Below are 42,002 nucleotides of genomic sequence, written 5' to 3' on the forward strand. Positions count from 1 at the left end.
ACCGGTGGCAGCTTGAGTTTCTCGATCTGCTCCTTGATCGGCTTGCCGTGATCGATCACCGCATGCGCGCCAAGATCGAGGCACCATTTCTGCGACTCCGGCCGCGTCGCGGTCGCGAGCACCGTGAGGCCGGTGAGGCGGCGCGCAAGCTGGATCAGGATCGAACCGACGCCGCCGGCGCCGCCCGTAATCAGGAGGGTGCGCGGATCGACGCTCTTGCCGGGCACGGCGCCGAGCCGATCGAACAGCAACTCCCACGCGGTGATGGAGGTGAGGGGAAGGGCCGCAGCCTGCGCGAACGAGAGCGATCCTGGCTTGCGGCCGACGATGCGCTCGTCGACCAGATGGAATTCGGCATTGGTGCCCTGGCGCAGGATCGAGCCCGCATAAAACACCTCGTCGCCCGCCTTGAACAGCGTGACATCGGGCCCAACCGCATCGACCACGCCGGCGGCGTCATAGCCCAAAATCTTGACCTCGCCTTCGGGCGGGGCGGCGCGCTTGCGCACCTTGTAGTCGACCGGATTGGCCGAGACCGCCTTGACCGCGACGCGGATGTCGCGCCCCTTCGGCTCCGGCTTTGCCGTTTCGAAGTCGATCAGGGAGTCCTGCTCCTCGATCGGAAGCGATTTTTTGTAGCCGACGGCTTTCATGTCTCAAGTCTCCATCAGATGGTGAGATCGCCTTTCGGGTTAAGTGTCCGGGCGGCTCCGGTTTTGCAAGTACTGTCAAAACGGGGATATAGTCCCTGTTTGGATACTATCGGGAAAACACGCATGAAACGGCGCAATTTTGCCCGGCGTCCGGGCTGCTCGGTCGAGGCCACGCTGGACCTGATCGACGGCAAATGGAAGGGCGTGATCCTCTATCACCTCCAGAGCGGCACGCAGCGCTTCGGCGAATTGCGCCGCCTGATGCCCGGCATCACCCAGCGCATGCTGACAAAACAGCTTCGCGCGCTGGAGGAGGACAAGCTCGTCATCCGCAAGGTCTACGCGGAAGTGCCGCCGCGGGTTGAATATTGTCTCTCGGAGCTCGGCGAGAGCCTGCGGCCGGTGATCGATATTCTGAAAGCCTGGGGTGAGAGCCACCAGGCGCGGCTGTCCTGCGCGCCGCCGCCGGTGGTCGTGAGGAAGCCGAAGCGCGCGGCGTAAGAGATATCCGGGAGCGGCTGCGCCGCTCCCGGATCGGTTCGCGTCAGAACGCGAACTGCGTGCGCATGGCGACCGCGTCGAACTTCGAGCCGACATCCGCCGTCGAGACCGGCGAGGCCTGCCTGGACACCGTGCCATGCAGGTAATCGAGCATGAAGCGGACGTTGCCGTTGACGTACCAGTTGAGCGCCAGTGTGTAGACGTTCTGCCGTCCACCGGCGATGCCGGTTGCGGTCGCTAGCTGATTGTTGAGGTCGATCGTCGAGAACCGCCCTGCGATCTCCCACGCACCCCAGCCGCCGCCGTCGAGCGAGAAAGGATGTGCCGGCTTGATGCCGCCATAGGAGGCGGTCGAGGAATTGTAGGCGTGGTTCTCGCCGGTCAAGACGTAACCGGCCTGCGCATAGCCGCCCTGGAAGTGCAGGCTCGGCGCGCCGATCGGCGGCAAGCCGGTATTCGCGCTGCGATCGACGTTGTACCAGAAATACTCGCCCTGCAGGATCAGCGGTCCATACGTCGCCGCGGCCTCCATGCTGTAGACCTGCGCGCCCGAAGCATTGGCGATCGCGCCGGTCGATATCAGCGTCGTCGGATCGATGCGCAGCTCCGGTCGATCGCTCAGCGTCAGCGTCTGCGCGCCCGTGATCATGTTGCGCGGCGGCTGGATCAACCATTGCGCATCGGCGCCGAGATGCACCGAGTAGTCCTTGCCGCTGACGAGCTGGCCGGCGACGCGGGCCACCGCGCCATATTGCTCGCTGGTGCCGGCTGGCGCCGCGCTCGATGCGGAATGAATTGCGCCCGTGGCCGGACCCGTGACATAGGCGCCGGCCCAGAACACGTCATTCCACCAGCGCGTGCCCATCGTCGAGCGGAAGTCGCCAGCGGCGATGTTGGTTGCGATGACGCCGGACGAGGCGCGCTCCATGAACAGGATGTCGTTCGAGCTCGTGGCCTCGTCGAGCGTATAGGGGATGTCCATGATGCCGCCCTCGATCGCCATCTTGCCGCCGAAGGGCTTTAGTCCCGTGTAGCTCAGATAGGCGTTTTCGACGCCGGACACGCCGCCGCCCGGCAGCGATCCGGGAGCCGCACCACCAAACCCGTCCGATGTGCCGCCGAAATCGTAGACCAGCGCAAAATTCCAGTCGCTGAGGAATTTGCCGGTGAGGCCGATACGCGCGCGGCGGACGTTTTCGCCGCTGTCGAGCTTCTGCGGCACAGTTGCCGCGGTGTTGGGACGGTAGTCATAGCCGCCGACGTCCCAGTGCACCCGGCTCGTGATCGCGACGCAGTTCTGTTCGTCCGCGGTGCAGATCGTCGGCCGATTGTTCGGCATGGTCACGACGACACCGGATGGAGCTACCGGGCCCTTGACCGGAATGGCGGCTTGCGCGTTGGCAACCGCAGCCTTCGCTTCGGTTCTCGCCTCGGCCTTCGCCTCCGACTTGGCCTTCGCCGTGGCCGCTGCGGTCTGACTTTGCAGCTTGTCGAGCTTCTGCTCGAGCAGCTTCAATTGCTGCTTCAGAAGCGCGATCTCCTGTTCGCTGCTGTTTGCCGATTGCGCATGGCCTTGCGAGGCCACCAGCGCACCGGCGAGGCCGAGCGCAGCGCTTGTGAATCTGGTCCTGCTCACGTCATCCACTCCCTTGCTGATCAACATCCCCACTCACCACGGAGAGTCGTAAGAGCGCTTGATGACTGCTCCGCGACGATACACGTCACGGTTTACTGGTTCCTACTGATGCAAATTCGCACCAACCGAATCGTGTCTACCTCCACTCTGGAGGATGATGGGCGTCATGCCAATCCCGCGGGAGCGGCAAAATAGCCGTTGCTCACGCAGGACTTGCACGCCGGAGCAGGGAGAAAAGGGAGCGAATATTGGCGGCTGCCGCCCTTCTATTGGCGGTCGAACATGCCTATATTCCGGCGTCTTTTCCGAGAGGTAGGAATGTTTCGATTGATCCGTACCACTGCTATTGCCGCAAGCTGCGTGACCCTTCTGGGCAGCCTCGATCCTGCCGTCGCGCAGGACCGTCGCGTCCCGTCGTCTCCGGCGGAGATCAAGCTGTCCTATGCACCGATCGTGCAGCGGGTGCAGCCGGCAGTGGTCAACGTCTACGCCGCCAAGGTGGTGCAGAACCGCAATCCGCTGCTGGATGACCCGATTTTCCGCCGCTTCTTCGGCGTGCCGGGCCAGCAGCCCGAGCAGATGCAGCGCTCGCTCGGTTCCGGCGTCATCGTCGATCCCTCGGGTCTTGTCGTCACCAATGTCCACGTCATCGAGGGCGCCGACCAGGTGAAGGTGTCGCTCTCGGACAAGCGGGAGTTCGAGGCCGAAATCCTGCTGAAGGACTCCCGTACCGATCTCGCGGTGCTGCGCCTGAAGGATACCAAGGAGAAATTTCCCACCCTCGACTTCACCAATTCCGATGAGCTGATGGTCGGCGACGTCGTGCTCGCGATCGGCAACCCCTTCGGCGTCGGCCAGACCGTGACCCACGGTATCATCTCGGCACTCGCGCGCACGCAGGTCGGCATCACCGATTATCAATTCTTCATCCAGACCGATGCAGCGATCAATCCCGGCAATTCCGGCGGTGCGCTGGTCGACATGAACGGCAAGCTCGCTGGCATCAACACCGCGATCTATTCGCGCTCAGGCGGCTCGCAGGGCATCGGCTTTGCGATCCCTGCCAACATGGTACGGGTCGTGGTTGCCTCCGCCAAGAGCGGCGGCAAGGCGGTGAAGCGTCCGTGGCTCGGCGCGCGGCTCCAGGGGGTGACGCCCGACATCGCGGAGAGCCTCGGCCTGCGCTCGCCGACCGGCGCACTGGTCGCAAGCGTCGTGCCCAATGGGCCTGCCGCGAAAGCCGGCCTGAAATCTTCCGACCTGATCGTCGCGATCGACGGGCAGCCGGTCGATGATCTCAACGCCTTCGACTACCGCCTCGCCACCCGTCCGATCGGCGGTACTGCACAGCTCGACGTGCAGCGCGCCGGCAAGCCGGTCAAGCTCACGGTACAGCTCGAGACCGCGCCTGACACCGGCCGCAATGAGATCGTGATCACGGCGCGCTCGCCGTTCCAGGGCGCGAAGATCTCGTCCATCACGCCGGCGGTCGCCGACGAATTGCATCTCGATGGTGACACCGAAGGCGTCGTGATCACCGAGATCGGCGACGACACCACGGCCGCAGGCGTCGGCTTCCAGAAAGGCGACATCATCCTCTCGGTCAACAACCAGAAGATCGGCAAGACCGGCGATCTGGAGAAGCTGGCGGGTGCTTCGGCGCGGCTCTGGCGCATCACGCTGGTGCGCGGCGGTCAGCAGATCAACGTCACGCTCGGCGGATGAGCGCGAAGCGACCACAGGAGACGCCAACGCTCTTTGCGGCGGCGGGGCTCGATCACGATGCCCCGCATCCGCTGCCGGACCGCCTGCGCCCGCGTGCGCTGTCGGAGGTCGTCGGCCAGGACCACATCCTCGGCGCTGACGGCGCGCTGACGCGCATGCTGGAGACGCGCACCCTCGGCTCGCTGGTGTTCTGGGGGCCGCCCGGCACCGGCAAGACGACCGTGGCGCGGCTGCTCGCGGATGCCACTGACCTGCATTTCGAGCAGATATCCGCGGTATTCTCCGGCGTCGCCGACCTGAAAAAGGCGTTCGATGCCGCGCGCGCCCGCCGCGAGATGGGCAAGGGCACGCTGCTGTTCGTCGACGAGGTGCATCGCTTCAACCGCGCGCAGCAGGATTCTTTCCTGCCGGTGATGGAAGACGGCACGGTGGTCATGGTCGGTGCCACGACCGAGAATCCGTCGTTCGAGCTCAACGCGGCGTTGCTCTCTCGCGCGCGCGTGCTGGTGTTTCGCTCGCTCGATGCCGCCGCGATCGAGAAGCTGTTCGTGCATGCCGAGGAGGTCGAGGGTCGAAAACTGCCGCTCGATGCGGAGGCGCGTGCGGTGCTTGTGCGCATGGCAGACGGCGACGGCCGGGCGTCGCTGACGCTTGCCGAGGAAGTCTGGCGCGCCGCGCGCAAGGACGAGATCTTCGACGCCGCGCAATTGCAGGAGATCCTGCAACGTCGTGCGCCGATCTACGACAAGTCCGCAGACGGCCACTACAACCTGATCTCGGCGCTGCATAAGTCGGTGCGCGGGTCCGATCCCGATGCCGCGCTGTATTATCTCGCCCGGATGCTCGATGCCGGCGAGGATCCGCTGTTCCTGGCCCGCCGTGTCGTGCGCATGGCGGTCGAGGACATCGGACTCGCCGACCCGCAGGCGCTCGTCATTGCGAATGCGGCAAAGGACGCCTTCGATTTTCTCGGCCATCCGGAGGGCGAGCTCGCGATCGCGCAAGCCGTCGTCTATCTCGCTACCGCGCCGAAATCGAATGCCGTCTACACCGCCTTCGGCACGGCGATGCAGGTCGCAAAGCAGGCGGGCTCGCTGCTGCCGCCAAAACACATTCTCAACGCGCCGACCGGCCTGATGAAGTCGGAAGGCTATGGCGCGGCTTACGAATACGACCACGACGCGCCCGACGCCTTCTCCGGCCAGGACTATTTCCCGGAAACCCTGGGACGCCAGACCTTCTACGACCCGCCCGAGCGCGGCTTCGAGCGCGAGATCAGGAAGCGGCTGGACTACTGGGCCAAGCTGCGGAAGGAGCGGGGCTCGCGTTGATAACGGCCATTTCGTCGTGACGGGAGGCCGCTTTTAGGCTAGGCAGGCAGCATGAGCCGCCGCATCAAGAGAACCAACCCAAAGCCCCGTTCGCGCGATGAGCGCAAGGAGGCGCGCCCGTTCAAGGCGCGTAGCGCGCACAAGGCGGGGCCGCGGCCCGGCGGCAAGCCGGGTTCGAAGCCCCAGCGCTTTGCGTCCGAGCGGGCCGAGCGGCGTGCGCCAGAGCCGGTGGCGGCAAAGCCCGTCGAGGCACTGCTGCCGACCAAGGTGCAGACGGTCACCGTGACGGCCGACGAGAACAACATGCGCGTCGACCGCTTTCTGGAAGCGCGCTTCCCGGGCCTGTCGTTTTCCCACATCCAGCGCGTCGTGCGCAAAGGCGAGCTGCGTGTCGATGGCAAGCGCGTCGACAGCAAGGACCGGCTGGAGGAGGGGCAGAGCGTCCGCATTCCTCCGTTGAAGCTCGATGCGCCGAAGACGGCCGGCCCGCTGTCGGAAGCCGCGCAAAAGACGCTTGCCGCGCTCAAGGAGATGACGCTCTTTGAGGACGACGACGTCCTCGTGCTCAACAAGCCGGCGGGGCTGGCGGTGCAGGGCGGCTCCGGCACCACGCGGCACATCGACCAGATGCTGGAGGTGATGCGCGATGCCAAGGGGCAGAAGCCGCGCCTGGTGCATCGCATCGACAAGGACACTTCGGGCTGCCTGCTGATCGCGAAGACGCGCTTTGCCGCGACCCATCTCACCGGCGCCTTCCGCTCGCGTTCGGCGCGCAAGATTTATTGGGCGCTGGTGCCGGGCCTGCCGAAGCCGAAGCAGGGGCGCATCTCGACCTTCCTCGCCAAAGAGGAGAGCGAGGACGATACCATCATGCGCATCGCCCAACATGGCGATGAGGGTGCGAGCCACGCGGTGACTTACTATGCGGTGGTCGAGACCGCCGGCAACAAGCTGACCTGGGTGTCGCTGAAGCCGGTGACCGGGCGGACGCACCAGCTCCGCGCCCACATGGCCCATATCGGCCATCCCATCATCGGCGATCCCAAATATTTCAACATCGAGAACTGGGAATTGCCGGGCGGCCTGCAAAACCGGCTGCACCTGCTCGCGCGCCGCATCGTCATCCCGCACCCGCGCGGCGGCGTGATCGATGCCAGCGCCCCGCTGCCGCCCCACATGCAGCAGTCGTGGAACCTGCTCGGCCTCGACGCAACAAGATTTGATCCGATCGAGAACGCGCCGGAAGAATAGTTCGATTGCAAGACAATCGGGGGAATACGACATGTCCTCCATGAAGGTCGCGCTCTCCATCCTGGTGGTTTTAGCCGTGCTCTTGGCGGGGCAGGGCAGCTTCGCGCAGACGCTGGTGCCGGGCACCTCGCCGCTGTTGCTGCCGCCACCACCGCCTCCGCCACCGCCGCCGAAGATCGAGATACCAAAGGTCCCGCAGATCAATGCGCGGCCGAGCTACGATTACAGGCAGCCGCCGCGGCCCTCGTTCAGCGATCGCATCAGCAAATGCCTCGATGATGCCGCCGGGGCCGGCCTGAGCCCGGCCGATCGCGGCACGTATTCAGGGATGTGCGCGAACCGGTAGGTCATCTCGTCACATCCTCAGTCGTCATCGCCCGGCTCGACCGAGCGATCCAGTACTCCGAAACGGTTGTGATTGAATCGATAAGCTGCGGCGTACTGGATGCCCGCCTGCGCGGGGCATGACAGCGGCGAGTGTGACAGGGGCCCGCCACAGCTCAGCTAGTTCCTGAACTGCTCCAGAAACATCCGCAGGCTGTCATGCGGGCTCTCGACGTCGGTGATCAGCCAGCCTTCCGGCCCGTTGACAAGGATGAAGTTCAGGGTCACCCGGCGGCCGCTGTTGTCGAACAGCGCGGCGACGTAGGTCTTGTCGTATTGCTTGCGGAGGGTCGAGATCGCGATCGGGCCGAGGGTCCAGGTCGGGCTCTGCACCAGGAAATCGTAGGGTTCGCTCCGTGGGCCGCTCCAGGCCTTGCGCAGGCTGGGATCGAAGAATTGGCGTGCCGTCGCGGCATCCCGCGGCAGGCCTTTCGATAGCTCCGGCGCACCTCGCCCGTAATGGGCATAAACGTTGCGCACCAGCGATTCCGGCGAGCGGAAACCAGCCTCGGCGACGGTCGGCCAGAACCCGGCGAACAGGGCCAAAATGCCCGCGATTTCCTTCATGCCTGCCGCTCGCTTTATCGGCTGCCGGACTTACTTTAGAAGCCTAGCATCCAGGGATTGGGATCGAAAACCGAATGCGTGAATTGTTTGACGAGGTTGCGGGCCAGTCCCGGCTCGATCCGCAGGAGGCGGCCAGAGCCGCCGCCAAAGCCCCTTTGCGCAAGCGCTTCTATGTGGAGGCGGGCGTCGTGGAGGCCGAGGGCGGCTTCGCCATCACGCTCGATGGCAAGCCGATCAAGACGCCTTCCGGCCGCCCGGTCATCATCCCCGCGAAACCTCTCGCGGAGGCCGTCGCCGCGGAATGGGCCGGCCAGGCGGAGACGATCGCCCCCATGACCATGCCGCTGACGCGGCTCGCCAACAGCGTGATCGAGGGTGTGGTCGACCGCGTCGATCTCGTCAGGGACGACCTCGCGAAATACTTCGAGTCCGACCTGCTGTTCTATCGCGCCGGCCATCCCGAGGGCCTGGTGACGCGCGAGGCCGCACACTGGGACCCCGTGCTATTCTGGGCGGCCGAGACGCTTGGCGCGCATTTCATCCTGTCCGAGGGCATCATGCATGTGACCCAGCCGGAGCAGGCGATCGCGGCCGCGCGTGCGGCGCTGCCCGGCGATGCCTGGTCGGTGGCGGCGCTGCACGTGGTCACGACGCTGACGGGCTCGGCACTGCTGGCCCTCGCGCTGGCGCATCGGGTGCGCGATGCCGACCAGGTCTGGGCCGCTGCCCATGTCGACGAGGACTGGAACGCCGATCAATGGGGGGTGGACGAGGAGGCGGCCGGCCGTCGCGCCGCCCGGCTGAAGGATTTTGCCGCGGCGGTGGCAGTCCTCGAGGCCGTGAACGCGCTTCCGACGCAAGGTCCTTAACGAGAGGTTTACGACGGACGGCTAGGGTCGACCGCATTCCGCGGGCCCTGAAAACATGCCGACGCCGATAAGCTCGATTGCATCAGTTAGCGCCGCCACCTCCGTGGCCGATGCGGCAACACCGGAGCTCGTGCTCCAGGCGGGCTCCGTCGTCGACGCCAAGGTCGTCAGCGTTATGGCCGACAATCTCGTGCGCATCGCGATCGCCAACCTCTCGATCGACGTGATGTCGGAGGTGGCGCTGTCGCCGGGCCAGAACCTGCAGCTCGCGGTGTCGCAGAACGATGGCACGGTGCGGCTAGCGATCGTCAACGGGGCAGGCGGGGCGGCGACCGATCAGGTCACGTTGACCCCGGCTGCGGTCGCGCTCACCGACGCTCCCACGCTCGCGCCCTCCGCGACCGCTGCGCGCAATCTCCTGACGCCGCTCGAGCAGATCGCCGTTTCGGTGGCCTCAAGTGAGGCGGTGACCAGGCAGGGCAGTCAGGCGCCGCTGTTTGCCAATCTCGCCTCGGTCGTCACCGGCAGCGACCTGCCGGCCGGGCTGAAGCAGGCGGTGCTGGACGTGCTGGCGCAGCAGACACCGCTCAGCCCGCAGCTCGACGGCGGCGACATCGAGTCCGCGTTCCAGAAATCCGGGCTCTTCCTCGAGGCCTCGCTGTCCTCAGGACTGGCGCCCGCGAGCGGCAGCGTTCCCGATCTGAAGGCGGCGCTCCTCGTGCTGCGCCAGACGCTGGCGGCAACGTCGAGCGCGCTCGAAACTTCGGTGCCGCAAGTGACGTTGCAGGCAACCGTGCTTCCTGCCGCGCCTGCGGCCGTCGCGCAGACCATGACATCGCTCGAGCAGGTGGCAGGCGAAGCGCTCAAGGCGCCGCCCCTCTCACCTGAAGCTGGCCCGGACCAGACGCTGCAAGCGTCTCGCGGCGCCAACGTCGCGGCCGCCGTGCTCGTCGAGACCATGACCGAAGGCGCGCTGCCGCGCGCCGTGTCCGCGGGCGTCGCGTTGAGCCTGCTGCAGGAAGCCGTGCAGGAGTTGCCGCATGCGATGGGCACCGCATTCGCGACACCCAAAGCCGCGGTGCAAGAGGCCCATAGCCTCGATACGATACCGCGCGCCGCCACCGCGCCGCCGCCATTCCGCGGTGCGCTGCCGTCCCCGCAAGCGATCGCAACGGCCTCGCTCGCATCAGATGCACCGCTGAGCCAGACCGTGCACCGGTTGCTCGACGACACCGACGCCGCGATCGCGCGGCAGACGCTGCTGCAGGTCGCCTCTCTCCCGGACCGCGTCGATGCCGGCGGCCATCGTGTCGATCCGTCCGTGCCGCAATGGGCGTTCGAAATTCCCTTCGCCACTCCGCAGGGCACCGCGATGGCGCAGTTCGAGATCTCGCGTGACGGCGGCGGCAGCGAGTCCGATCCCGCCAAGAAAGCCTGGCGCGCGCGGTTCTCGCTCAACGTCGAGCCGGCCGGTCCCGTGCATGCGCTGATCACGCTCAACGGCGACAAGACCTTTGTGCGGATGTGGGCGGAACGTCCCGCCACGGCACAGCAATTGCGCGACGGCGCCGGCGAGCTCAGCCAGGCGCTGGCCGAAGCCGATCTCAAGCCTGGCGACATCGTGATCCGCGACGGCACGCCGCCGCAGCCTCAACCGGCCCGCGCCGGACACTTTCTGGATCGCGCGACATGAGCCAAGAGAGCAAGCTCGAGAGCAAGCTCGCCATTGCCCTCCACTACGAGAAGGGCAGCGGAGCGCCGCGGGTCGTCGCCAAGGGCAAGGGCACGATCGGCGACAAAATCGTGGAACTGGCAAAGGCCCACGACATCCCGATCGAAGAGAACGAGGTGCTGGCCGGCGCGTTGTCCAAGGTCGAACTCGGTGACGAAATCCCGCCCGATCTGTACAAGGCCGTCGCCGAGGTGCTGGTGTTCGTGCTGCGGCTGTCGGGCCGGGTGCGCTGAACCGCGCCAAAGCGCTGTCATCGTTTCACCACGAAACCGGCTGCACTGTCGCTCCTGATCATTGAACGGATACCGCCTTGCTGAACCGTCGCTCCACTCTCGGCCTTCTCGCAGCCAGCGCCATCTTGCCGTCGCGCGCGTTCGCCAACGTTGCGCCGCCGCTCAGCGAAGTCCGCGACAGTATCGCGAAGCGCTTTGCGGATGCCGGCACGGCCGGCACCTTCGTCGGCTACAAGGTCGACGACTACATGATCATCCTGAGCGACAAGGAGCGTTCCGCCGAGCCGCGGCTGCCGGCCTCGACCTTCAAGATTCCGAACTCGCTGATCGCACTCGAAACGGGCGCGGTGCAGGACCCCGACAAGGACGTCTTCCCATGGGACGGCGTGAAGCGCGACATCGAGGCCTGGAACAGGGATCACACGCTGCGCAGCGCCATCGCGGCCAGCGCGGTGCCGGTCTATCAGGAGATCGCGCGGCGCATCGGCCAGGAGCGCATGCAAAAATATGTCGACCTCTTCGAATATGGCAATCGCGACATCGGCGGCGGCATCGACCAATTCTGGCTGACCGGAAACCTGCGCATCGATCCCATGGACCAGATCGACTTCGTCGATCGGCTGCGGCGCCGCGCGCTGCCGATCTCGAAACGCAGCCAGGATCTGGTCTGCGACATCCTGCCCGTGACGCAAGTCGGCTCCTCCGTCATCCGTGCCAAGTCGGGATTGACCGGCAAAGAGCAGGGCTCGCTCGGCTGGATGGTCGGCTGGGCCGAGAAGGGCGACGCGCGCACCGTGTTCGCGCTCAACATGGATTGCCGCGAGCCGCGCCACATCGCCGATCGCATGATGTTGACGCAAGCCTGCCTTGCCGATATCGGCGCAATCTAACGTGGCGGTGCTGGCGCGCCTCGCGCCGCTCGACTAGCATCGCCAGGCCACCAATCGGCTGTTCGGCGCAAGCGCCGCATACGGGACCTTGTAGCAGCAGTCAAACCTAGTCCCGCGCCCTAGGAATCAGCCGTCTTCTTCGCCGCGAGAGCCTGGTCGATCGCGCAGCCGCCGATCTCGCTGATGGCGCGCGAGATCACGTCGCCGTTCCTGGCAAAGCCATCCGACAGGATGTCGAACTGCGAGCGGGCGAGGCGTAGCATCGCGATCGGCACCGCGACCGCAGTCTCGTTGAAGGCATCGACGGATTTTCGTAAAGCCTCGAGCTCGGCGGTCACATCGGAGACATGGGCCTCGGCGTTCTGCATCAGCGTCAGCATCCGCGCGCGCTCCGCCTCGAACTGCGTGCGCTCGGTCGCGCTGGTCGCGGTGATCTCCGCAAGCTGTGCGCGCAGCGCCTCGACCTCCCGCAGCAGGCCGTCAGAGGTGACCTCGGCGACCTCGCGCAGCTCGGCGTTGCGTGCGCTCGTTTCGAGCTGTCGGCGATAGAGCTGCTCGGTCGACATTGCCCGCTGCGACAGCGTTTCGATCGTTGCGGCGGCGCGCATCAGCATCTCGCCGTTGCGGCCCGAGACCATGCTGGCCATGCGCCGCAGGAAATCGACGGTTTCGTCACCGGTTTGGGGCGGCAGGGATACGACCGTGGCGGACATCCATGATGCCTGTGAGCGGGGTCAATCAAACAGAAGAAATCAATCGAGCGAACTGACCGCCGCCGTACCGACTGAAAGCTCACGCGAACCCATCGGCGCTGATCGTTGATCGAAACAAGCCTGAATCGGCCGGATCGGTCAATCCGGCCAGAGCCTCAAATCGTCCGGAAACGCACGGCCGAAGCCAGCCACTCACGCTTTCCCCATGCGTCCGATGCGCCCCAGATGGGTGAAGCCGAAGCCAGCCTGATATTTCAGTCCGTAACCCAGCGCCCGGTCGATGCCGATATGGGCGAGCCAGATCATGGCGATTGAGAGCAGGAGTGGCCATTCCAGCGCAAAACCCGCGGTGAGCAGCGCCACCGGGATCATGTAGCTGTGCGCGGCATTGTAGATGATCGCACCCGACCGGCTGTCGGCGAGGTAGGCCAAAAAGCTCAGATCCGGCGCCAGGATGAGCAGGGCGAAGACCAGCCACGACCCGCCCCAGACCGCGTAGAGCAGCACCATGCCCGCAAACAGCGTCAGCCCCTCGAGCCGGAGCAGGATCTTGACGCCGCCGGTCACCTCGCCGGTTGCCGTGACTGCATCGTCCATCTCAGCCTCCTGGTATAGGCCCCTGTAATTCCTTGGGCTTTTTAACCCGTCCGGGCGCGGCGGGCATGCGCAAAGCGGCTTTCCGGCGCGCAAAATGCCGTGTTAGAACCCGCAGCCAATCGCACCTTGAGAACGGCGGGAGCAAATGAAACATATCCTGGACGCCCTTGAAGAACGTCGCGCCGGTGCCAAGCTCGGCGGCGGGGAGAAGCGCATCGAGGCGCAGCACGCCCGCGGCAAGCTGACCGCGCGCGAGCGCATCGAGCTCTTGCTCGACAAGGGATCGTTCGAGGAGTTCGACATGTTCGTCGAGCACCGCTCGATCGAGTTCGGTATGGAGAAGAGCAAGGTGCCGGGCGATGGCGTCGTCACCGGCTGGGGTACTGTCAACGGCCGCAAGACCTTCGTGTTCGCCAAGGATTTCACCGTGTTCGGCGGCTCGCTGTCGGAGACGCACGCGCTGAAGATCACAAAGCTTCAGGACATGGCGATGAAGGCGAGGGCGCCGATCATCGGCCTCTATGACGCGGGCGGGGCGCGCATCCAGGAGGGGGTCGCGGCGCTCGCGGGCTATTCCTACGTCTTCCGCCGCAACGTCATCGCTTCCGGCGTGATCCCGCAGATCTCCGTCATCATGGGCCCCTGCGCCGGCGGCGACGTCTATTCGCCGGCGATGACCGACTTCATCTTCATGGTGAAGAACACCAGCTACATGTTCGTCACCGGTCCCGATGTGGTGAAGACCGTGACCAACGAGGTCGTCACCGCCGAAGAACTCGGCGGCGCCTCCGTGCACACCACGCGCTCCTCGATCTCCGACGGCGCGTTCGAGAACGACGTCGAGGCGATCCTGCAGATGCGCCGCCTGATCGACTTCCTGCCCTCGAACAACAGCGACGGCGTGCCGGAATGGCCGAGCTTCGATTCCATCGAGCGCATCGACATGTCGCTGGACACACTGATCCCCGACAATCCGAACAAGCCCTACGACATGAAGGAACTGGTGCTGAAGGTCGTGGACGAGGGCGACTTCTTCGAGATCTCGGAAGCCTTCGCCAAGAACATCATCACGGGCTTTGGCCGCGTCGCGGGCCGCACCGTCGGCTTCGTCGCCAACCAACCGATGGTGCTTGCCGGCGTCCTCGACAGCGATGCTTCGCGGAAGGCCGCGCGCTTCGTCCGCTTCTGCGATGCCTTCAACATCCCGATCGTCACCTTCGTCGACGTGCCCGGCTTCCTGCCGGGCACCGCGCAGGAATATGGCGGCCTGATCAAGCACGGCGCAAAGCTGCTGTTCGCATACTCGCAGTGCACCGTGCCGCTGGTGACGATCATCACCCGCAAGGCCTATGGCGGCGCCTTCGACGTCATGGCGTCCAAGGAGATCGGCGCCGACATGAACTACGCCTGGCCGACCGCCCAGATCGCCGTGATGGGCGCCAAGGGCGCAGTCGAGATCATCTTCCGCAGCGACATCGGCGACCCCGATAAGATCGCCGCCCGCACCAAGGAATACGAGGACCGCTTCCTGTCACCCTTCATCGCCGCCGAGCGCGGCTATATCGACGACGTCATCATGCCGCACTCGACGCGGCGCCGGATCGCGCGGGCGCTGGCGATGCTGAAGGACAAGAAAGTCGAGATGCCGGCGAAGAAGCACGACAATTTGCCGTTGTGAGGGGGAAGCGATGGGTTAGTGAAGCGTAACCCACCGGCTGAACCGACCGCGTGTCAAAGTGTAGGTGGATTACGCTGCGCTAATCCACCTTACGGACTCGATCCCTGAACCCGATGACCGAAGACGAACCGACCGACGAGATTTCAGACATCGAAGCGCGGATCGAGGCGCTGGCCGAGATCGCCGAACGATGCCGGAAGTTCATTTTGGTCTCCAAGATCGCGATCGCCGGCGGTGCTGGATTGCTGCTCGTCACGATACTCGGCCTGATCGGATCCGGTCAGGTCGCAGCGCTCGGATCGATTGCCTTGGTGCTCGGCGGGATCGTGTCGCTCGGATCGAACGTCAGCACGTTGCGGCAGACTGAGGGTGCCATCGGCGCCGCCGAGGCGCTCCGGACGGAGTTGATCAGCCGGATCGATCTTCGCATGGTCCACGATGCACCGGTGAAGCTGATGTGAGGCGGAGACGTTGCCGCGAGGTCGGTGCACCTCTCCCCGATGGGGAGAGGTGAAGGTTGAGCGCGCTGCGGACCGCTAGCTAACCCGCCTTACGGTCTTGGTCTGCCTTCGCGAAATGCGCCATCTGGTCGGCGTGGGCTTTTGCAAACGCCGGGCGGCCCGTGGCGCGAGTGACGTAGGCGCGGCAGGCCGGGCTGTTCGCGAGCCCGTCGAAACGATCGACGAGGCGCAGCACGTCCGACATCAAGATGTCGGCGACGGAGAAGCTGCCTGCCAGCCATTGCCGTCCGGCCAGCACCGGCTCCATGTGCTTGAGGCGGAGCTTGAGGAAGTCGTCCAGAAATTTCCATGCCGGCGTGCCATCGGCATTGCCGGTGAACTTCAGGATTGCCCAGGGCAGGCTCGCCATCTCCACCGAATTGAGCGCGGCGAACACCCATTCGGTCGCATCGCTGCGGCCGCGCGGATCGGATGGCATCAGCGCCTCACTCAGTCCGCCCAGATGCAGCAGGATCGCGCCGCTCTCGAAGATCGAGAGGTCGCCGTCGGTCAGCCAAGGCACCTGGCCGAACGGCTGGTGGGCGAAATGCTCGGCATTCCGATCGCTGAACGGCACGCTGGCGACACGGTAGGGCAGGCCGGCCTCTTCCAGGGCCCAGCGCACCCGGAAGTCGCGCACATAGCCCCGCGGCAGTTCTGGAACCCAGTCGAAGGTCGTGAGGGTGAGGTTGGTCATGCGGTGTCTCCGTGCTGTCTGGGCATAGGACGGATGAAGGGCCGGCGTTCCGACATGGCGAGAGAGATTATTGCCAAGGCTGCAGGGCGAGCCAACGAAGCGCAAGGCGCCGTCTCTCCGGGACGAGGATCGAAAGACCTGCTGCGAAAGATCGGATATAAGCTGCGGTGGCTGGATGCGGCCGAAGTGACGAGCCTGCATCGACGATCAGTCGACCCCACGGTCGCCGGCACGTTAACCACCGGCGCTCTCAAGCTCCAAGCCAGAGGAGCAACACCATGAAGCAGAACATCTCCGAAGTAACTTCCACCGGCCTGATGGATTGGCGTCGCTTTGTGATCGAGGGCAGCACGATGCCGCCCCGAGACCCTGATGACGAAGACGAGGACGAGGAGGAAGAAGAGGAAGAGGACGACGACGAACCGGCGGTCGTGCGCGAACCGGACGAAGACTAGAAAAATGGATGGCAGTGGCGTACAATGTCTTTCATGAGTTGGGATGCGAAAGACGTAGCGCTGCTCAAGAAACTCTGGGTCCAGGGACAGAGTGCCGCGCAGATCGCGCGCCGTCTCGGGTGTAGCCGTAACGCCGTCTGCGGCATGCTGACCCGCTTGGGCCTGAAGCGTGGCCACAAGCCGCCCACTGCAAAACCCCAGATCAGGTCGGTCCGCAAGCAGGAGCCGGCGGTGTTGGTTGCCTGCGTCCAGACGGCAGCCAAGAAGGTGTCGCGGAAGATACCAGACAAGCAGCCCAAGGAATTCAGCAAGCGCCAGCTCTACGCCATGCTGGCTGAAGCCGTCAGGAATACGGGCTAGCGGTTCAAGGCGCCGCCGCTGTGGCGCGCGCTCGATAGCGAACCCACAACACCGCCAAGCGGCCTGGGCCTGCCAGCCCTGCGACATGCGCGTCCTTTCGCCGGCGATCCCGTGCTAGGTTCGAACGCGGCAGGGAGCACCTGCTTCCTGCTTCATACCGAACGGGAGAACGACATGCCTGAGAGCATCTACAAGGTCATCGAACTGATCGGTACCAGCACCGACTCCTGGGAAAAGGCCGCCAGCAATGCGGTCGAGCAGGCCGCAAAATCTCTGAGGGACCTTCGCGTCGCCGAGGTCGTCAAACTCGATATGCAGCTCGACGCGAAGGGCAAGATCGAGGCCTATCGCGCCAAACTCAACGTGTCGTTCAAGTTCGAGGGCAGCTGAGCTCAAGCAGACCTCGCCTCGGCGGCGGCTGCTGGGGCGAGGGCGATCTTGCGCATACCGAATTTGCGCTCAGCCGCGGCACTCCTGTTCGAGACCATCGGAGTGCGTGGGGCGGGTTAGCGAGGCATAACCCGCCCCTCTATCGCAGCCTTACTGACGGATCATGCTTTGCTGGTCCGCCCTGGAAAGCCGGCGGCTGCTTACGCCGCCTTATGCTGCCGCTTCATGAATTCCGCGGCGCGCTTCTTCAGCTCAGCCGGCGATACGTCCTCGATGTGGGTGCCGATGTGCCAGTGGTTGCCGGCCTGATCCTTCACGCCGCCGCTACGGTCGCCATAGAATTGGTCGGCGGGCTCCATCAGTGACGTGCCGCCGGCCTTGATTGCCTTCTGATAGACCGCATCGACGTTGGGGACGTACAGATACAGCATCGTGGACGTTGCCTGTGCCCGCTCCGAGGCGTCGGCAATCATCACAATGGAACTTCCGATTTTGAACTCCGCATGCATGACCTTGCCGTCGGAACGCATCATCGGCTCGAACAATGGCTGGGCACCGAAGGCGTCCTTCATAAAGCGGATGATTTTCTCGGCGCCGTCGACGATGAGATAGGGGGTGACGGTGTGATATCCTTCGGGAACCGGCTTCACCTGTGTTGCCATGGCTGTCTCCTCTGGTCTGATGGACTTGATCCATGCAGGACGACCCCAGGTACCCCGTGTCGTTCGGAGTGTTCGCCACTTCCTTGAACAAAGTATGACGGCCGTTGTGCCATCCTGGCTGCGCGCGGTGCGTGTCAGCTTCACGCAACCTACCTGAACGCAAGGTTCAGCCTGAGTTCATTTCCTCGGCGCGAAACTTCCCGTGCATCATTCAACGCTGATTGAAGAGGAAGACATCATGGAGCGCCGGCATTTTTTGAAACTCGCATTCGGTGTTGCGGCCGGTGCCGCTGCATTGACGGCGGCCGCGCAAGCCGCGCCGCTGGCGCCTCAACCCATCGATGGCCCGGCCAACCTGCCGCGTGGCAATCCCGAGGTCCGTCCGGCAGTGACCAGCAGTGAGGAGGCCGGCCAGCTCAAACCTGAGCAGGTGCGTTGGCACGGCGGTCATCACTGGGGCTGGCACCATCACCGCCATTGGGGCTGGCGCCGCCGGCACTGGGGCTGGCGTCATCGTCACTGGGGCTGGCGGCATCGCTGGCACCGTCGCCACTGGCGCCACTGGTAAGGCGCGCTGCAAGCTGCCAGTCGAAACAGAAAAGGGGATCGCAGTGCGATCCCCTTTTTTGTGCCCACGAGAACGGCAGGCGTTCAAAAAGAAATGGCCGCGGCAAGTGCCGCGGCCATCCTGCAAAGCAAGAAATGATCAGACCGGCCGGCAGCGGCCAGCCCACCAGCGGAAGCCCCACGGGCAGACGCGCGGGCGAGCGACGACGACCGGGGCCACCACGACCGGCGCCGGCGCAACCACAACGGCCGCACGGCGACACCCGCCATAGGGGCCGCGATACCAGCCGGGGCCGCAGCCGCCGGCTGCGCTGGCCACCTCACTGAAACCGACGACCGTGCTGGCGAGCATGACGGCGGCAAAGAGATATTTCATATGAGATTCCTTCTCTGATCGTTGGGTCACGCGCTTGCGGCGCACAATGAATCAAAAGGCACGATTCGGCATGTTAAATTTTGGCGACATGCCGAAGCGGCGCGATCCAAATTGGCAATCGTGACCTGAATGCGGCATGAACATCGCTGTTCATGCTGCTTGAAGCGACAAGGAGAGCGCTGGCAGCTGGGACGGCAGCGCGCGAATTGCGGGACGGCCCATGTGGAAGATTACTCGTGCCCGTCGCCGAACAGCGCGGCAAACTGCTTCTCGCCGGTGCGGGTGAAATTCACCACGCGGCTGCCGGGCGTGGTGTCGCGCGCTGCCCATTTCAATTCGGTGAAACGCATCATCATGGCCGCACCCAGCGTGCCGGCGAGATGATGCCGCCGTTCGCTCCAATCGAGGCACGCCTTGCAGACCGGCCGGCGCGGATGGGTGAGCATGTCGGGCGAGATCTGCAAATGCTTTGCGAGGAAGCGTTCGCCCTCGGCCGTGAGCTCGATGTCCTGCTTCTTCTGCTTCACCAGGCGCCGCTCACGTAAGGAATCGAGCATCTGCACGCCGAGATCGCCGGCAAGATGGTCGTAACAGATCCGCGCCCGCCGCAGCGCCGGATCCTTCGGCCCGGTGCGCACGCGCATGTGGCCGGCGCGGGCGGCAAGGCCCTGCAGCGCCTCCAGCACGCCGGCGACATCGGGATCGCTCAAGCGGTAGTAGCGGTGCCGGCCCTGCTTCTCCGGCTCGATCAGCCCGCCGGCCTCGAGCTTTGCAAGATGCGAGCTCGCGGTCTGCGGCGTGATCCCGGCCTCCTGTGCAAGCTCGCTTGCAGTGAGCGCGCGGCCGTTCATCAGCGCTGTCAGCATATTGGCGCGGGCGGGGTCGCCGACCAGCGAAGCGACCATGGCGATGTCAGGTCCTGCTTTCATGCTTCGATGATAGCCGAAGCATTGTGGTCGGGCAAGGGCGTAGTGTGCTGCCACAAGACTCGTCATCGCGAGCGCAGCGAAGCAATCCAGACTGTTTCCGTGGCGACGGTCTGGATTGCTTCGCTGCGCTCGCATGACGGTAAAAAGGAGAACCACCATGTCCTTCACCGTCTTCATCCGCTACCAGCTCGATCCCTTCAAGCGTGCGCAGTTCGAGGAATATTCGAAACGCTGGCTCACCATCATCCCGAAATGCGGTGGCGATCTGATCGGCTACTTCATGCCGCATGAGGGAACCAACAACATCGCCTTTGCGCTGATCTCGTTCGAAAGTCTGGCTGCCTACGAGGCCTATCGCGCGCGGCTGCGCCAGGATGTCGAGGGAATGGCGAACTTCCACTTCGCCGAGGAGAACAGGTTTATTCTCGGCGAGGAGCGGACGTTTTTGCGCAAGGTGGTACTGTAGGCGCGAACCGAACAAGGGAGGCGCCCATGATCGCCGTGATCTTCGAGGTCTGGCCGAAGCCGGAGCACCGGCAGCATTATTTCGATCTCGCGGCCGATCTGAAGCCGATCCTCCAGACCATCGACGGCTTCATCTCGGTCGAGCGCTTCGAGAGCCTGACCGAGAAGGGCAAGGTGCTGTCCGTATCGTTCTGGCGCGATGAGGCGGCTGTGGAGACCTGGCGCAAGACGATGGAGCATCGCCGCGCGCAGGCCAAAGGCCGTGGAAGCTTCTTTGCCGATTATCGCCTGCGCATTGCCAGCGTCGTCCGCGACTACGGCATGACCGATCGTGAGCAAGCGCCGAAGGACAGCCGCGCCGTGCACGATGCGCACTAGCGCCGTCCCTGGTGCATCCCTATGTCTGCGCGGCTAACTTCAGGGAGAGAAAACATGCAGGTCACGACCGCGGACAAGCGCGCGACATTTCGGAAGATGCACGAGAGCGGCTGCTTCATCCTGCCCAATCCGTTCGACGTCGGCAGTGCCAAGGCCTTGCAGCAACTCGGCTTCAAGGCGATCGCCTCATCGAGCGCCGGCTTTGCCTGGACCATCGGGCGTGCCGACAACCGCGTCACCGTGGACGATGTCTGTCAGCATCTGGCAGCATTGTGCTCGGCGGTCGACATCCCCGTGAATGCGGATTTCGAGGGCGGCTTCGCGGTCGAGCCGGACAAGGTCGCGGAAAACGTCGAACGTGGCGTCCGCACCGGCGTTGCCGGGCTCTCGATCGAGGATTCCACCGGCGACAAGGACAAGCCGCTCTATGATCGCGCGCTCGCGGTCGAGCGCATCAGGGCGGCGCGCAAGGCGATCGGCGATAGCGGCACGCTGCTCGTCGGTCGCTGCGAGGCTTACTTATGGGGCGTGAGCGACCTCAAGCTCGTCATCGACCGGCTGACGGCTTACGCCGATGCGGGCGCCGATTGTCTCTATGCGCCGGGCCTGAAGACGCGCGAAGACATCGCTGCCGTCGTGAAGGCGGTGCATCCGAGGCCGTTCAATCTCCTGATCGGCGCCTCCGGCCTGTCGCTGCGGGAGGCCGCCGATCTCGGCGTGCGCCGGATCAGCGTCGGCGGCTCGCTTGCCCGCGCCGCCTGGGGCGGCTTCATGCGCGCGGCGAAAGAGATGGCGGAGAAGGGCACGTTCACCGAGCTCGCCTCCGGTTATTCCGGTGGCGAGTTGAACAAGCTGTTTGGCTGACGCACGACAAAAGCGGCGAGACGTTACCGTCCCGCCGCTTTCGTGTTTCGGCAGTGTTACTGCGCCTTGCCGGCGTCAGACGGCGTCGCCGGAGACGGGGCTGGCGGAGCCGGCTGGCTCGGTGCCGCACCCGTGGTCACGCCCGGCGCAGTATTGCTCTTCGGCGTCACGTCGCGCATGCCGGGAGGCGCGGCCGGATTTGCCGGTGTCGTCTGCGCTGTCTTCGCCGGCGGCTCGGTCGAGGCCTGGTTCACGCTGGTGTTATTCAGGCCGTAGAACACCGCGCCAAGCACCAGCGCGATCGCGACCGCAAACAGTGCGATCTTGCCGCTGGAAGCGGGGCCTTCGCCAAGTTCGGGGTCCGCCTGGAGGTCGGCATCCCGTCGCGCGGCGCGAAGATACTCATCCTCGCCGATGGGGCGATAGGGGTCATTCGGAAAACGGTCATCGGCCATCGCTTGATCTCCTCGAATTGACTGACCGGACAACCCGGGGATGCGAAGTTCGGTTCCGGCGGATCTCATGCTTTCGTCGCATGTTGTGGCGCGCGCAGGAATCGGGAACCTTATGGAACTGGAAACGTAAGTTCCGCTTTCGAAACGGGATGACATCCGATGTGGAGCCTGCCACCGAGCGACAGCGTGCTGAACTTCCTCTCCTTGGTCGCGGTCGCGGCACAGGGGATGTCGGCGGCGCTCGCAGCCGGCCGGCGCAGCATGGACTGGCTTGGCGTCTGCTTCCTTGGCTGCATCACCGCGCTCGGCGGCGGCACGCTGCGCGATCTCTTCCTCGGCCATTATCCGCTCGCCTGGGTGCAAAACCCCGTCTACCTCGCGCTGAGCGGCGGGGCGGCGTTCATCACGATTCTGATCGCGCGCCTCGTGCATCGGCTCAAGCTGGCCTTCATCGTGCTCGACGCGATCGGTCTTGTGGTCTTCACCATGACGGGCTGCGACGTCGCCTGGCAGATGGATGCCTCGCTGCCCATCGTGATCGTCTCCGGGATGGTGACGGGCTGCGCCGGCGGCGTCTTGCGCGACATCCTCTGCAACGACGTGCCGCTCTTGTTTCGCTCCGAGCTCTACGCCAGCGTCTCGGTGGTGACGGGCCTGTTCTACGCCACCGCGTTCGGGCTGAAGATCAACGACGAGCTCTGGACGATTCTCACCTTCGTGCTCGGCATCAGCTTCCGATTGCTCGCCGTCCGCTACAAATGGGAGATGCCGAAGTTCGTGTTCACGGGCGATGAGAAGAAGTAGAGCTTACATTGTCTCACTCTATCCACGTCGTCATTGCGAGCGAAGCAATCCAGAGATTCGTCCGCGGGGATAGTCTGGATTGCTTCGTCGCTGCGCTCCTCGCAATGACGGCGTTGGGGCTAGTCCTTCGTCCGCGCCTTCCCGACCTGCGTTGCTGTGACCAGCGGAGCGGCGTTGCCCCAGGAGTTGCGGATGTAGTTCGTCACCGCTGCGATCTGCTCGTCCGACAATTGCCTGGCATAGCCCGGCATCTCGCCGGTGTTGGGGGCACGCGGCGTCGTCACGGTGTGGGCGCCATCGAGAATGACGCGGAGCGTGGAGGACGGATTGTCCGATTGCAGCAGCGCATTGGCGGGCAGCGGCGGGTAGATGCGCGGCGCACCGGAGCCATCGGCTTCATGGCAGGCAATGCAGAACTTCGCATAGACCGCCTGGCCCGCCTTCATCTCGGCTTCCGATGGCGGCGTCGCCGCGGGCTCGTTCGGTCCCGGCGGCAGTCCCTTCAGATAGATCGCCATCGCGTGCACATCTGCATCGCTCATCTTCGAGGTCGAGTTGACGATGACCTCGGCCATCAGCCCATCGGCATGGCTCTTGGCGTTGCGACCGCTTTGCAGATATTCGGCGATGTCGTCGACGCTCCACGATTTCAGCCCGCTTCGCGCGGCGCTGTCGAGCCTTGGCGCGAACCATCCCGCCACCTCGCTGCCCGAAAACGCCAGCTCGCGCTTGTCGGCACCAAAATAGTTCTTGGGTGTGTGGCAGGCGCCGCAATGGCCGAGGCCCGTGACGAGATATCCGCCGCGATTCCAGGCCGCGGTCTTGAGCTGGTCAGGCTCGAACAGGCCGGGCTTGAAGAACAGCCAGTTCCAGGCGCGCATCAGGGATCGATCGCCAAACGGCCAGCGCAACTCAGGCGGCTTGACGCGGTTCGCAATCGGCGCCTGCGTCGAAAGATATGCGCGGATCGACAGCGTGTCGTCCTTGGTCATTCTGGTGAAGTAGGGGTAGGGGAACGCGGGATAGTAACGGGAGCCGTCCGGTGCAATGCCGAAACGTAGCGCGCGGGTGAACTCGGCGTCCGTCCAGCCCCCGATCCCGGTGTCGCGATCCGGTGTCAGGTTCGGTGCATAGATCCCGCCAAAGGGCGTATCGATGCGCCTGCCGCCCGCGAACGGTTTCGCGGGATCTGCGGTGTGGCAGCTTGCGCAGTCGCCGGCTTCCACCAGCGCCTTGCCGTGAGCGATCGCCTCCGGCGACGGCTCGCCGGCAGTTGCTGCAACCGCACTGCACAATGTGAGCCCCGACACCAGAGACGCCAGAATCGTCCGCATTCCCGGCCTCCCCCTGCGACCAACCGCCAAGGCACGCATTATAGACACGTTACGTCGTTTCGCGTCGCCCGGGTATGCTGACACAAATTGAAAAGGCGGGCAGGCTTGCCGCCACGAAATTGCGATTTTCGCCGGAGGCCGGCTCCGGTCCAGAATTGTGGTGCAGAGGCTTAAAAATCCGACATAGAGTGGCGCGGACACCCGGGGCGCCCTAGCTAAAAACAACGGGCACGCCAAAGACTTAAGAGGGCGAAGAGGACAAAAAATGGGTATCAACCAGGGTCCGATCAGTCTCGATCAGAAATACACCCAATCCACCGGACACGTCTTCACCACGGGAATTCAGGCGCTGGTCCGCCTGCCGATGGCCCAGATCCGCCGAGACCGCGCCGCAGGGTTGAACACCGCGGGCTTCGTCTCAGGCTACCGCGGATCGCCGCTCGGCGGCTACGACCAGCAGCTCTTCGCCGCCCGCAAGCATCTCGAGCAGTACAACATCAAGTTCCAGCCCGGCGTGAACGAGGACCTTGCTGCGACCGCGATCTGGGGCTCGCAGCAGCTCAACCTCTCGCCCGGCGCCAAGTACGACGGCGTGGTCGGCATCTGGTACGGCAAGGGCCCCGGTGTCGATCGCTGCGGCGACGTGTTCCGCCACGGCAATGCCGCGGGCTCGGCCAAGCACGGCGGCGTGCTCTGCCTTGCCGGCGATGACCACGGGGCAAAGTCCTCGACCGTCCCGCATCAGTCCGACCATGCCTTCATCTCGGCGCTGATGCCGTATCTCTATCCATCCAGCATCCACGAGATGATCGAGATGGGGCTGCTGGGTATCGCGATGTCGCGCTACTCGGGCTGCTGGGTCGGCATGAAGGTGATCACGGAGACGGTGGAGACCACCGCCGAGATCGATCTCACCGACGAGATGAAGCCTTTCATCATCCCCAGCGATTTCGAGCTGCCGCCCGGTGGCCTCAACCTGCGCTGGCCCGACGACCGCTTCGAGCAGGACCGGCGCCTCCAGGACTACAAGGGCTATGCGGCGATCGCCTTTGCACGCGCCAACAAAGTCAACCGCGTCACGATGGATAGCCCGAACGCCCGCTATGGCATCATGGCGTCGGGCAAGAGCTATGAGGACGTGCGCCAGGCGCTGCGCGAACTCGGCGTCACCGAGGATGTTGCCGCCAAGATCGGCCTTCGCCTCTACAAGATCGGTATGCCCTGGCCGCTGGAGCCCGAGGGCGTACGGCAGTTCGCAGTCGGTCTCGAGGAGATCTTCATCGTCGAGGAACGCCGCGAGATCGTCGAGAACCAGGTCAAGCAGGAGCTGTTCAACTGGCGCGACGACGTCCGTCCGCGCATCGTCGGCAAGATGGACGACCACGACAAGCGCTTCCTCACCTTCGCCGCCGAGCTCAGCGTCGCCTCGCTTGCAAGCTCGATCACCGAACGGCTGCTTCGACTTAATCTCAACCCCGAAATCGCCGAGATGCTCCGTGCCAAGGCCGACTGGTTCAACGGCCGCCAGGCGAGCCAGATGCAGGCCACCGCGCCGGTCTCCCGAACCCCTTACTTCTGCTCCGGCTGTCCCCACAACACCTCGACCAAGGTCCCCGAAGGAAGCCGCGCGCTGGCCGGCATCGGCTGCCACTTCATGGCGCTGTGGATGGACCGCTCGACCGAGACGTTCACGCATATGGGCGGCGAGGGCGTGCCGTGGGTCGGCATCGCGCCCTTCACCAACGAGAACCACATTTTTGCGAACCTTGGCGACGGCACCTATTTCCACTCGGGAGTTCTCGCCATCCGCCAGGCGATCGCCTCCAAGGCCAACATCACCTACAAGATCCTCTACAACGATGCGGTGGCCATGACCGGCGGCCAGCGCCACGACGGCGATCTCTCGCCGCAGAAGATCATGGCCCAGCTTCACGCCGAGGGCATCAGCGAGATCTACCTGGTCTCCGAAAATCCCGACGCGTACCCGGCAAATACCATCGCGCCCGGTGTGAAGAAGCATCATCGCGACGAGCTCGACAACGTCATGAAGATGTGCCGGGAGTACAAGGGCACGTCCGCGATCGTCTTCGTGCAGACCTGCGCGGCGGAGAAGCGCCGCCGCCGCAAGCGCGGCCTGATGGAGGATCCGCCGCGCCGCGTGATGATCAACCCAGCGGTTTGCGAGGGCTGCGGCGATTGCTCGGTGCAGTCGAACTGCATCTCGGTCGAGCCGCTGGAAACCGAGTTCGGCCGCAAGCGCACCATCAACCAGTCGTCCTGCAACAAGGACTACTCATGCCTGAAGGGCTTCTGCCCGTCCTTCGTCACCATCGACGGCGGTGCGCCGCGCCATCGCGCACCGGCGGAGCTTGCTGAGATCGGCGAGCTGCCGGAGCCAGCGTCGCGCCCGGCGTTGGACAAGCCCTACAACATCGCAGTCGGTGGCGTCGGCGGCACCGGCGTGCTCACGATCGGTGCGCTGCTCGGCATGGCCGCCCATATCGAAGGCAAGGCCTCGATGATCCTCGACATGTCGGGCCTCGCGCAAAAGGGCGGGGCGGTGCTCAGCCACGTCCGCCTGTCGGATCATCCGGCGGAGGTGACATGCTCGCGCATCGTCACCGGCACGGCCGATCTCGTGCTGGCCGCGGACGAGGTCGTCGCGGTCGCCAAGGACACGATCTCGCTCTGCGATAGCAGCCGCACCCGCGGCATCATCAACAGCCATGTCATTCCCACCGCCGATTTCATCCTCAATCGCGACTTCAACTTCCAGACCCGCAAGCTGAATGCGGTACTGGAAACCGCGCTCCACAAGGACTCCGCCTTCTTCGACTTCACCAAGCCCGCCGAGCAGCTCCTGGGCGATGCCATCGCCACCAACATGATGATGATGGGTTACGCTTATCAGAAGGGGCTCCTGCCGGTCGGCGCGGAGGCGATCGAGCAGGCCATCGAGGTCAACGGCGTCTCGATCAAGATGAACAAGGAAGCCTTCCGTCTTGGCCGCCTTGCGGCGGCCGATCCCAAGCGGCTCGCCGATTTGCTGAAGGGCCAGGACGAGGTGGTCGCACCGAAGAGCCTGGAGGTGATGGCGCTGGATGAGATCATCGAACATCGCGCCAAGCATCTCACCGCCTACCAGAACGGCCGCCTGGCAAAGCGCTATCGCAAGCTGGTCGACCAGGTCCGCGACGTCGCGGTCAAGGGCGGCTATGGCGACGGGCTGCCGCGCGCGGTCGCGATCAACTACGCAAAACTGCTCGCCTACAAGGACGAGTACGAGGTCGCGCGGCTCTTCACCGACGGCCGGTTCGAGCAGCAACTCCGCGATCAGTTCGAAGGCGATTTCAAGTTCAGCTTCAACCTCGCGCCGCCGATCCTCAGCAATGGAGTCGATGCACAGGGCCGTCCGAAGAAGCGTGCCTTCGGCCCGTGGATGCTGGGCGTGTTCCGCTGGCTGGCGAAATTCCGCTTCCTGCGCGGCACCCCGCTGGACATTTTCGGCTACAGCGCTGACCGCAAGCTCGAGCGCGACCTGATCAACGGCTACGAGAAGGACGTCGCCACCGTGCTAGGCCTGTTGTCGCCGATCACGCACGACACGGCAGTGGAGCTGTTGTCACTCCCCGATAGCATCCGCGGCTACGGCCCGGTGAAGGACAAAGCGGTGCAGGCCGCGAAGGCCCGCTACGCCCAACTCGCCGCCGACCTCGCGAACCCGCCGCCGGCGCCGAGGCAGATTGCGGCGGAGTAGGGCAGTCGTGCCCCGAATGCATCAGCCGTAGAGTGGGCAAAGGCGCAAAGCGCCGTGCCCACCATCTCTGCGAGACCTCGGCAGAAGACAACGCTAGGCCGCGCCGCGAAGCATTTGCTTTGCGCAATGGTGACGGCGATGCGGGGCCTGCTCAACCTCGAAACGGTTTTCGCCAATTTGACAAAGGTTGTAGCAAATCGCTATGACCAACTTGTGATGGTAGTGCCCGCCGGATCAGGCGGTCGCGCGACGCTGGTTGATGGATGCGGGGCGGTGATCGATGTCATTGCGCGGTTTCTTGATTGTTTGTTTGACCGTGGGCTTGATGGGGGTGGTGGGGCTGTACTGGAATCAGCATGCAATCGAGCGCGTCATGCGTGATGGGTATGCCACCACGGGGAACATCACTTCGGCCGAAGTCGTATCGTCGAGATTTCCGTTCGTGTTTGACGAAGGTTGGCCCCGCTATGTCGACGAAAAATTGTCGATCGGATTGCGATGGACCGGAAGGGATGGCGTTCAACGCGAGCGTAAGGGTATCGCGGTCAGCGCGGCCTATGCGGCGCGCGTAACGGTTGGAAATCAACTCAGGCTTCTGACGATTCCCATTCAAGCCGTTGACGACGATGCATCTCTTCCGGTGGTCATCGAGGACCTGGATGACCACTTGAGCCATATCCGATCCCTGTCCGGGTTCATGCTGGCGGGGGCGGGTATTTGCGCTGCTCTCTTGGTGCTCGTGATCGGATGGCAGGCATGGTCGGCGCGTCGAAGCGGGCCCAGGAGCGCCACAATCGCCGCAGGGTCAAGGCGTCCCTTTCCTTACATCCTCGCGCTGCTAACTGCCGTGATGCTTCCATTCGGCGGCTACATGCTTGTGAACTCCTATGCCGAGCAAAGTACGTTGAAGGAGATCCTCGATCATGGCGACGAGGTCACCGCCGATCTCACGCGGGCCTACGGTGAAGTGAACAAAGCCGGCGAGGCTCCGAGATATCTCGTCACCCTGGCGTGGACCGACAGGAGCGGACAACAGCAGAGCTACGGGCCGACCCATATCAGCCCGGCGTTCTGGCGGCAGATCACGCGTAACGGCGTCCAGACGGTCAGGCAGACGAAGATCCGGTATCTCGCTGGTAGGCCGGATGCTCGACCTCTCATCGTGGACGATGCGGCCGAACGCCAATTTCAGGACGGCTTCGGAGTGAAGGCGGGCGCCGCTTTTCTTGCGTTCGGTCTGATCTTGGCCGGTCTGACCGTGTTTCGCTATCGCGCAAGGCCGAGCACGGCTTGATCGCCGAATTGGCTCACCCCGCAACGTTCCCTGCACGTGATCATCCTTCGGGGCTCTCCATCCGGCGCGTTGCGCCGCATGGTTCGCGCCTCAGGATGACGGATCAAGCGCCGCACTTGCGCCCGCCCGCTACCTCTCGCGTGACGGAATATTTCCGCGCTTGCCAAGGCCGCCGCAGCGCGTCAGAAAAACGGAGCAAGAAGAAACGCCAGCGGAGACTCGACTTGACCATCAAGGGCAAGGCTTACATTGCCGGGATCTATGAACACCCGACCCGGCATGCGCCGGATAAATCCACCGCGCAGCTCCATGCGGAGGTCGCCAAGGGTGCGATCGAGGATGCCGGGCTCAGCAAGGATGACGTCGACGGCTATTTCTGCGCGGGCGATGCGCCCGGCGGCGCCTGGCCGATGGTCGATTATCTCGGCCTGAACACCAGGAAGCTGCGCCATGTGGATTCCACCGAGACTGGTGGTTGTTCCTACATCATCCATCTCGGTCATGCCGCAGAAGCGATCGCCGCGGGAAAATGCTCGATCGCGCTGATCACGCTCGCGGGCAAGCCCCGCACCGGTCCGATGCCGCCGCGGGCGGCCGGCGCCGAACTTGATTTCGAGTCAGCGTACGGCGCGACCACCCATAATGCCTATGGCATGTGTGCCATGCGCCATATGCACGACTATGGCACCACCAGCGAGCAGCTCGCCTGGATCAAGGTCGCAGCCTCCCATCATGCGCAGTACAACCCGCATGCGATGCTCAAGGACGTCGTCACCGTCGAGGACGTCTTGAACTCGCCGATGATCTCCGATCCCCTGCATCGCATGGATTGCTGCGTCGTCTCCGATGGCGGCGGCGCGCTGATCGTGACGACGCCGGAGATTGCGAAGAGCCTGAAGAAACCGCTTGTGCGTCTGATCGGTCATGGCGAAGCGATGAAGGGCCCACGGGGCGGCAAGGATCTCGACCTCACTTACTCCGCCGGCGTGTGGTCCGGACCGCGCGCTTTCGAGGAAGCCGGCATCACGCCCAAGGACATCAAATACGCCTCGATCTACGACAGCTTCACGATCACGGTGCTGATGCAGCTCGAGGACCTCGGCTTCTGCAAGAAGGGCGAGGGCGGAAAATTCGTCGCCGACGGCAACCTGATCTCGGGGGTCGGCAAGCTGCCGTTCAATACCGATGGTGGCGGTCTCTGCAGCAATCATCCCGTGAACCGCGGCGGCATGACCAAGATCATCGAGGCCGTCAGGCAATTGCGCGGCGAGGCACATCCGAAGGTGCAGGTTCCGAACTGCGATCTCGCCATCGCTCACGGCACCGGCGGACTGCTCGGCGTCCGCCACGCCGCCTCGACGGCCATTCTGGAGCGCGTGTGATGGCAGACGCAAAGAAGTATCCGACACCCGTCACGAACGCCGAGACTGCGCCGTTCTGGGAAGCGGCTCGCCAAGGCAAGTTCATGATCAAGCGCTGCACGGCCTGCGGCGAAGCGCACTACTTCCCGCGTGCGATCTGCCCATTCTGCTTCTCCGACAGGACGGTGTGGGAGGAGAGTTCGGGTGAGGGTACCATCTACACCTACAGCCTGATGCGGAAATCCCCGACCGGCCCCTATGCGATCGGCTACGTCACGCTGAAGGAGGGCCCATCGCTGCAGACCAATTTCGTCGATTGCGACCTGACGACGCTGAAGATCGGCCAGAAGGTGAAGGTGGTGTGGAAGTCCACCGACGGTGCGCCATTGCCGTTCTTCACGCCCATCTAGTTGCTTTCTTCCTTCTCCCCGGGAGAAGGTGGCGCGAAGCGCCGGATGAGGGGTCTCTCTCCACAGAGAAACTTTCACTGCGGAGCCAACCCCTCACCCAAATGAGTTTGTTGCGAGTAGCTTCGTAGCCCTCTCCCGCAAGGGGAGAGGGCACATCGATGAACGCCGCTGCTCGCGGATAGATGCTCGGGAGGAAACCAGAAAAAATGTCCGCGAGATATGAAGAGCTAAAGAACCTCAAAAACCTCGGCCAGAAATACGCCTACACCGACCGCGAGGTGATGCTGTACGCCTATGGCATCGGGCTCGGCGCCGATCCCATGGACGAGAGGGAGCTCGCCTTCGTCAACGAGGGCGCGCTGACGCCGCGGCCGCTCAAGGTGGTGCCGACATTTGCTTCCGTTGCCGCTTGGGGCTCGGGTCCCGGCGAGATGAATCTGAACCGCGTCATGGTGGTCGACGGTGAGCGCGACATCACCTTCCACCAACCGTTGCCCTGCGCCGCCCACATCATCGCGGACTCTTCGGTGCGCGAGGTCTACGACAAGGGCAAGGACAAGGGTGTGGTGATCAGCCACCAGACCGTGCTGAAGAATGAGAAGGGCGAGAAGCTGGCGACGCTGGTCGCCTCGCGCTTTGCACGCGGCGACGGCGGCTTTGGCGGACCGAACCTGACGCAGCCCGATCCGCACAAGATCCCGTCGCGCGCACCCGATCGGACGATCGAGATCACGACGCGTCCCGATCAGGCGCTGGTCTATCGGCTCTGCGGCGACCGCAATCCGCTGCACAGCGACCCCGAGTTTGCGAAGAAGGCCGGCTTCCCGCGCCCGATCCTGCATGGCATGTGCACCTACGGCATCACCTGTCGCGGCGTGCTCCAGACCTATGCCGACTATGATCCTTCAGCCTTCCGGCAGCACATCGCGCGGTTCTCATCACCCGTCTATCCCGGCGAGACCGTGACCATGGAGATGTGGAAGGACGGTGACGTGATCTCGTTCGAAGCCAAGGTGAAGTCGCGCGGTGTCACCGTGATCAAGAACGGCAGGACGGTGCTGGGGTAGCTCTCGCGCCCCGGACGCAGCGCAGCGCGCGAGCGGTGCGCTGCAGAGCCGGGGGCCCAGTCAGCGACGGCCAAGAGTAGGTCCCGGCTCTGCGACGCAGCGTTTCACGCTGCATCGCGTCCGGGACACGAGAACAAAAAACAGGGAGAAGCCATCATGGGACTGCTCGAGGGCAAGGTTGCGCTGATCACCGGCGCGGGCGGCGGGCTCGGTGAGGCCTATGCAAAACTGTTCGCGCGGGAAGGTGCGGCGGTCGTCGTCAACGACCTCGGTGGTCCCCGCGACGGCTCCGGTGCCGACACCTCGATGGCGCAGCAGGTGGTCGACGCGATCAAGGCCGAAGGCGGCCGCGCGGTCGCCAACGGCGCTGACATCTCCACCATGGAAGGTGGCCAGTCCGTGTTCGACGACGCCATCAAGCACTTTGGTCGCGCCGACATTCTGGTGAACAATGCCGGCATTTTACGCGACCAGACCTTTGCCAAGGCTGCGGAAGCCGACTGGGACAAGGTGATCAAGGTACATCTGAAGGGTACCTTCTGTTGCACATTGCCGGTATTTCGCTGGATGCGGGATAACGGCGGCGGCGTCATCGTCAACACCTCCTCGACCTCGGGCCTGATCGGCAATTTCGGCCAGACCAATTACGGGGCGGCCAAGGGTGGCATCTGGGGCCTGTCCAACGTGCTGGCGATCGAGGGCCGCAAGTACAACATCCGGATCTGGACGCTGGCACCGGGCGCGCTGACCCGCATGACGGCAGACCTGCCCCGCTACAAGGAGAACCCCGGTGCGGCGCTCGGGCCGGACGGCATTGCGCCGGCCGTGCTATACATGGTCAGCGATTTGTCGGGCGATCAGACCGGCAAGGTGCTGGGCGTGTCCGGGCCCCGCGGCGTGCGCGAAATGCGGATGATGGAGATGGAAGGCTGGAAACCGCCGCACACGGGCTGGAACGCCCAGGACATCGTCGATCACGCCAAGGAGATCTTCTTCTCCGAGGACGAGATCAGGAAGTCGGCGCGGAGGTTTTAGGCTGATGTTGTCGTTCCGGGGCACGCGAAGCGTGAACCCCAATACGCAATTGCGTATTGTGGAACGTCGCGATTCCGGGTTCGATGCTGCGCATCGCCACGGAATGACGAAAAGGGGATACGGGACTCATGAAACTTACTGCCGACGCCAAGGGCACCTTCGCAATCGCGCCGACGCCGTTCCACGACGACGGCCGGATCGACGAGCGCTCGATCGACCGCCTCACCGATTTCTACGAGGAGGTCGGATGCGACGGCGTCACCGTGCTGGGCATCCTCGGTGAGGCGCCGAAGCTCGATGCTGCCGAGGCCGAGCAGGTGGCGGTGCGCTTCGTCAAACGCGCCAAGAAGTTGCAGGTGATCGTCGGCGTCTCCGCTCCGGGCTTTGCCACCATGCGCTCGCTCGCAAAGGCCTCGATGGAGGCAGGCGCCGCCGGCGTGATGATCGCCCCGCCGCCGTCCTTGCGCACCGACGATCAGATCGTTGGCTATTTCAAGCAGGCGGCCGAAGCGATCGGCCCGGATGTGCCCTGGGTGTTGCAGGATTATCCGCTGACGCTGTCGGTCGTATTCACCCCCGCGGTGATCCGCAGGATCGTCACGGACAATCCGAACTGCGTGATGCTCAAGCACGAGGACTGGCCGGGCCTGGAGAAAATCTCGACGCTGCGCAACTTCCAGAAGGACGGCTCGCTCCGTCCGCTGTCGATCCTCTGCGGCAATGGTGGGCTCTTTCTGGATTTCGAAATGGAGCGCGGCGCCGACGGCGCGATGACCGGCTACGCCTTCCCCGAGCTTCTGATCGACGTCGTGAACCTCTCCAAGGCCGGCAAGCGAGACGCTGCACACGACCTGTTCGACGCCCATCTGCCGTTGATCCGCTACGAGCAGCAGCCGGGCGCGGGCCTTGCCGTGCGCAAGCACGTGCTGCAGAAGCGGGGCATCATCGCCTCCAGCGCCCAGCGCAAGCCGGGTGCGACCATCACGCCTGCGGCGAAGGCAGAAGTCGACTATCTCCTGTCGCGCGTCGCCCGCGTGGACAAGCGCGCCAATCTCGGCCCGCAATCCAGCGCCGCAGGTTAATTGAATGCCTGAGACATCAGCATCACGCCCGGCTTCGACGATCCTCCTGCTGCGTGATGGTGCCAAGGAGTTCGAGGTCTTCATGATGGTTCGCCATCATCAGATCGAGTTCAACTCGGGCGCGCTGGTGTTTCCCGGCGGCAGTGTCGATGCCGGCGACAAGGAGATCATCGCCCGGCCTGTGCTGTACGCCGGCGGCGAGGGGCTCTCGGAAGCTGATCTCGGCTTCAGGATCGCGGCGATCCGCGAGACGTTTGAAGAGAGCGGCATCTTGCTGGCGCGGGAGAAAGGCTCCTCCGCGCCGGTTGACGCCAAACGTGCCGGCGCTGTCGCAGACGCTCACCGTGTCGCGCTCAACGAGCACAGGATCAGCTTCCTCAGCATCCTCTCCGACAACGGCCTTCAACTCGCGCTCGACATGCTTGTCCCTTACGCGCACTGGATCACGCCGGAGGGGATGCCGAAGCGCTTCGACACCTGGTTCTTCCTCGCCGCCGCGCCGCCCGACCAGCTCGGTGCGCATGATGGCCGGGAATCGACGGACTCGATCTGGATATCGCCGCGGGAAGCGGTGGAGGGTGGTGAGAGCGGCCGTTTCAAGCTGCCGTTCCCGACCACGCGCAACCTGATCCGGCTGGCCAAGCAATCGACCGTGCAGTCCGCGCTCGCCCACGCCCGGGAGATGTCGATCGTCACGGTGATGCCGGTGATGACCAAGACCGAGAGCGGCCGCCAGCTCCGCATCCCCCGCGAGGCCGGCTATGATGGCGAGGTATTCGAGGTCGGCGCCGTCGGCTGACATAGTTCGATACGCAGCGAAATATCGGGACCCGGCTGCGCGATAGGTTCCGTCCGATACCGGGACGGAACACGCCATGGACGCTTCACAGCGACAATCGACGATCACCTTCGAGCTCGCATTGCTGCTGCTGCTTGCGGCGCTCTGGGGCGGCTCCTACACCTTCATCAAGCTCGGCGTTGCGACGATTGCGCCGATCACGCTGACCGCGGCGCGCACCGCGATCGCAGGCACGCTGCTGCTGATGGTCATGCGGCTGCGGGGCATCGCCATGCCGACTGATCTTGCGACCTGGCACCGCTTCGCCTTCCAGGCCTGCCTCAATAGCGTGGTCCCCTGGACGCTGATCGCCTGGGGCGAGCGCTATGTCGATGCGGCGCTCGCCACGATCCTCAACTCCGCCGCGCCGATTTTCACCTTTCTGTTCACGGCCCTGGTGACCCGGCATGAAGTCACCACGGCGCGAAAACTGTTCGGCGTCGTCGCCGGGATGGCTGGAATCTGCCTGATCGTCGGTGTTGATGCATTCCACGACATCGGCCGCGGCCTCGCCGCGGAAGCTGCAATCGTCGCGGCAACGCTTTGCTACGCCTGCGCGGCCATCTTCAGCCGCGGCTTCAGGGGACTCGATCCGATGGCGCCTGCCGCGGGCTCGCTGCTCGCGGGCGCCGCGGTCCTGATCCCTGCTTCGCTCGCCATCGAGCAGCCCTGGACGCTGTCGCCCTCGCCAGGTTCCGTACTTGCGCTGCTGGCGCTCGCCGTATTTTCGACTGCGGCGGCTTTCGTGATCTATTTCCGCCTGATCCAGACCCTCGGCTCGGTCGGCACCACCGCGCAGGCGTACTTGCGCGTGCCGATCGGCGTCGCCATCAGCGTGGCGTTTCTCGGCGAAAGCCTGAGCAGGACGGCCTGGATCGGGCTCGCCTCGGTCGTCATCGGCGTTGCCGCCATGACCATCCCGGGAAGCGCCGCGCGAATGGCTAAGGTATCGTAAAAACCGGGCCCGCCGGCCGGCCGAGGCATGTTCCCCCGGGGGTAGAATACGTCGTATATTGGGACCGTATGGAGTCCGGTCCTGACCAAATGCCCTCCGAACTGACGCCGAATTCGCACCCAAAGCGAGCGTTTTCGCTCTCGATCGGTCAACTGACATTCGGCAGCTTCATCCTGGTGCTGGCCGTGATCATCGTCACCTCGACGGCGAGCGTGATCGCGATCCGCCACATCGATTCGACCTTCGCCGAGCTCCAGCGGCTGCAAAGCGTTGGCGACCTTGCCGAAGATATCGACCGCCGCATGAACGAATTGCGGCTCGCCGCGCGTGATTTCGTCACCGACCCCGGCGCCGGCATCCAGTTCAAGCAGGTCGGGGAAGCTGCCTCGACGCTGAGCGACATCCTGAAGAAGACCCGTATCGAGCTCGCTCCCGAGCAGCAGGACATGATCGACGGGGTCACCGAGCGCCTGGCGACGTATCGCAGCGGGCTGGAGCGGATCTCGACCCTGATCGATCGCCGCGCCCAGTTGCTCGCCGGCCTGCCGCCGCTGCGCGAGGCGTTCGACAGGGCCGTTGCCGAAACCGACGATCGGGAGCTCGCGTCCCGGCTGTCGGAGGCGCAGAGCCGGATCGCACTCGGCTTGCTGGCTCGCAACCCGTCGGCCGCCGAGCAGGCGGCGCAAGGCATGCGGACCTTGACCATCGCCGACGCCAGGCTGAGATCGGCCGTCAACAACTATTCCGAAGCCATCATCGCCGTCGCGGTCCGCGAACGTCAGATCGCCGATATCGATAGCGAAGTGCTGGGCACCGAGGGACGGTTGATCGGGCGCGTCACCGAGTTGCTGCGCGAGGTCAGCGCCCGGCGCGGCCATGTGCTGTCGCGGGATTTCGCCCGGACGCTGGCGGAGGCGAGGTGGCAGAGCATCGTGCTCGGCACCATCGGCGTGCTGATCGGCATCATTGCGGCCGGGTTCGTGGTGCGCCGGACGGTGCGCCCACTGGCGCAGATTGCGCGCTCGATCCGTGCCCTTGCGGCAGGCGAGAAGAACACGTCCATCCCGTCCGCTGAGCTCGACAACGAGATCGGCGACATCGCGCGCGCTGCGGAGGTGTTCCGCCGCGCCCTGGAGGAGGCCGACACCGCGCGCGAAGCCGCGGTCCGCGCGCTCACCGAGCAGCGTCTCGCGGAAGAAAGCTACCGCAAGCTGTTCGAGGGCTCGGTCGATGGTATTTACGTCACCACGCCGGCCGGCGATCTCCTCAACGCCAATCCGGCGCTGGCGCGGATGATGGGCTATGACAGCCCACAGCACCTTATCGACAGCATCAACGACATCGCCCACACCATCTACGTCCATCCCGAGGCGCGCGAGGAGTATCAGCGGCTGATGGAGCGCGACGGCATGGTGCGGGAGTTCGAGTACCAGGTGCGCCAGCGCAGCGGCAACATCCTGTGGCTGTCCGACAGCGCGACCGGCGTGCGGGACGAGGAGAGCAGGATCGTTCGCTACGAGGGTACGCTGCGCGACATCACCGACCAGAAGCGCGCGGAAGACGCCATCGCCGAAGGCCGGCGGCTGTTGCAGCAGGTCATCGACACCGTGCCCGCCGTCATCAACGTCAAGGACCGCGACCTTCGTTACGTGCTGATGAACCGCTACATGGCCGGCATCTTCGGCATCGAGCCGGGTGACGCCCTTGGTCGTACCACCGCCGATCTGATGTCGCGCTACGGCGCGGAGAAGACCGACGAGAACGACAAGCGGGTGCTGAAGTTCCGCAAGGGTCTCGGCTTCTACGAGGAAGAGTACCAGGATTCCTCCGGCAACATGCGGCAGTGGCTGGTCAACAAGCTGCCGCTGCTCGATGCCGACGGCGAGATCGAGCGGATCGTCACCGTCGCGCTCGACATCGGCGAGCGCAAGCGCGGCGAGCAGGAAATGCGCAAGGCCAAGGAGGCCGCCGAGACTGCACTGCGCAATCTTCGCGAGACCCAGGCCTCGCTGATCGAGGCGGAGAAGCTCGCGGCCCTCGGGCGGCTGGTTGCCGGCGTCGCGCATGAGGTCAACAATCCCGTCGGCATCAGCCTGACAGTGGCGTCTGCGCTGGAGCGCAAGACGGCGGTGTTCTCGGCCGAGGTCGAGCGCGGCGGGTTACGCCGCTCGACGCTCAACGACTACCTCAACACCAGCCGCGATGCGTCATCGCAACTCGTCGCCAATCTCAATCGTGCGGCCGAACTGATCCAGTCGTTCAAGCAGGTGGCCGCCGACCGCAACTATTCGGATCAGCGCACCTTCGACCTCGCCGACCTCACCGAGCAGGTGGTGCTGAGCCTGCGGCCGGGCCTGCGCAAGCATAACCTGACACTCAACGTCGAGTGCCAGCCCAACCTCATCATGAACAGCTATCCCGGCCCGTACGGCCAGGTGCTGACCAACCTGTTCCTCAATTCCGTCGCGCACGCCTTCCCGGACGGGCGGCCGGGCCTCATCGACATCCAGGTGCGCGAATCCGGCAAGGACAATGTCGAGATCATCTTCTCCGACAATGGCTGCGGCATGTCTCTCGATGTCCGCCGCCGTGCCTTCGATCCGTTCTTCACGACGCGACGCGACCAGGGCGGCACCGGCCTCGGCCTGCACATCGTCTACAGCATCGTCACCAACCGGCTGGGCGGGCGGCTCGATCTCGACTCCGAGCAGGGCGGCGGCACGCGAATCCAGATGATCCTGCCGCGCGTCGCTCCGTTGGAGCAGGCCGCGGAATAGCACGTCGCCAAAGCGCGATGAGATTGGGACAAATCGTCATCGCGCTTTGGGTTATTGTTCGAGCATGATCTCCGCGCAAACGCGTTCCGCGTTCATCGCGAGGGAAAACCGCTCCGCACTTTGCGCTGACGCGGCCCTCGGGTCCGGATGCTCTAATCGATGTCTGCGAGCTTGCGCAGCGTGGCACCGAAGATCAGGCTCGCCTTGCCGACGAGCGCGGTTCCCGTCATCTCCGCGCCTGCATCGGTGAAGGTGCCGCTGACGCCGATGCCGACCGGCGCCGGACCGCCGAACAGGGGATTGTCGTCGCCGCGCGGCGAGGTGTGCCGCTGCACCAGCACCTCGCCCTTGAAGGTGCTGTCCTTCACCGTGTAGCTGCCGGTGTAATAGAGGTAGGCATCGCCGCCGAGAATCTGGCCGTCGCGAAACAGGATCACGCCGCTGCCCTTGCCGACGCGTCCATCGAGCAGCGTCACGTGAATCGAATAAAGACCGTTCTTCATGACGTCCCGTGGCCGGCTGCCTTCGCCCCTTGGCGCGCCAGTCTGATGTTTATGCCAAAGCGCCATCGCTCGTGCAACGCGGCAGTTCGCCCGCTGGCTGGGCGCCAAGCCGTAGTTGTCCCGACTTGCGCATGACAGGGGTATGACGGCCTCATAGTGCCGCGAGGTCTTGTGAAGCGAATCAAGCTGGCCCGCAAAATGCATAAACCCTAGTTGCACCGGCCGCGGGGTGCTGGAGCAAGACGAACGTGACCAACTGGATCAATTCCGGCGGCGATGAGCCGCGTCTATACAATGCGCGTGTAGACAATGTCAGTTGTGAAGCAGACTGTTATGAACCGACGCATGGGCAGATCGGCCGTTCAACGCGCTGGCGACGCGCGGCGAAGTTCGGTTGCGCCATGCTCCTGGTGGTACTTGCAGCTCCCTTCGGGTACGCGCGCGACCGCGGCCAATTCGTCAATACCAATGCCGAATTGAAGGCATGGTTTGACGGCTTGCGCAGCGGCAGGGGGCCGTGCTGCTCCGACGCCGACGGGTCGGCGATCTCGGATTCCGACTGGGAAAGCAAGGATGGGCACTACCGTGTCCGCGTGCCGCGCTATGGTTTCATGATCCACGGCCAGGACCAGGAACTGGTGTGGGTTGACGTCCCTGAAGAGGCCGTGATTTCGGAGCCGAACCGGGTCGGGCGCACCATGGTATGGCCGATCTACGGCTACATGGGTGTCACGATCCGCTGCTTCATGCCGGGCAGCATGACATGACAGCGTCCGATCCGGCGCGCTCGGCGGAGCTGCACCGGATGGATCGGTCGATGCCGCGTGTCGCAGGCTCAGGTGTATTTCTTGTCGCGCTCAAGAAGCTCGACGGAAATACCCTCGGGGCCGCGGATGAAGCAGACGCGAACGCCGGGCCGGATCGTCGTGGGTTCGCGCGTGAACTCAACGCCCTTCGCCTTCATCTCGGCGGCGACGGCGTCGATGTCCTTCACCGTGACGCCGAAATGGTCGAGACCCTGATGGGGATGGGGCGGGGGCGGGTTTATGGGCTTGCCGGGCTCGAGCGGAGCAATGAAGATGTTGGCGCCGCCGAGCTTGACGTCGATGCGGGCCGGGCCGCGTACGATTTCGCCACCCAGCACGTCCCGCAGCCAGGCCGCCGTCGCCTCCGGATCGGGGCTGCGCAGATGGACGTGGTCCCAGGTGACTACAGGCATTCATTCCTCCCGTCGGGCTTTGCGGCGTTGCGGTCATGTTAGCGATCCCCTCGGCCGATCGCCACTTGCGCATTCCTGTTACCCGAGATTCGGTTGCCTGCGGGAACCCAATTCTGTCTCGCAGGTTAGGGATGGGGACGGAACGCGCGAGACGCGCGTCGTCGCATATCTGGTGACGCATCCATGCTCGCAGGGCTCTATCGCGTCGATCTCAACGGTTTCGTCAAACTCGGTGCGTTGCTGAGGCCGGCTTTCTCAGCGAGGCGAAGAAGCCCATTGTGGCTTGCAGCCGCGGTGTTGGTCGGTGCCGGCGCCTGGGGGCTGATGTCCGCTTCCGAAGGCAATGAGAGCGACGCGATCGAGTTGGCAAACGTCCAGCCCGAGCCTGCGCAGTCTGTGCCACCGGCAGCCGTAGCAACCGAGGCATCAGTGCCGGCCGGGCTCGACCGCTTGCGGATTTCGTCGCAAACTTGGCGCCGCGGCGGGCTTGGATCGCGGGCGCTGGTCACCTTCACGCTGCGAAATGACAACGACTACGCCGTGAAGGACCTCGAGATCCTCTGCTCCTTCACCCGCCGCGACGGCAGCCATCTCACCGACCGCCGACGCGTGCTCGCCGAGACCGTGAACATGAAAAGCCGCAAGACGTTTGCGCATGTGCAAATCGGCTTTGTTAACGTAAATGCCAGTCAGGCCAAGTGCTCGCTCGCCGCAGCGCGACGGGCTTGAAAGTCATTTGTCGCGGTAGCGGAAAAGTGACCGTCGCGCCGTCGATCGCGAAAAAAGTTCGCGTTGTCGTTGAACCGGACGGGTGGTCCAGGAACCAATTAAAGGATCGCCGGTTAAGGCGAAGGGCCCGCGTGCTGCTGTGCGGGTGGAGCGCTGCCAGATGCCCATCCTTCGGTATTTTATGTTCGTCGGCGGCGCATTGCTTGCGCTGCTATTGGTCGTGAATTTCGCGCTGCCCGAAGGGCCGGACGCCCAGAGCGTCGTGACATCGAGCAACGAAGCGCCGCTGATCCGGATTCGCTCGGATCGCAAGCTGCCGGAACGCGTGGTGCTCGATACCAGCCAGCCGACGATTGCGTCGACCGCGCCGCTGAATACGGCGAGCGTTGCTCCGCAGCCGCCCGCCCAGACGAACGTGTCCGCGGCCGCCGGCGATATCTCCGCCAAGGCGCAGGTCCGTGAATCCTTCGCCCAGTTGCCGACGGAACCGAATGCAGCGTCGGTCAAGAAGCCGGCCCAGTCGAAGCGCAAGGTCGCCAGGCGGGCTCCGCCGCCTTACTACTATGGGCAGCCGACTTATTATGGTTATGGCCAGCAGGCGTTCGGCAGGCCGATGCGCGTGGCGCAGCAGCCCCATTTCGGGCTCTTCAACATGACCTGGTGAGCGCAGTTCGAGTTGCCCGGATCGAGCAAGTAGGGCTTTTGCTCGTCAAATCTCTCTGCTAATCCCAATGCATCCGAACGATCGGGCGTCCCAGCCTGACGGAACTCGCCCGGTCCCGGGCAGGATGCGCTCGTAGCTCAGCTGGATAGAGCATCGGATTTCGATTCCGAGGGTCGGAGGTTCGAATCCTTCCGAGCGCGCCAGTAAAATCAATCACTTAGGTCGAGAGGCCTGATGCTGCGATCGGATCATCGACCGATCTGGCCGATCTGTGCCGTCCAAACGTCACGATAGGCGTCAAGGCCGGCGATCGGG

The 42,002-nt window shown here is 64.4% G+C and carries 45 protein-coding genes and 1 tRNA gene (1 of these 46 only partly in view); 33 read left to right on the plus strand and 13 right to left on the minus strand.

Translation table 11 applies throughout. The features are described from left to right. Nucleotides 1-653: the 5' portion of a zinc-binding alcohol dehydrogenase family protein gene (locus ACV1FX_RS06915; RefSeq protein WP_473116783.1), read on the minus strand. It extends 361 nt beyond the left edge of the window; the window shows 653 of its 1,014 coding nt (coding positions 1-653); the start codon lies at nucleotides 651-653; the stop codon falls past the left edge of the window. A 123-nt stretch (nucleotides 654-776) separates the two neighbouring features. Between ACV1FX_RS06915 and ACV1FX_RS06920 the strand changes: the two genes are divergently transcribed. Next, nucleotides 777-1,154: a winged helix-turn-helix transcriptional regulator gene (locus ACV1FX_RS06920; protein ID WP_473116784.1), complete on the plus strand. Its 378-nt coding sequence runs from the start codon at nucleotides 777-779 to the stop codon at nucleotides 1,152-1,154. Between the two features lie 43 nt (nucleotides 1,155-1,197). Here the strand turns inward: ACV1FX_RS06920 and ACV1FX_RS06925 are convergent, their stop codons facing one another. Further along, the gene (locus ACV1FX_RS06925; RefSeq protein ID WP_473116785.1) at nucleotides 1,198-2,790 is read right to left on the minus strand and encodes an OprO/OprP family phosphate-selective porin; all 1,593 of its coding nucleotides are present in this window, start codon (nucleotides 2,788-2,790) and stop codon (nucleotides 1,198-1,200) included. 318 nt (nucleotides 2,791-3,108) lie between these two features. Between ACV1FX_RS06925 and ACV1FX_RS06930 the strand changes: the two genes are divergently transcribed. Genes ACV1FX_RS06930 through ACV1FX_RS06945 form a run of 4 tightly spaced genes read left to right on the plus strand, consistent with a single transcriptional unit; the run spans nucleotide 3,109 to nucleotide 7,443 of the window. Further along, nucleotides 3,109-4,515 (plus strand): DegQ family serine endoprotease, encoded by a 1,407-nt coding sequence (locus ACV1FX_RS06930; protein ID WP_473116786.1) that lies wholly within the window; start codon nucleotides 3,109-3,111, stop codon nucleotides 4,513-4,515. Beyond that, nucleotides 4,512-5,846, plus strand: a complete 1,335-nt coding sequence (locus ACV1FX_RS06935) for a replication-associated recombination protein A (RefSeq protein ID WP_473116787.1) — start codon at nucleotides 4,512-4,514, stop codon at nucleotides 5,844-5,846. Before ACV1FX_RS06930 ends, ACV1FX_RS06935 begins: the two co-directional genes overlap by 4 nt. Nucleotides 5,847-5,897: 51 nt before the next feature. Further along, nucleotides 5,898-7,097 (plus strand): RluA family pseudouridine synthase, encoded by a 1,200-nt coding sequence (locus ACV1FX_RS06940; RefSeq protein WP_473116788.1) that lies wholly within the window; start codon nucleotides 5,898-5,900, stop codon nucleotides 7,095-7,097. Between the two features lie 31 nt (nucleotides 7,098-7,128). Next, entirely contained in the window at nucleotides 7,129-7,443 is a 315-nt protein-coding gene (locus ACV1FX_RS06945) for a hypothetical protein (protein ID WP_473116789.1), read from the plus strand. Nucleotides 7,444-7,601: 158 nt separating this feature from the next. Here the strand turns inward: ACV1FX_RS06945 and ACV1FX_RS06950 are convergent, their stop codons facing one another. Beyond that, a complete protein-coding gene (locus ACV1FX_RS06950) occupies nucleotides 7,602-8,048 on the minus strand; it encodes a hypothetical protein (protein ID WP_473116790.1) in 447 nt (148 codons plus the stop codon). 74 nt (nucleotides 8,049-8,122) lie between these two features. Here ACV1FX_RS06950 and ACV1FX_RS06955 point away from each other — a divergent pair, with 74 nt between their 5' ends. The 4 genes from ACV1FX_RS06955 to blaOXA all read left to right on the plus strand — a co-directional run bounded on the left by ACV1FX_RS06955 (nucleotide 8,123) and on the right by blaOXA (nucleotide 11,772). Next, nucleotides 8,123-8,917 carry an ATP12 family chaperone protein gene (locus tag ACV1FX_RS06955; RefSeq protein ID WP_473116791.1) on the plus strand — a complete coding sequence of 265 codons (795 nt, stop codon included), beginning with the start codon at nucleotides 8,123-8,125 and terminating at the stop codon, nucleotides 8,915-8,917. A gap of 55 nt (nucleotides 8,918-8,972) precedes the next feature. Continuing rightward, nucleotides 8,973-10,610, plus strand: a complete 1,638-nt coding sequence (gene fliK, locus ACV1FX_RS06960) for a flagellar hook-length control protein FliK (protein WP_473116792.1) — start codon at nucleotides 8,973-8,975, stop codon at nucleotides 10,608-10,610. Further along, the gene (locus ACV1FX_RS06965) at nucleotides 10,607-10,882 is read left to right on the plus strand and encodes an EscU/YscU/HrcU family type III secretion system export apparatus switch protein (RefSeq protein WP_473116793.1); all 276 of its coding nucleotides are present in this window, start codon (nucleotides 10,607-10,609) and stop codon (nucleotides 10,880-10,882) included. The genes fliK and ACV1FX_RS06965 overlap by 4 nt, the downstream gene beginning before the upstream one ends. Before the next feature lie 77 nt (nucleotides 10,883-10,959). Next, entirely contained in the window at nucleotides 10,960-11,772 is an 813-nt protein-coding gene (gene blaOXA / locus ACV1FX_RS06970; protein ID WP_473116794.1) for a class D beta-lactamase, read from the plus strand. 119 nt (nucleotides 11,773-11,891) lie between these two features. Here blaOXA and ACV1FX_RS06975 read toward each other — a convergent pair whose 3' ends face one another. Further along, the gene (locus ACV1FX_RS06975) at nucleotides 11,892-12,485 is read right to left on the minus strand and encodes a nucleotide exchange factor GrpE (RefSeq protein WP_473116795.1); all 594 of its coding nucleotides are present in this window, start codon (nucleotides 12,483-12,485) and stop codon (nucleotides 11,892-11,894) included. Between the two features lie 192 nt (nucleotides 12,486-12,677). After that, a complete protein-coding gene (locus ACV1FX_RS06980; protein WP_473116796.1) occupies nucleotides 12,678-13,082 on the minus strand; it encodes a DUF4260 domain-containing protein in 405 nt (134 codons plus the stop codon). Between the two features lie 145 nt (nucleotides 13,083-13,227). Here ACV1FX_RS06980 and ACV1FX_RS06985 point away from each other — a divergent pair, with 145 nt between their 5' ends. Both ACV1FX_RS06985 and ACV1FX_RS06990 read left to right on the plus strand, forming a co-directional pair. Next, the gene (locus ACV1FX_RS06985) at nucleotides 13,228-14,760 is read left to right on the plus strand and encodes an acyl-CoA carboxylase subunit beta (RefSeq protein WP_473116797.1); all 1,533 of its coding nucleotides are present in this window, start codon (nucleotides 13,228-13,230) and stop codon (nucleotides 14,758-14,760) included. Between the two features lie 113 nt (nucleotides 14,761-14,873). Then, complete coding sequence (locus ACV1FX_RS06990; protein WP_473116798.1) at nucleotides 14,874-15,221, plus strand: hypothetical protein; 348 nt, start codon at nucleotides 14,874-14,876, stop codon at nucleotides 15,219-15,221. A gap of 79 nt (nucleotides 15,222-15,300) precedes the next feature. Here ACV1FX_RS06990 and ACV1FX_RS06995 read toward each other — a convergent pair whose 3' ends face one another. After that, nucleotides 15,301-15,957 (minus strand): glutathione S-transferase family protein, encoded by a 657-nt coding sequence (locus tag ACV1FX_RS06995; RefSeq protein ID WP_473116799.1) that lies wholly within the window; start codon nucleotides 15,955-15,957, stop codon nucleotides 15,301-15,303. Nucleotides 15,958-16,235: 278 nt separating this feature from the next. Here ACV1FX_RS06995 and ACV1FX_RS07000 point away from each other — a divergent pair, with 278 nt between their 5' ends. The 3 genes from ACV1FX_RS07000 (at nucleotide 16,236) to ACV1FX_RS07010 (ending at nucleotide 17,162) form a co-directional block, all read left to right on the plus strand. Continuing rightward, nucleotides 16,236-16,412: a hypothetical protein gene (locus tag ACV1FX_RS07000; RefSeq protein WP_473116800.1), complete on the plus strand. Its 177-nt coding sequence runs from the start codon at nucleotides 16,236-16,238 to the stop codon at nucleotides 16,410-16,412. A gap of 33 nt (nucleotides 16,413-16,445) precedes the next feature. Further along, nucleotides 16,446-16,772, plus strand: a complete 327-nt coding sequence (locus tag ACV1FX_RS07005; RefSeq protein WP_473116801.1) for a GcrA family cell cycle regulator — start codon at nucleotides 16,446-16,448, stop codon at nucleotides 16,770-16,772. Nucleotides 16,773-16,946: 174 nt separating this feature from the next. Beyond that, nucleotides 16,947-17,162, plus strand: coding sequence for a dodecin family protein (locus ACV1FX_RS07010; RefSeq protein ID WP_473116802.1), 216 nt, complete (start codon nucleotides 16,947-16,949; stop codon nucleotides 17,160-17,162). A 200-nt stretch (nucleotides 17,163-17,362) separates the two neighbouring features. On the opposite strand, the gene ACV1FX_RS07015 is transcribed toward ACV1FX_RS07010, so the two are convergent. Beyond that, entirely contained in the window at nucleotides 17,363-17,824 is a 462-nt protein-coding gene (locus tag ACV1FX_RS07015; RefSeq protein WP_473116803.1) for a VOC family protein, read from the minus strand. A 238-nt stretch (nucleotides 17,825-18,062) separates the two neighbouring features. Here ACV1FX_RS07015 and ACV1FX_RS07020 point away from each other — a divergent pair, with 238 nt between their 5' ends. Beyond that, the gene (locus ACV1FX_RS07020) at nucleotides 18,063-18,392 is read left to right on the plus strand and encodes a twin-arginine translocation signal domain-containing protein (RefSeq protein ID WP_473116842.1); all 330 of its coding nucleotides are present in this window, start codon (nucleotides 18,063-18,065) and stop codon (nucleotides 18,390-18,392) included. 138 nt (nucleotides 18,393-18,530) lie between these two features. Here the strand turns inward: ACV1FX_RS07020 and ACV1FX_RS07025 are convergent, their stop codons facing one another. After that, entirely contained in the window at nucleotides 18,531-18,767 is a 237-nt protein-coding gene (locus ACV1FX_RS07025; protein WP_473116843.1) for a GCG_CRPN prefix-to-repeats domain-containing protein, read from the minus strand. Between the two features lie 230 nt (nucleotides 18,768-18,997). Beyond that, nucleotides 18,998-19,696, minus strand: a complete 699-nt coding sequence (locus ACV1FX_RS07030; RefSeq protein WP_473116804.1) for an ArsR/SmtB family transcription factor — start codon at nucleotides 19,694-19,696, stop codon at nucleotides 18,998-19,000. Between the two features lie 157 nt (nucleotides 19,697-19,853). Between ACV1FX_RS07030 and ACV1FX_RS07035 the strand changes: the two genes are divergently transcribed. The 3 genes from ACV1FX_RS07035 to ACV1FX_RS07045 are packed head-to-tail and all read left to right on the plus strand — an operon-like array spanning nucleotide 19,854 to nucleotide 21,403. Next, the gene (locus ACV1FX_RS07035; protein WP_473116805.1) at nucleotides 19,854-20,162 is read left to right on the plus strand and encodes an NIPSNAP family protein; all 309 of its coding nucleotides are present in this window, start codon (nucleotides 19,854-19,856) and stop codon (nucleotides 20,160-20,162) included. A 26-nt stretch (nucleotides 20,163-20,188) separates the two neighbouring features. Then, complete coding sequence (locus tag ACV1FX_RS07040) at nucleotides 20,189-20,539, plus strand: antibiotic biosynthesis monooxygenase family protein (protein ID WP_473116806.1); 351 nt, start codon at nucleotides 20,189-20,191, stop codon at nucleotides 20,537-20,539. A 54-nt stretch (nucleotides 20,540-20,593) separates the two neighbouring features. Further along, nucleotides 20,594-21,403: an isocitrate lyase/PEP mutase family protein gene (locus ACV1FX_RS07045; protein WP_473116807.1), complete on the plus strand. Its 810-nt coding sequence runs from the start codon at nucleotides 20,594-20,596 to the stop codon at nucleotides 21,401-21,403. 56 nt (nucleotides 21,404-21,459) lie between these two features. Here the strand turns inward: ACV1FX_RS07045 and ACV1FX_RS07050 are convergent, their stop codons facing one another. Continuing rightward, the gene (locus tag ACV1FX_RS07050; RefSeq protein WP_473116808.1) at nucleotides 21,460-21,858 is read right to left on the minus strand and encodes a hypothetical protein; all 399 of its coding nucleotides are present in this window, start codon (nucleotides 21,856-21,858) and stop codon (nucleotides 21,460-21,462) included. 159 nt (nucleotides 21,859-22,017) lie between these two features. Between ACV1FX_RS07050 and ACV1FX_RS07055 the strand changes: the two genes are divergently transcribed. Further along, nucleotides 22,018-22,662 (plus strand): trimeric intracellular cation channel family protein, encoded by a 645-nt coding sequence (locus ACV1FX_RS07055; protein WP_473116809.1) that lies wholly within the window; start codon nucleotides 22,018-22,020, stop codon nucleotides 22,660-22,662. A gap of 119 nt (nucleotides 22,663-22,781) precedes the next feature. Here the strand turns inward: ACV1FX_RS07055 and ACV1FX_RS07060 are convergent, their stop codons facing one another. Beyond that, nucleotides 22,782-23,996: a c-type cytochrome gene (locus tag ACV1FX_RS07060; RefSeq protein ID WP_473116810.1), complete on the minus strand. Its 1,215-nt coding sequence runs from the start codon at nucleotides 23,994-23,996 to the stop codon at nucleotides 22,782-22,784. A gap of 265 nt (nucleotides 23,997-24,261) precedes the next feature. On the opposite strand from ACV1FX_RS07060, the gene ACV1FX_RS07065 reads away from it, so the two are divergent. The 10 genes from ACV1FX_RS07065 (at nucleotide 24,262) to ACV1FX_RS07110 (ending at nucleotide 38,572) form a co-directional block, all read left to right on the plus strand. After that, a complete protein-coding gene (locus ACV1FX_RS07065; protein WP_473116811.1) occupies nucleotides 24,262-27,753 on the plus strand; it encodes an indolepyruvate ferredoxin oxidoreductase family protein in 3,492 nt (1,163 codons plus the stop codon). A gap of 280 nt (nucleotides 27,754-28,033) precedes the next feature. Then, nucleotides 28,034-29,047 carry a hypothetical protein gene (locus ACV1FX_RS07070; protein ID WP_473116812.1) on the plus strand — a complete coding sequence of 338 codons (1,014 nt, stop codon included), beginning with the start codon at nucleotides 28,034-28,036 and terminating at the stop codon, nucleotides 29,045-29,047. Nucleotides 29,048-29,271: 224 nt separating this feature from the next. Then, entirely contained in the window at nucleotides 29,272-30,429 is a 1,158-nt protein-coding gene (locus ACV1FX_RS07075) for a thiolase domain-containing protein (protein ID WP_473116813.1), read from the plus strand. Next, complete coding sequence (locus tag ACV1FX_RS07080; protein ID WP_473116814.1) at nucleotides 30,429-30,818, plus strand: Zn-ribbon domain-containing OB-fold protein; 390 nt, start codon at nucleotides 30,429-30,431, stop codon at nucleotides 30,816-30,818. The genes ACV1FX_RS07075 and ACV1FX_RS07080 overlap by 1 nt, the downstream gene beginning before the upstream one ends. A 206-nt stretch (nucleotides 30,819-31,024) precedes the next feature. Beyond that, complete coding sequence (locus ACV1FX_RS07085; protein ID WP_473116815.1) at nucleotides 31,025-31,885, plus strand: MaoC family dehydratase; 861 nt, start codon at nucleotides 31,025-31,027, stop codon at nucleotides 31,883-31,885. Between the two features lie 156 nt (nucleotides 31,886-32,041). Then, nucleotides 32,042-32,920 (plus strand): SDR family oxidoreductase, encoded by an 879-nt coding sequence (locus ACV1FX_RS07090; protein WP_473116816.1) that lies wholly within the window; start codon nucleotides 32,042-32,044, stop codon nucleotides 32,918-32,920. Nucleotides 32,921-33,048: 128 nt separating this feature from the next. Then, nucleotides 33,049-34,002 (plus strand): dihydrodipicolinate synthase family protein, encoded by a 954-nt coding sequence (locus ACV1FX_RS07095; RefSeq protein ID WP_473116817.1) that lies wholly within the window; start codon nucleotides 33,049-33,051, stop codon nucleotides 34,000-34,002. A gap of 4 nt (nucleotides 34,003-34,006) precedes the next feature. Beyond that, entirely contained in the window at nucleotides 34,007-34,801 is a 795-nt protein-coding gene (locus ACV1FX_RS07100; protein ID WP_473116818.1) for an NUDIX hydrolase, read from the plus strand. Between the two features lie 76 nt (nucleotides 34,802-34,877). After that, on the plus strand, nucleotides 34,878-35,795 hold the full coding sequence (locus ACV1FX_RS07105) for a DMT family transporter (protein WP_473116819.1): 918 nt from the start codon (nucleotides 34,878-34,880) through the stop codon (nucleotides 35,793-35,795). A gap of 89 nt (nucleotides 35,796-35,884) precedes the next feature. Continuing rightward, nucleotides 35,885-38,572: a PAS domain S-box protein gene (locus ACV1FX_RS07110; protein WP_473116820.1), complete on the plus strand. Its 2,688-nt coding sequence runs from the start codon at nucleotides 35,885-35,887 to the stop codon at nucleotides 38,570-38,572. A gap of 152 nt (nucleotides 38,573-38,724) precedes the next feature. Here the strand turns inward: ACV1FX_RS07110 and ACV1FX_RS07115 are convergent, their stop codons facing one another. Further along, nucleotides 38,725-39,075, minus strand: a complete 351-nt coding sequence (locus ACV1FX_RS07115) for a GrlR family regulatory protein (protein ID WP_473116821.1) — start codon at nucleotides 39,073-39,075, stop codon at nucleotides 38,725-38,727. Nucleotides 39,076-39,323: 248 nt separating this feature from the next. Between ACV1FX_RS07115 and ACV1FX_RS07120 the strand changes: the two genes are divergently transcribed. Next, entirely contained in the window at nucleotides 39,324-39,842 is a 519-nt protein-coding gene (locus ACV1FX_RS07120; protein WP_473116822.1) for a hypothetical protein, read from the plus strand. 68 nt (nucleotides 39,843-39,910) lie between these two features. Here the strand turns inward: ACV1FX_RS07120 and ACV1FX_RS07125 are convergent, their stop codons facing one another. Further along, nucleotides 39,911-40,294: a VOC family protein gene (locus ACV1FX_RS07125; RefSeq protein ID WP_473116823.1), complete on the minus strand. Its 384-nt coding sequence runs from the start codon at nucleotides 40,292-40,294 to the stop codon at nucleotides 39,911-39,913. A 297-nt stretch (nucleotides 40,295-40,591) separates the two neighbouring features. Here ACV1FX_RS07125 and ACV1FX_RS07130 point away from each other — a divergent pair, with 297 nt between their 5' ends. The 3 genes from ACV1FX_RS07130 (at nucleotide 40,592) to ACV1FX_RS07140 (ending at nucleotide 41,890) form a co-directional block, all read left to right on the plus strand. Beyond that, a complete protein-coding gene (locus ACV1FX_RS07130) occupies nucleotides 40,592-41,023 on the plus strand; it encodes a hypothetical protein (protein ID WP_473116824.1) in 432 nt (143 codons plus the stop codon). A 160-nt stretch (nucleotides 41,024-41,183) separates the two neighbouring features. Beyond that, entirely contained in the window at nucleotides 41,184-41,687 is a 504-nt protein-coding gene (locus ACV1FX_RS07135; protein ID WP_473116825.1) for a hypothetical protein, read from the plus strand. Between the two features lie 126 nt (nucleotides 41,688-41,813). Then, nucleotides 41,814-41,890 (plus strand) — tRNA-Arg (locus tag ACV1FX_RS07140). The last annotated feature ends 112 nt before the right edge of the window (nucleotides 41,891-42,002 follow it).

The sequence above is a fragment of the Bradyrhizobium ingae genome (assembly GCF_055791185.1).

Bases quoted from the DNA above. Each gene is read 5' to 3' on its own strand.
- ACV1FX_RS06965 (WP_473116793.1), top strand. From the start codon at position 10,607: ATGAGCCAAGAGAGCAAGCTCGAGAGCAAGCTCGCCATTGCCCTCCAC.
- ACV1FX_RS06995 (WP_473116799.1), bottom strand. From the start codon at position 15,957: ATGACCAACCTCACCCTCACGACCTTCGACTGGGTTCCAGAACTGCCG.
- ACV1FX_RS07065 (WP_473116811.1), top strand. From the start codon at position 24,262: ATGGGTATCAACCAGGGTCCGATCAGTCTCGATCAGAAATACACCCAA.
- ACV1FX_RS07020 (WP_473116842.1), top strand. From the start codon at position 18,063: ATGGAGCGCCGGCATTTTTTGAAACTCGCATTCGGTGTTGCGGCCGGT.
- ACV1FX_RS07100 (WP_473116818.1), top strand. From the start codon at position 34,007: ATGCCTGAGACATCAGCATCACGCCCGGCTTCGACGATCCTCCTGCTG.
- ACV1FX_RS06935 (WP_473116787.1), top strand. From the start codon at position 4,512: ATGAGCGCGAAGCGACCACAGGAGACGCCAACGCTCTTTGCGGCGGCG.
- ACV1FX_RS07055 (WP_473116809.1), top strand. From the start codon at position 22,018: ATGTGGAGCCTGCCACCGAGCGACAGCGTGCTGAACTTCCTCTCCTTG.
- ACV1FX_RS06985 (WP_473116797.1), top strand. From the start codon at position 13,228: ATGAAACATATCCTGGACGCCCTTGAAGAACGTCGCGCCGGTGCCAAG.
- ACV1FX_RS06945 (WP_473116789.1), top strand. From the start codon at position 7,129: ATGTCCTCCATGAAGGTCGCGCTCTCCATCCTGGTGGTTTTAGCCGTG.
- ACV1FX_RS07010 (WP_473116802.1), top strand. From the start codon at position 16,947: ATGCCTGAGAGCATCTACAAGGTCATCGAACTGATCGGTACCAGCACC.
- ACV1FX_RS07085 (WP_473116815.1), top strand. From the start codon at position 31,025: ATGTCCGCGAGATATGAAGAGCTAAAGAACCTCAAAAACCTCGGCCAG.
- ACV1FX_RS07000 (WP_473116800.1), top strand. From the start codon at position 16,236: ATGAAGCAGAACATCTCCGAAGTAACTTCCACCGGCCTGATGGATTGG.
- ACV1FX_RS06930 (WP_473116786.1), top strand. From the start codon at position 3,109: ATGTTTCGATTGATCCGTACCACTGCTATTGCCGCAAGCTGCGTGACC.
- ACV1FX_RS07110 (WP_473116820.1), top strand. From the start codon at position 35,885: ATGCCCTCCGAACTGACGCCGAATTCGCACCCAAAGCGAGCGTTTTCG.
- ACV1FX_RS07125 (WP_473116823.1), bottom strand. From the start codon at position 40,294: ATGCCTGTAGTCACCTGGGACCACGTCCATCTGCGCAGCCCCGATCCG.
- ACV1FX_RS07060 (WP_473116810.1), bottom strand. From the start codon at position 23,996: ATGCGGACGATTCTGGCGTCTCTGGTGTCGGGGCTCACATTGTGCAGT.
- ACV1FX_RS06955 (WP_473116791.1), top strand. From the start codon at position 8,123: ATGCGTGAATTGTTTGACGAGGTTGCGGGCCAGTCCCGGCTCGATCCG.
- ACV1FX_RS07080 (WP_473116814.1), top strand. From the start codon at position 30,429: ATGGCAGACGCAAAGAAGTATCCGACACCCGTCACGAACGCCGAGACT.
- ACV1FX_RS06920 (WP_473116784.1), top strand. From the start codon at position 777: ATGAAACGGCGCAATTTTGCCCGGCGTCCGGGCTGCTCGGTCGAGGCC.
- ACV1FX_RS07090 (WP_473116816.1), top strand. From the start codon at position 32,042: ATGGGACTGCTCGAGGGCAAGGTTGCGCTGATCACCGGCGCGGGCGGC.
- ACV1FX_RS07070 (WP_473116812.1), top strand. From the start codon at position 28,034: ATGTCATTGCGCGGTTTCTTGATTGTTTGTTTGACCGTGGGCTTGATG.
- ACV1FX_RS06990 (WP_473116798.1), top strand. From the start codon at position 14,874: ATGACCGAAGACGAACCGACCGACGAGATTTCAGACATCGAAGCGCGG.
- ACV1FX_RS07035 (WP_473116805.1), top strand. From the start codon at position 19,854: ATGTCCTTCACCGTCTTCATCCGCTACCAGCTCGATCCCTTCAAGCGT.
- ACV1FX_RS07040 (WP_473116806.1), top strand. From the start codon at position 20,189: ATGATCGCCGTGATCTTCGAGGTCTGGCCGAAGCCGGAGCACCGGCAG.
- ACV1FX_RS07015 (WP_473116803.1), bottom strand. From the start codon at position 17,824: ATGGCAACACAGGTGAAGCCGGTTCCCGAAGGATATCACACCGTCACC.
- ACV1FX_RS07105 (WP_473116819.1), top strand. From the start codon at position 34,878: ATGGACGCTTCACAGCGACAATCGACGATCACCTTCGAGCTCGCATTG.
- ACV1FX_RS07135 (WP_473116825.1), top strand. From the start codon at position 41,184: ATGCCCATCCTTCGGTATTTTATGTTCGTCGGCGGCGCATTGCTTGCG.
- ACV1FX_RS07115 (WP_473116821.1), bottom strand. From the start codon at position 39,075: ATGAAGAACGGTCTTTATTCGATTCACGTGACGCTGCTCGATGGACGC.
- ACV1FX_RS06980 (WP_473116796.1), bottom strand. From the start codon at position 13,082: ATGGACGATGCAGTCACGGCAACCGGCGAGGTGACCGGCGGCGTCAAG.
- ACV1FX_RS07005 (WP_473116801.1), top strand. From the start codon at position 16,446: ATGAGTTGGGATGCGAAAGACGTAGCGCTGCTCAAGAAACTCTGGGTC.
- ACV1FX_RS06975 (WP_473116795.1), bottom strand. From the start codon at position 12,485: ATGTCCGCCACGGTCGTATCCCTGCCGCCCCAAACCGGTGACGAAACC.
- ACV1FX_RS07050 (WP_473116808.1), bottom strand. From the start codon at position 21,858: ATGGCCGATGACCGTTTTCCGAATGACCCCTATCGCCCCATCGGCGAG.
- ACV1FX_RS07030 (WP_473116804.1), bottom strand. From the start codon at position 19,696: ATGAAAGCAGGACCTGACATCGCCATGGTCGCTTCGCTGGTCGGCGAC.
- ACV1FX_RS06940 (WP_473116788.1), top strand. From the start codon at position 5,898: ATGAGCCGCCGCATCAAGAGAACCAACCCAAAGCCCCGTTCGCGCGAT.
- fliK (WP_473116792.1), top strand. From the start codon at position 8,973: ATGCCGACGCCGATAAGCTCGATTGCATCAGTTAGCGCCGCCACCTCC.
- ACV1FX_RS07045 (WP_473116807.1), top strand. From the start codon at position 20,594: ATGCAGGTCACGACCGCGGACAAGCGCGCGACATTTCGGAAGATGCAC.
- ACV1FX_RS07095 (WP_473116817.1), top strand. From the start codon at position 33,049: ATGAAACTTACTGCCGACGCCAAGGGCACCTTCGCAATCGCGCCGACG.
- ACV1FX_RS06950 (WP_473116790.1), bottom strand. From the start codon at position 8,048: ATGAAGGAAATCGCGGGCATTTTGGCCCTGTTCGCCGGGTTCTGGCCG.
- ACV1FX_RS07025 (WP_473116843.1), bottom strand. From the start codon at position 18,767: ATGAAATATCTCTTTGCCGCCGTCATGCTCGCCAGCACGGTCGTCGGT.